The organism is Ruegeria sp. O5, from assembly GCF_056535105.1.
The window spans coordinates 1-50,998 of sequence record NZ_JBQERN010000020.1 but is presented as its reverse complement, the minus strand read 5'-3'; the positions used below and the strand labels follow the sequence as shown (position 1 = coordinate 50,998).

The 50,998-nt window shown below is 57.0% G+C and carries 64 protein-coding genes, 1 tRNA gene and 1 pseudogene; 36 read left to right on the top strand and 30 right to left on the bottom strand.

Annotated features, from left to right (window positions below):
* Positions 1–51: 51 nt before the first annotated feature.
* On the top strand, positions 52–918 hold the full coding sequence (locus ACR0M3_RS17895; protein ID WP_480911936.1) for a hypothetical protein: 867 nt from the start codon (positions 52–54) through the stop codon (positions 916–918).
* Entirely contained in the window at positions 908–1,516 is a 609-nt protein-coding gene (locus ACR0M3_RS17890) for a hypothetical protein (RefSeq protein ID WP_480911934.1), read from the top strand. The genes ACR0M3_RS17895 and ACR0M3_RS17890 overlap by 11 nt, the downstream gene beginning before the upstream one ends.
* A 585-nt stretch (positions 1,517–2,101) precedes the next feature.
* On the opposite strand, the gene ACR0M3_RS17885 is transcribed toward ACR0M3_RS17890, so the two are convergent.
* The 4 genes from ACR0M3_RS17885 to ACR0M3_RS17870 form a co-directional block, all read right to left on the bottom strand.
* Positions 2,102–2,178 (bottom strand) — tRNA-Arg (locus ACR0M3_RS17885).
* Between the two features lie 64 nt (positions 2,179–2,242).
* Positions 2,243–3,625, bottom strand: coding sequence for an ATP-binding protein (locus ACR0M3_RS17880; protein ID WP_480484751.1), 1,383 nt, complete (start codon positions 3,623–3,625; stop codon positions 2,243–2,245).
* Between the two features lie 18 nt (positions 3,626–3,643).
* Positions 3,644–5,062: a dihydrolipoyl dehydrogenase family protein gene (locus ACR0M3_RS17875; RefSeq protein WP_480911931.1), complete on the bottom strand. Its 1,419-nt coding sequence runs from the start codon at positions 5,060–5,062 to the stop codon at positions 3,644–3,646.
* A gap of 3 nt (positions 5,063–5,065) precedes the next feature.
* Positions 5,066–5,824, bottom strand: coding sequence for a TVP38/TMEM64 family protein (locus tag ACR0M3_RS17870; RefSeq protein WP_267366121.1), 759 nt, complete (start codon positions 5,822–5,824; stop codon positions 5,066–5,068).
* Positions 5,825–6,093: 269 nt separating this feature from the next.
* On the opposite strand from ACR0M3_RS17870, the gene rpmH reads away from it, so the two are divergent.
* From rpmH to yidD, 3 genes are read left to right on the top strand one after another with little or no spacing between them, the layout of a single operon-like run.
* Positions 6,094–6,228, top strand: a complete 135-nt coding sequence (rpmH, locus tag ACR0M3_RS17865; protein ID WP_005980833.1) for a 50S ribosomal protein L34 — start codon at positions 6,094–6,096, stop codon at positions 6,226–6,228.
* A 26-nt stretch (positions 6,229–6,254) separates the two neighbouring features.
* Entirely contained in the window at positions 6,255–6,680 is a 426-nt protein-coding gene (gene rnpA / locus ACR0M3_RS17860) for a ribonuclease P protein component (RefSeq protein WP_209598858.1), read from the top strand.
* Positions 6,677–6,910, top strand: a complete 234-nt coding sequence (gene yidD, locus ACR0M3_RS17855; protein ID WP_480484753.1) for a membrane protein insertion efficiency factor YidD — start codon at positions 6,677–6,679, stop codon at positions 6,908–6,910. Before rnpA ends, yidD begins: the two co-directional genes overlap by 4 nt.
* On the opposite strand, the gene ACR0M3_RS17850 is transcribed toward yidD, so the two are convergent.
* The gene (locus ACR0M3_RS17850) at positions 6,907–7,842 is read right to left on the bottom strand and encodes an alpha/beta fold hydrolase (RefSeq protein ID WP_480911928.1); all 936 of its coding nucleotides are present in this window, start codon (positions 7,840–7,842) and stop codon (positions 6,907–6,909) included. The two genes, yidD and ACR0M3_RS17850, sit on opposite strands and share 4 nt — an antisense overlap.
* 114 nt (positions 7,843–7,956) lie before the next feature.
* Between ACR0M3_RS17850 and ttcA the strand changes: the two genes are divergently transcribed.
* The 8 genes from ttcA (at position 7,957) to ACR0M3_RS17810 (ending at position 15,918) form a co-directional block, all read left to right on the top strand.
* Positions 7,957–8,850 carry a tRNA 2-thiocytidine(32) synthetase TtcA gene (gene ttcA / locus ACR0M3_RS17845; RefSeq protein ID WP_480901041.1) on the top strand — a complete coding sequence of 298 codons (894 nt, stop codon included), beginning with the start codon at positions 7,957–7,959 and terminating at the stop codon, positions 8,848–8,850.
* A 44-nt stretch (positions 8,851–8,894) separates the two neighbouring features.
* Positions 8,895–10,451, top strand: coding sequence for a putative bifunctional diguanylate cyclase/phosphodiesterase (locus ACR0M3_RS17840; protein WP_480911926.1), 1,557 nt, complete (start codon positions 8,895–8,897; stop codon positions 10,449–10,451).
* A gap of 126 nt (positions 10,452–10,577) precedes the next feature.
* On the top strand, positions 10,578–12,407 hold the full coding sequence (gene yidC / locus ACR0M3_RS17835; RefSeq protein WP_480911925.1) for a membrane protein insertase YidC: 1,830 nt from the start codon (positions 10,578–10,580) through the stop codon (positions 12,405–12,407).
* Complete coding sequence (locus tag ACR0M3_RS17830) at positions 12,404–13,141, top strand: MOSC domain-containing protein (protein ID WP_480484758.1); 738 nt, start codon at positions 12,404–12,406, stop codon at positions 13,139–13,141. The genes yidC and ACR0M3_RS17830 overlap by 4 nt, the downstream gene beginning before the upstream one ends.
* The gene (gene yihA / locus ACR0M3_RS17825) at positions 13,138–13,791 is read left to right on the top strand and encodes a ribosome biogenesis GTP-binding protein YihA/YsxC (protein ID WP_480484759.1); all 654 of its coding nucleotides are present in this window, start codon (positions 13,138–13,140) and stop codon (positions 13,789–13,791) included. Before ACR0M3_RS17830 ends, yihA begins: the two co-directional genes overlap by 4 nt.
* Positions 13,792–13,851: 60 nt before the next feature.
* Positions 13,852–14,715 (top strand): acetylglutamate kinase, encoded by an 864-nt coding sequence (argB, locus tag ACR0M3_RS17820; RefSeq protein ID WP_209505885.1) that lies wholly within the window; start codon positions 13,852–13,854, stop codon positions 14,713–14,715.
* Positions 14,716–14,737: 22 nt separating this feature from the next.
* Positions 14,738–15,424 (top strand): ferredoxin, encoded by a 687-nt coding sequence (locus ACR0M3_RS17815; RefSeq protein WP_480911923.1) that lies wholly within the window; start codon positions 14,738–14,740, stop codon positions 15,422–15,424.
* Positions 15,421–15,918: a SixA phosphatase family protein gene (locus tag ACR0M3_RS17810; RefSeq protein WP_480911921.1), complete on the top strand. Its 498-nt coding sequence runs from the start codon at positions 15,421–15,423 to the stop codon at positions 15,916–15,918. The genes ACR0M3_RS17815 and ACR0M3_RS17810 overlap by 4 nt, the downstream gene beginning before the upstream one ends.
* Before the next feature lie 44 nt (positions 15,919–15,962).
* Here the strand turns inward: ACR0M3_RS17810 and ACR0M3_RS17805 are convergent, their stop codons facing one another.
* From ACR0M3_RS17805 to rplO, 17 genes are all read right to left on the bottom strand, one after another.
* Positions 15,963–16,754, bottom strand: coding sequence for an amino acid ABC transporter ATP-binding protein (locus ACR0M3_RS17805; RefSeq protein WP_480484762.1), 792 nt, complete (start codon positions 16,752–16,754; stop codon positions 15,963–15,965).
* 12 nt (positions 16,755–16,766) lie between these two features.
* The gene (locus tag ACR0M3_RS17800) at positions 16,767–18,071 is read right to left on the bottom strand and encodes an amino acid ABC transporter permease (protein WP_480547313.1); all 1,305 of its coding nucleotides are present in this window, start codon (positions 18,069–18,071) and stop codon (positions 16,767–16,769) included.
* A gap of 1 nt (position 18,072) precedes the next feature.
* Entirely contained in the window at positions 18,073–19,341 is a 1,269-nt protein-coding gene (locus tag ACR0M3_RS17795; protein WP_480474035.1) for an amino acid ABC transporter permease, read from the bottom strand.
* 128 nt (positions 19,342–19,469) lie between these two features.
* The gene (locus tag ACR0M3_RS17790) at positions 19,470–20,486 is read right to left on the bottom strand and encodes an amino acid ABC transporter substrate-binding protein (RefSeq protein ID WP_480474036.1); all 1,017 of its coding nucleotides are present in this window, start codon (positions 20,484–20,486) and stop codon (positions 19,470–19,472) included.
* Between the two features lie 205 nt (positions 20,487–20,691).
* Positions 20,692–21,399, bottom strand: a complete 708-nt coding sequence (locus ACR0M3_RS17785) for an ATP12 family chaperone protein (RefSeq protein ID WP_480911919.1) — start codon at positions 21,397–21,399, stop codon at positions 20,692–20,694.
* 3 nt (positions 21,400–21,402) lie between these two features.
* The gene (locus tag ACR0M3_RS17780) at positions 21,403–22,074 is read right to left on the bottom strand and encodes an HAD-IA family hydrolase (RefSeq protein ID WP_480911916.1); all 672 of its coding nucleotides are present in this window, start codon (positions 22,072–22,074) and stop codon (positions 21,403–21,405) included.
* A complete protein-coding gene (locus tag ACR0M3_RS17775; RefSeq protein WP_480871364.1) occupies positions 22,071–23,114 on the bottom strand; it encodes an RluA family pseudouridine synthase in 1,044 nt (347 codons plus the stop codon). The genes ACR0M3_RS17780 and ACR0M3_RS17775 overlap by 4 nt, the downstream gene beginning before the upstream one ends.
* Positions 23,115–23,300: 186 nt before the next feature.
* Entirely contained in the window at positions 23,301–24,611 is a 1,311-nt protein-coding gene (locus ACR0M3_RS17770; protein WP_480774299.1) for a replication-associated recombination protein A, read from the bottom strand.
* A 3-nt stretch (positions 24,612–24,614) separates the two neighbouring features.
* Positions 24,615–26,000, bottom strand: coding sequence for a trypsin-like peptidase domain-containing protein (locus ACR0M3_RS17765; RefSeq protein ID WP_480484767.1), 1,386 nt, complete (start codon positions 25,998–26,000; stop codon positions 24,615–24,617).
* A 65-nt stretch (positions 26,001–26,065) separates the two neighbouring features.
* The gene (locus ACR0M3_RS17760) at positions 26,066–26,473 is read right to left on the bottom strand and encodes a hypothetical protein (protein WP_480911914.1); all 408 of its coding nucleotides are present in this window, start codon (positions 26,471–26,473) and stop codon (positions 26,066–26,068) included.
* 110 nt (positions 26,474–26,583) lie between these two features.
* Positions 26,584–27,006 carry a 50S ribosomal protein L17 gene (rplQ, locus tag ACR0M3_RS17755; RefSeq protein ID WP_480871362.1) on the bottom strand — a complete coding sequence of 141 codons (423 nt, stop codon included), beginning with the start codon at positions 27,004–27,006 and terminating at the stop codon, positions 26,584–26,586.
* Positions 27,007–27,181: 175 nt separating this feature from the next.
* Entirely contained in the window at positions 27,182–28,198 is a 1,017-nt protein-coding gene (locus ACR0M3_RS17750) for a DNA-directed RNA polymerase subunit alpha (protein ID WP_209598874.1), read from the bottom strand.
* Positions 28,199–28,312: 114 nt separating this feature from the next.
* Positions 28,313–28,702: a 30S ribosomal protein S11 gene (gene rpsK, locus ACR0M3_RS17745; RefSeq protein WP_170462414.1), complete on the bottom strand. Its 390-nt coding sequence runs from the start codon at positions 28,700–28,702 to the stop codon at positions 28,313–28,315.
* 15 nt (positions 28,703–28,717) lie between these two features.
* On the bottom strand, positions 28,718–29,086 hold the full coding sequence (gene rpsM / locus ACR0M3_RS17740; protein ID WP_170576075.1) for a 30S ribosomal protein S13: 369 nt from the start codon (positions 29,084–29,086) through the stop codon (positions 28,718–28,720).
* Positions 29,087–29,726: 640 nt separating this feature from the next.
* Positions 29,727–30,371 carry an adenylate kinase gene (locus ACR0M3_RS17735; RefSeq protein ID WP_267363761.1) on the bottom strand — a complete coding sequence of 215 codons (645 nt, stop codon included), beginning with the start codon at positions 30,369–30,371 and terminating at the stop codon, positions 29,727–29,729.
* The gene (secY, locus tag ACR0M3_RS17730) at positions 30,368–31,732 is read right to left on the bottom strand and encodes a preprotein translocase subunit SecY (RefSeq protein ID WP_480508517.1); all 1,365 of its coding nucleotides are present in this window, start codon (positions 31,730–31,732) and stop codon (positions 30,368–30,370) included. Before secY ends, ACR0M3_RS17735 begins: the two co-directional genes overlap by 4 nt.
* A gap of 110 nt (positions 31,733–31,842) precedes the next feature.
* Positions 31,843–32,316, bottom strand: coding sequence for a 50S ribosomal protein L15 (rplO, locus tag ACR0M3_RS17725; RefSeq protein ID WP_480911909.1), 474 nt, complete (start codon positions 32,314–32,316; stop codon positions 31,843–31,845).
* Between the two features lie 320 nt (positions 32,317–32,636).
* Between rplO and ACR0M3_RS17720 the strand changes: the two genes are divergently transcribed.
* Together ACR0M3_RS17720 and ACR0M3_RS17715 are read left to right on the top strand one after the other, a co-directional pair.
* Positions 32,637–33,671: a fatty acid desaturase gene (locus ACR0M3_RS17720; protein WP_480911906.1), complete on the top strand. Its 1,035-nt coding sequence runs from the start codon at positions 32,637–32,639 to the stop codon at positions 33,669–33,671.
* A 20-nt stretch (positions 33,672–33,691) separates the two neighbouring features.
* A pseudogene (locus tag ACR0M3_RS17715) lies at positions 33,692–33,772 on the top strand (50S ribosomal protein L23); the annotation flags it as partial.
* Between the two features lie 71 nt (positions 33,773–33,843).
* On the opposite strand, the gene ACR0M3_RS17710 reads toward ACR0M3_RS17715, so the two are convergent.
* Positions 33,844–35,556: a P-loop ATPase, Sll1717 family gene (locus tag ACR0M3_RS17710; protein ID WP_480911904.1), complete on the bottom strand. Its 1,713-nt coding sequence runs from the start codon at positions 35,554–35,556 to the stop codon at positions 33,844–33,846.
* Positions 35,557–35,861: 305 nt separating this feature from the next.
* Here ACR0M3_RS17710 and rplB point away from each other — a divergent pair, with 305 nt between their 5' ends.
* The 18 genes from rplB (at position 35,862) to rpmD (ending at position 44,577) form a co-directional block, all read left to right on the top strand.
* On the top strand, positions 35,862–36,704 hold the full coding sequence (gene rplB, locus ACR0M3_RS17705; RefSeq protein WP_170531634.1) for a 50S ribosomal protein L2: 843 nt from the start codon (positions 35,862–35,864) through the stop codon (positions 36,702–36,704).
* A gap of 3 nt (positions 36,705–36,707) precedes the next feature.
* Entirely contained in the window at positions 36,708–36,986 is a 279-nt protein-coding gene (gene rpsS / locus ACR0M3_RS17700; protein WP_005980699.1) for a 30S ribosomal protein S19, read from the top strand.
* 3 nt (positions 36,987–36,989) lie between these two features.
* A complete protein-coding gene (gene rplV, locus ACR0M3_RS17695; protein ID WP_039538267.1) occupies positions 36,990–37,370 on the top strand; it encodes a 50S ribosomal protein L22 in 381 nt (126 codons plus the stop codon).
* Entirely contained in the window at positions 37,370–38,080 is a 711-nt protein-coding gene (gene rpsC, locus ACR0M3_RS17690) for a 30S ribosomal protein S3 (RefSeq protein ID WP_209505853.1), read from the top strand. Before rplV ends, rpsC begins: the two co-directional genes overlap by 1 nt.
* 12 nt (positions 38,081–38,092) lie before the next feature.
* Positions 38,093–38,506: a 50S ribosomal protein L16 gene (gene rplP, locus ACR0M3_RS17685; RefSeq protein WP_267364819.1), complete on the top strand. Its 414-nt coding sequence runs from the start codon at positions 38,093–38,095 to the stop codon at positions 38,504–38,506.
* A gap of 237 nt (positions 38,507–38,743) precedes the next feature.
* A complete protein-coding gene (locus tag ACR0M3_RS17680; RefSeq protein ID WP_480897813.1) occupies positions 38,744–39,364 on the top strand; it encodes a 2OG-Fe(II) oxygenase family protein in 621 nt (206 codons plus the stop codon).
* 149 nt (positions 39,365–39,513) lie between these two features.
* Positions 39,514–40,017: a hypothetical protein gene (locus ACR0M3_RS17675; protein WP_480911901.1), complete on the top strand. Its 504-nt coding sequence runs from the start codon at positions 39,514–39,516 to the stop codon at positions 40,015–40,017.
* Positions 40,018–40,220: 203 nt separating this feature from the next.
* On the top strand, positions 40,221–40,427 hold the full coding sequence (gene rpmC, locus ACR0M3_RS17670) for a 50S ribosomal protein L29 (RefSeq protein ID WP_209505847.1): 207 nt from the start codon (positions 40,221–40,223) through the stop codon (positions 40,425–40,427).
* Positions 40,428–40,431: 4 nt separating this feature from the next.
* Positions 40,432–40,662: a 30S ribosomal protein S17 gene (gene rpsQ / locus ACR0M3_RS17665; RefSeq protein WP_209505845.1), complete on the top strand. Its 231-nt coding sequence runs from the start codon at positions 40,432–40,434 to the stop codon at positions 40,660–40,662.
* 75 nt (positions 40,663–40,737) lie between these two features.
* The gene (gene rplN, locus ACR0M3_RS17660) at positions 40,738–41,106 is read left to right on the top strand and encodes a 50S ribosomal protein L14 (protein ID WP_005621870.1); all 369 of its coding nucleotides are present in this window, start codon (positions 40,738–40,740) and stop codon (positions 41,104–41,106) included.
* Between the two features lie 2 nt (positions 41,107–41,108).
* Positions 41,109–41,420 (top strand): 50S ribosomal protein L24, encoded by a 312-nt coding sequence (gene rplX / locus ACR0M3_RS17655; protein ID WP_010437096.1) that lies wholly within the window; start codon positions 41,109–41,111, stop codon positions 41,418–41,420.
* A complete protein-coding gene (rplE, locus tag ACR0M3_RS17650; RefSeq protein ID WP_209505843.1) occupies positions 41,413–41,973 on the top strand; it encodes a 50S ribosomal protein L5 in 561 nt (186 codons plus the stop codon). The genes rplX and rplE overlap by 8 nt, the downstream gene beginning before the upstream one ends.
* A 19-nt stretch (positions 41,974–41,992) precedes the next feature.
* The gene (rpsN, locus tag ACR0M3_RS17645) at positions 41,993–42,298 is read left to right on the top strand and encodes a 30S ribosomal protein S14 (RefSeq protein WP_142639784.1); all 306 of its coding nucleotides are present in this window, start codon (positions 41,993–41,995) and stop codon (positions 42,296–42,298) included.
* Between the two features lie 13 nt (positions 42,299–42,311).
* Positions 42,312–42,704 (top strand): 30S ribosomal protein S8, encoded by a 393-nt coding sequence (gene rpsH, locus ACR0M3_RS17640; protein ID WP_209505841.1) that lies wholly within the window; start codon positions 42,312–42,314, stop codon positions 42,702–42,704.
* Between the two features lie 11 nt (positions 42,705–42,715).
* Positions 42,716–43,249 (top strand): 50S ribosomal protein L6, encoded by a 534-nt coding sequence (gene rplF / locus ACR0M3_RS17635; protein ID WP_039523384.1) that lies wholly within the window; start codon positions 42,716–42,718, stop codon positions 43,247–43,249.
* Positions 43,250–43,260: 11 nt separating this feature from the next.
* Positions 43,261–43,620, top strand: a complete 360-nt coding sequence (gene rplR, locus ACR0M3_RS17630) for a 50S ribosomal protein L18 (RefSeq protein ID WP_010437103.1) — start codon at positions 43,261–43,263, stop codon at positions 43,618–43,620.
* Positions 43,621–43,806: 186 nt separating this feature from the next.
* Positions 43,807–44,376, top strand: coding sequence for a 30S ribosomal protein S5 (rpsE, locus tag ACR0M3_RS17625; RefSeq protein WP_209505839.1), 570 nt, complete (start codon positions 43,807–43,809; stop codon positions 44,374–44,376).
* A 12-nt stretch (positions 44,377–44,388) separates the two neighbouring features.
* On the top strand, positions 44,389–44,577 hold the full coding sequence (gene rpmD, locus ACR0M3_RS17620) for a 50S ribosomal protein L30 (RefSeq protein WP_267364815.1): 189 nt from the start codon (positions 44,389–44,391) through the stop codon (positions 44,575–44,577).
* A gap of 101 nt (positions 44,578–44,678) precedes the next feature.
* On the opposite strand, the gene ACR0M3_RS17615 is transcribed toward rpmD, so the two are convergent.
* Complete coding sequence (locus tag ACR0M3_RS17615; protein ID WP_267364814.1) at positions 44,679–45,110, bottom strand: MarR family winged helix-turn-helix transcriptional regulator; 432 nt, start codon at positions 45,108–45,110, stop codon at positions 44,679–44,681.
* A gap of 77 nt (positions 45,111–45,187) precedes the next feature.
* On the opposite strand from ACR0M3_RS17615, the gene ACR0M3_RS17610 reads away from it, so the two are divergent.
* The 3 genes from ACR0M3_RS17610 to ACR0M3_RS17600 all read left to right on the top strand — a co-directional run bounded on the left by ACR0M3_RS17610 (position 45,188) and on the right by ACR0M3_RS17600 (position 46,417).
* A complete protein-coding gene (locus ACR0M3_RS17610) occupies positions 45,188–45,556 on the top strand; it encodes an antibiotic biosynthesis monooxygenase family protein (protein ID WP_171638091.1) in 369 nt (122 codons plus the stop codon).
* 21 nt (positions 45,557–45,577) lie between these two features.
* Entirely contained in the window at positions 45,578–46,039 is a 462-nt protein-coding gene (locus tag ACR0M3_RS17605; RefSeq protein ID WP_480484780.1) for a hypothetical protein, read from the top strand.
* Between the two features lie 165 nt (positions 46,040–46,204).
* Positions 46,205–46,417, top strand: coding sequence for a DUF1127 domain-containing protein (locus ACR0M3_RS17600; RefSeq protein WP_209505835.1), 213 nt, complete (start codon positions 46,205–46,207; stop codon positions 46,415–46,417).
* Between the two features lie 281 nt (positions 46,418–46,698).
* Here ACR0M3_RS17600 and ACR0M3_RS17595 read toward each other — a convergent pair whose 3' ends face one another.
* The 6 genes from ACR0M3_RS17595 to ACR0M3_RS17570 form a co-directional block, all read right to left on the bottom strand.
* Complete coding sequence (locus ACR0M3_RS17595; RefSeq protein WP_170609990.1) at positions 46,699–46,995, bottom strand: 50S ribosomal protein L23; 297 nt, start codon at positions 46,993–46,995, stop codon at positions 46,699–46,701.
* Positions 46,992–47,609 carry a 50S ribosomal protein L4 gene (rplD, locus tag ACR0M3_RS17590; protein ID WP_480474058.1) on the bottom strand — a complete coding sequence of 206 codons (618 nt, stop codon included), beginning with the start codon at positions 47,607–47,609 and terminating at the stop codon, positions 46,992–46,994. The genes ACR0M3_RS17595 and rplD overlap by 4 nt, the downstream gene beginning before the upstream one ends.
* Positions 47,606–48,331, bottom strand: a complete 726-nt coding sequence (gene rplC / locus ACR0M3_RS17585) for a 50S ribosomal protein L3 (RefSeq protein ID WP_171638102.1) — start codon at positions 48,329–48,331, stop codon at positions 47,606–47,608. The genes rplD and rplC overlap by 4 nt, the downstream gene beginning before the upstream one ends.
* Positions 48,332–48,349: 18 nt before the next feature.
* The gene (gene rpsJ, locus ACR0M3_RS17580; RefSeq protein WP_008756422.1) at positions 48,350–48,664 is read right to left on the bottom strand and encodes a 30S ribosomal protein S10; all 315 of its coding nucleotides are present in this window, start codon (positions 48,662–48,664) and stop codon (positions 48,350–48,352) included.
* A 175-nt stretch (positions 48,665–48,839) separates the two neighbouring features.
* Complete coding sequence (locus ACR0M3_RS17575; protein ID WP_480484782.1) at positions 48,840–50,567, bottom strand: amidohydrolase; 1,728 nt, start codon at positions 50,565–50,567, stop codon at positions 48,840–48,842.
* Positions 50,568–50,807: 240 nt separating this feature from the next.
* Positions 50,808–50,998, bottom strand: a 191-nt coding sequence (locus ACR0M3_RS17570) for an EF-Tu C-terminal domain-related protein (RefSeq protein ID WP_480487331.1), incomplete at its 5' end; no start/stop codon positions are given.

Genomic DNA, 50,998 nt, shown 5'->3' with positions numbered 1-50,998 from the left:
AAATTCGTCCGTCCGTTTCAGTCCCATAGTTCGTCTCCTTTGCTGCAATAAATGCTATCAAAGGAGCGGCAGCAAACCGCGACACGTCCAATTTTCGATTTTCTCAACGATGGCATCAAGATATCTAGGGCTCATAGCCGTGAGTATGCTGGGCGAACTTTTTCTCAGCTACCCGAAGACGTCAAAAATGAATTCCTCACTTATGAGGTAGGCTGCGATGTTCTTAACTCCGCGCCGTTGAGTGAGTTGCTCGATATCTTTGCTCGAATTAATCGCTACACGGTGAAACTCAATGCGCAAGAAATGCGAAACGCGACATACAGTGGTTTCTTCAAGTCAGCCGCGTATGAGCTAGGATATCACTTTGTGGATCATTGGCTGAATACCAAGATTCTCACCAAGACAAATGTCAACCGGATGTCTGAGGCGGAGTTGGCGTCTGATCTGCTCGGCTGCTTCTTGGTCCAAATGCAATCGTCAAAAGCAATCGATGCAACCTATAAGACCTTTGAGGATGAAGAGGGATTGATTCCAGAAGCATCATCGAGACTCAAGAATGCAATAAATTTTGTAGCGTCAGTCTACGATGAGGATGAACTGAAGGCGTCAAGTTGGCGAAGTAAACACATGTACTTCACATTAGTCTGTTGCATCGGGCACATTCGCAAACCGTTCGACAACTTACCCGCAACGAAACTAACACCCGAAGCTTTAGAAAATAAGGAAAAGTTGAAATCCCTGTTAAATGTCATCGCCGCTGACTACGCGACCTATAGTCCTCAACCCAAAAGGGCTTCCGCTCCAGAGTACCTTCGTGACTTCATCCGAGCCTCTACTCTCGCTACCACCGATACCCAAGCGAGAATTGTAAGGGCAAAGTATATCCTATCAGTGCTCGAGGACAGCCTTGTCAATTGAACATGAGTTGAAGGTTTTCGAGGAAGACTGTTCCCTCCTATCAGACTTTATTTCAGACCTTGCCAGCACTCCTCCAGACGAGATCGAAAATACGCATTTGTTTCTCGCAGAAGCAGTGACGTTTCGCTTGTATCGAAACTATGAGCGGCTCATCCGCGCCGTGTTTCTAGACTATTGTGTGAACACAACAACGCCGAAGGCGAAAGAAGTCAAAAGCAAGCTCAAATGTAGCGACTGGGATACCGCCGAAGAAATACTAAAGTCCGGAAACAAGTTTTTGGACTGGGGCAACGTGCAATCAGTGCGAGCAATATCCAACTTAGTTTTTGAGAATGGGTTTCCTGTGGTCGATCTCATCGGCCCAGTTGCTTCTACACTGACTGACTTGCAGCGATTTAGAAACTTTATTGCCCATAGTAGCAAAGAGGCCGAAACCGGCTTTAAGAAATCCATCCCTCAATACATAAAAGTTGGGCATGACGAACCTACGTCAGTCGGAGAACTGGCGATCTACAGAAGGGCTGCTCTTTCCGACATTACTCTTCGTATCGTTTATGGCAAGGTGGTAGCGCTTTCAGAAATCTACAAGGATTTGTAACGCGCGAACGAAGGTCGAGAACCTGCGCAAAACGGACTCGTAGGGCTGTCTAGGCTGCATGTGCGGCGAATGACGGCTTGGTGGCCGTCTATTACTTTTTGAATTTTGACAGAAGGGCTCAATCGCAAATGGCGGCAGGCCCTCTACCTCACCACTTTCTTTTCGTGGGCCAGCGGGATTTGGACAAGCCAAACGCCCTGGCCGTCAGGGTGAGGGCGCAGCCCTCCCCCTCGGGCAACCCCATTAGACAGGGCCGTGTCCTCGGCTGTGCCTGCGGGCCGCACCACCCCTGTCGAATAGCATTGCCTCGCCCCCTCCCGCGTTCGCCACGTGGCAGATTAGCAGGAACAGGCAGCTTCGCTGTCTGACCTACAAATCAGCTCTGATTTTCCGAAAGGGAAGTCAGATCAAACCACACTATCTGCGGGAATACGAAATGGCGGCGGCGTGTTAGCTGATGACACAAAGGTCAAATTCAACTGATGTCCAACATTGGGGGCGCCTTCTGATGTCGAACGTTCGCTGCTTTTCTGGTCCAACTATGAAGGTTGGGTCAGGTTCATGTGACGTTCAACAGGAAACCAGTGGCGGACCGAGGAGGATTCGAACCCCCGACCCCTTGATTCGTAGTCAAGTACTCTATCCAGCTGAGCTATCGGTCCGCGTTGGTGAGGCGCTGTTTAGACCTGTGGTCAAAGACGTGCAAGCCGATTCTTCAAAAAAAAATCAAAAAGTCATGTCTCCACGCGGAAGCCTGATTTCAAAGATCGTTCCATCGGGTCCGGTCTCCTTCAGTGTCAGGTTACCGCCATGCCCGCGCACCAGTTCCTGTGAGATTGCAAGGCCCAGGCCAGAGCCTCCTTTGCGGACCCCACCCTGAAACGGTGTGAACAGGTTTTCACGTGCTTTTGGCGGAAGACCCGGCCCGGTGTCGCGAATTTCAAGACACCAGGCATCCTGATATTCACACCCGACGATGGTGATGTGACCCGGCTTACCCGAGGCTTCCAACGCCTGTCTTGCGTTACGCACGAGGTTCATGATGACACGAAACAACTGCTCGGGGTCGGCGCGGGCGATCAGATCTTCCGGCACTTCGTTCACGATCTCGACGCAGCCCCCTGCGACCGCCAGCTGTTCGCTGGTGGCGACATCAGCCGCAATTGTCCGCAGGGGCACCATCGTCAAGGTGGGCGCAGGTTCTTCTGCACGGCCGAATGCCAATGTGCTTTCACACAGCGATACAGCACGGGTGATCGAATTCACCAACTTCGGAGCCATTCGCCGGACCAGCGGGTCATCACTGGATTCGATCCTGTCCGTGAACAGCTGCGCCGATGTCAGAATGTTGCGCAGGTCATGGCTGACCTTTGCAACCGCCCCACCCAGTTGCGCCAACCGCTCGCGCTGTTTGAGAGCCTGCGTCAGTTCCGTTTGCAGCATCTTCAGCGCTTCTTCCGCCTCGCGCAATTCTGTCACTCTGGAATTCGGAGAGATGATGCCGCGCGCATCTTCGGGTGCGCTGGCATAGCGCTGCATATATCCAACCACGCTTTTGATGGGCCGGACAAGAACCACGCGCACCGCAAGGAACAGTAAGGACGCCGTGATGATCGAGATGACAAAGGACAGCCCCAGAATGCGCAGGCCGTAATCAACCATCGCCATACGGAGGGGAGCGCTGTCGATGGTGACCTCGATCAGCAGTCCCGCGCCCTTGACCGGCTCGCCAATGATACGAATGACTTCATTTTCAGGTATGAATATCCGGCTCACCGCATCCCGGATCAAAATCCATGGACCGGCATCCCGTAGATCAAATGTTTTGGTGATTGCCTCTGGAATCGGAGACGACAGCATGAGTTGGCGGACTTCATCCCGACGCAACACAACGTTGTAGACACCGGCATTCGCCAGCAATTCCGCCTCAAGATCTTCGGCCAGCATATCATCTGCCAACAAAGCCAGCGATGCGATCTGAGCGCGTTCCAGACGGTTCAGTAGGAAATCCTCGCGGAACCGGGCTATCGACGGGACAAAGATCAGGATTTCGGCCAACATAACGAAGACCGTCGTCAGGATCAGAAATCGGCCCGACAGCGAGTTCAATTTACGCTCCTTTACAGGTCAGGGAATCCAACGCTGAACAAACCTGACCACACGTTTAACTGTCTGATTCTCAAACAGCCTTGGAGAGAAATAAGCGCCAGCAACGCGTTTGTTAAGCTCTCCGATTGTCGGATAGGGTGAAACCATAGCAGCGATCTGTCCCATCTTCAGATTATTGGCCAAAGCCAGCGACCACATGTTTATCAACTCGCCCGCCTGATGGCCCACAATCGTGGCGCCGACGGGCCTGCCCTTCACCACCATGACCTTTATGAACCCTTTGGTTTTGCGCTCGGCCAAAGCGCGGTCATTGTGGTGAAAATCAAAGCGCGCAACCTCCAGCCTGTCGCCATGCCGGTCGCGGGCCTGAGCTTCGGTCAGACCTACCTGTGCCAGTTCAGGATCGGTGAACGTTGCCCACGGGATATGCGCCGTTTTCGCCCTGGAGGGCAGGCCGAACAAGGCGGATCGAATGATGATACCCGCATGATACCCGGCAACGTGGGTGAATTGCAGCCCCCCCACGACATCGCCGATCGCATAGACCCGGCGGTTTGACGTCCGCAAGCTGTCATCCGTCTTGATTCCGGTTCTGGTGCGGTCAATTCCCGCCGCAGTCAGGTTCAGACGCTCGATATTGGCTTTGCGCCCTGCGGCGATCAAAAGGTGAGAGCCCCGGTGAATATCGCCGTTCTCGGTCACGACCTCCACAACGCCATCCTTTCCGCGAATCTGGGCCACCACGGCGTTTTCGTGGATCACGACACCTTCACTGCGCAAAGCCTCCAGCACAATGGACGCGGCCTCGGGGTCGTCTTTGCCCAACGCCTTCTGCCCTTCAACGACTGTTACTTTACTGCCCAAACGGACATGAGCCTGCGCCATTTCCATACCCACCGGACCACCGCCAATGATCAGCAGGTGTTCCGGACGCTCGCGCAGGTCGAAGATGGTTTCGTTTGTTTGATAAGGTACAGTGTCCAGACCAGGGATTGGCGGAACCATTGGCGACGACCCGGTCGCAATCACGATCCGGCGCGCGGTGATGACATGATCTCCGGCCTGCACTTTGGTCGGGGAGATCAAGCTGCCATATTCGCGGATCACTTGGACACCCAAACCTTCGAAGCGCTCCTGGCTGTCCATCGGTTCGATCTGGGCAATCACATCCCGCACATGATCCTTCGCCGCCGCATAGTCGATCTGAGGGTTTACATCGGCCACGCCAAACGCGGCGGAATGCGCCTGACCAAAGGCCGCTTTGCCGCTTGCGATCAGCGCTTTCGACGGGACGCAGCCGAAGTTCAGGCAGTCGCCGCCCATCTTGTGCCCTTCCAGAAGGATCACCTTCGCACCCATCTGGCTGGCACCGGCCGCAACCGATAACCCACCGGACCCGGCCCCAATGACCAGGATATCTGTCTTGAGGTGTTGCATGGGTCAGGCGTCCTTTCCGCCACGCAGGGACTTGATGACAATCGGCAAAGCAGCCAGCACACACAAGCCGACAATGGGGCCAATGACGAAGGGTTCCCACAACAAAGATACGTCCGGTGTTTCGCCACGGTCGAACACACCGCCCAGCCCAACGCCGATCCAGGTGTAAACGATACCCCCCGGAATAATGCCCAGCGCCGTCGTGATCAGAAAATTGCGAAATTTGACGCCCACCAGCGCAGGCACCAGATTGGCCACAAAGAACGGCACAACCGGGACAAGCCGCAGCAGGAACAGCACCGAGATTTCGTTCTCGCGCAACCTGTCTTTCAGCTTCCCAATCGTCCCCTTTGAAGCATCCAGCCGGGCCGTCAAAGCATTGCCCAACCCCCAGCGGGCAGCCAAAAAGATGGCCGATGCGCCAATAGTGGCCGAAAATACATTGAACACCGTTCCGGCAAACAGTCCAAACAGGAACCCACCTGTCATCGAGGCGACAGCAGCCCCGGGCAGCGAAAACGCGACGATTACGATATAGACGGCAACGAACCCGGCCACCATGGCCCAATAGTTTGCGTCCCGCCACGCCAGCAACGCTTCGCGGTTGTCGCGCAGGGTTTCGAAAGTCAGGTAATCACCCAGCGTGAAAAACCCCACCGCGGCGACACCGAGAATCACCAGCAAGGGGATATGACGCGCCAACCCGTTTCGTGGAGCGTGGCTTGTTTCGGACATCTGGCCTTCCGGTTCTTCTTGCTTCATCTTACGCCCAACATGCGCTGCTTGCGCTTTTGGCAACAGGGGGTTCACGGGGCCTTGATCTATGTGGCCGCGAACGTGACAGTTTCAGACGATAATCGACCGATTTGAAATCTTTTCTGCATCCGGTTTACAGAATTGTTGCAAAAGCCGCGAAAACCGGACCGTTGGGGTTTGACTTACACTTCGCTTGGCAGTAGAGGACGGGCTTCGAACACTAGGGCCAGGCGAATCCGCGCCGCACCCGACCGCTATAGATTGGAGACGGAGCGATGAAACGCACCTATCAGCCTTCGAACCTGGTTCGCAAACGCCGCCACGGTTTCCGCGCGCGCATGGCCACCAAAGCCGGCCGCAAGATCCTGAACGCACGCCGCGCCCGCGGCCGCAAATCGCTGAGCGCGTAAAACCGCCCACCGATCAGGGTATGAACATGACGCCGCCGGAGGCCCCTGAGGATGGTAAGAACCACCCCGGGAATACGCCCCCGGCGGCTTCTGTTTGTCTACCCACATCCCTGACGATCCTGAAAAAAAGAGCCGATTTCCTGAAAGCCGCCCGCGCGCGCAGGCAGGGAACGTCTTCGATGATGGTGCAGGCCCGCAGACGCGCTCCGGATGAAGCGGTGGGGCTGCGCGTTGGCTTTACCTGCTCAAAGAAAGTCGGCAATGCCGTGGCCCGCAATCGTGCCAAGCGCCGCCTGAGAGAAGTCGCACGGGCCGTCTTGCCTGTGTATGGTCTTGAAGGTTGGGACTATGTGCTGATCGGGCGGGCTGATGTAACCGCCGATCTTCCTTATGACGTCCTGCTGAGCGACTTGCGGTATGCGCTTCGCAAAGTGCATGCGGATCGCAAATGACCTTTCTGTCCCATATCGTCGCCCTGCCCGTTCGCGCGTACCGGCTGATTTTCAGCCCCTGGGTTGGTTTCAACTGCCGCTATCAGCCCACATGCTCGGCCTATGCACTGGAAGCATTGGAAAAACATGGCGCGATCCGGGGATCGTGGCTGGCTGCACACCGGATATGCCGATGCCACCCCTGGGGCGGTGACGGTTACGATCCGGTGCCCGACAATTCCGACCCTTAAATCAACGCCAGGTTGCCGCGGTCGGTGAAGCTGCGGGTCGGAATGACCTCTCGGTCCAGTTTCCCCATCAACGTATGGTGCAAGTCTTCGAAAAACCGAGGCGAATCAAAATACCAATTGTGTGTCGCCGAAGGCCCATCCCCGTATTCATCGCGGGTATTCTTGAAATGGGACCCGCAATACAGATTGACCGCTTTCTCAGGCCGGTCGTTTGGCATTCCGACACGGCCCAGTCGGCGCGATACTCCGACACGCTTGACCTCTGAAATCGACAAAACCTCGTCAAAGGGGCTGTAATAGCATGTCAGCCTGGTACAACGTCGCATCAGAGAGGACGTCTTGGAACTGCCGTCACGGAACGATTTCGCGGATACATCCGCCGCGACAAACGCGATCTGGCTGGTCATCCAGCTGTGTTGCGCGGTTTCATGGTCGTCATCGGCATAATCCATGGCTTCGCGCACCAAGAACGTGCCCATGGAATGCGCCAGAACATGGACGTTATACCGGCAATCCGCGGTCTGCATCCTGGACAGCCGCGTGATCCCGTGGCTGAACAATTTTTCTGCCGCACGCCGCGCGTCAGCCCGGTCAACGTTATAGCCCAGAACCGATCCATCGCTTGGCCAATCATAGCTGATGACCACACCGTTAAAGCCATGCGCCTCAAGACCGGTGCGTATTTTGCGGTGACGTTCCAGCATCTGATATTGCTCGGTATTGAACCCGTGCACGAAGACGACAATATGCCCATTCACGGTAGCCGTCGCCCCGGCTTCGGCCTGAAGCCGGCTTATCCATTGAGACTGCGGTATTTCATGCTGCCGTGCCGGTTGCCCGACATTTCCCGGAATAGCCAGATATCGCGCGGCACCCATCTTGTTTGAATAGTGATCGCCGCTGCGGGCGCGGACCGAAAAGAAGTAGTCCATAATATACCTCCTGAAAAATACGCGCAGGGTAACACGGGTGCAACTACGCTCCAAACGCGGTTGATCCTGCTTCTACGCCTTGCCCGGGCCTTCGGTCCGCTGTAACCACGGCGCATGTTTGATGATGCAGACGATATCCACCCGCTGTTTGCCGGCGCGCCCTCGACAACCGAGTTCAAGAAGCTGCGCAAACGCATTGTGCGCCAGACCCGTGAAGCGATCGAGCAATACGGGATGGTGGCTCCGTCCGCCCACGACAAGGATGGCAAGCCGCCCCGCTGGCTGGTCTGTCTTTCCGGTGGCAAGGACAGCTATACATTGCTGGCTGTTCTCTACGAGCTCAAATGGCGGGGCCTGTTGCCTGTCGATCTGCTGGCCTGCAATCTGGATCAGGGCCAGCCGGGCTTTCCGGCCACGGTCCTGCCCGAGTTTCTGGGTCGAATGGACGTACCGCATCGGGTCGAATATCAGGACACATATTCCGTTGTGATGGACAAGGTTCCGCAGGGCCGGACCTATTGCGCCCTGTGTTCCCGTTTGCGCCGTGGCAACCTCTATCGCATCGCGCGCGAGGAGGGATGCTCGGCGGTCGTCCTGGGGCATCACCGCGACGATATCCTTGAGACGTTTTTCATGAACCTGTTCCACGGCGGCCGCCTGGCCACGATGCCGCCAAAACTGGTGAATGAAGAAGGCGATCTTTTTGTATTCCGCCCGCTCGCCCATGTCGCCGAAGCCGATTGCGAGAAATTTGCAAAGGCGATGCAATACCCGATCATTCCCTGTGACCTGTGCGGCAGTCAGGATGGGTTGCAGCGCCAGCAGGTCAAACAGATTCTGGATCAATGGGAAAAGAACAGCCCGGGTCGGCGACAGGTTATGTTCCGAGCGTTAACAAATGCGCGGCCATCGCACCTTCTGGATGGAAAGCTATTTGATTTCATTAACCTTTCGCTAAATTCCAACGAAAATTCCGGGAATTTGGAAGAGATTCCGCTTCTGCGTTAACGACTGACTCAGACTGGTTTCATAGGCTTTGCCTTGTGCAGATCATGCCCAAGGCCAGAAAGCTGATGCGGAACCATCCCCTTACCGACCGTTTTGTCCATTCGTTGAAAACCGTTCTGGGCGGCCCAGCCGCGCTGGCCTTTGTTCCGGCGCTTTGTCTGAGTGCATTCTGGATTGGGGGTGAACAGGCCCTGGTTGCACTGGCCCTGGTTTTGCCTCTGATCGTCGCAGGCATCAATGCGTTCGCAGCCAATCCGTCGCGTAAGGGGCTTTGGCGTCCAGGCGGTCTGCTGTCAAAGGACCAGTTTGAAGCAGTTTTGGAGAAGGTATTTGCCGACGCCCGCCTGAAGGGGGAAAACTCGGCCTGTTTCGCGGTGGTTCTGGATGACTTTACGCAATTGCTTGATCTGCACGGACAGGCGGCGGCAAACCACGTTGCACAGCAATTCTGCTCGCGCGTTTTGTCCATGATCCGCTCAAATGATTGCGCAACCCGGATGGGTGGAAACAGGATGATGGTTGTTCTGCATCCGGCACGGCAACTGGATTTGGAAGCTTGTATTCAGATGTCGGGCCGTATGCAAAACGCCGTAGAAGATCCCATCATGCTGAATGGCACCGGCGTGTATATGTCCTGTTCCATCGGCTTTTGCCTGAGCAGCAATATCACTGACGGCTCTGCAATCGATTGGCAGGAGGCCGCAAATAACGCCCTTTTGGAGGCACAACAAAACGGGCCATCCACGATTCGCGCATTTTCCTCTCAGACGCGCAGACGGGCACAGGTCAGGATCAACTTGCGCAAAGAATTCGAAGCGGCGCTGGACAGCGGTGAGATCCGTCCATGGTTTCAACCCCAGATCTCAACCGATACCGGGCGTATCAGCGGGTTTGAGGCTCTGGCCCGCTGGGAACATCCGAAAAAAGGGGTTCTTGCCCCCAATGTGTTCCTGCCCTTTGCCGAACAGGCCGAACTGATGGACCGGTTGGGTCAGGCCATGCGGCATCATTCCTTTTCCGCAATGCGCGACTGGGATCGGTCCATGCTGTCGGTGCCGCGCATCGGGATCAACTTTTCATCTGACGAACTGCGCAATCCGGGCCTGATCGACCGTCTGAAATGGGAACTGGATCAATTCGATCTGACCCCTGACAGGTTGGCGGTCGAGGTGTTGGAGACCGTGTTCTCCAGACGGCCCGACGATGTCATCACCCGCAACGTCACCGGGCTTGCCGCAATGGGGTGCTGTATTGATCTGGACGATTTCGGGACAGGACATGCCTCGATCGGTTCTATCAAACGGTTCAACGTATCGCGCATCAAGATCGACAAGTCATTTGTTGCCAAAGCGGATCTGGACCCAAGCCAGCAACAGCTTGCCAGCGCCATTTTGATGATGGCAGAACGTTTGCATCTGGAAACTCTGGCCGAAGGTGTCGAAACGCCGGGTGAGCACGCTTTGATGGCCCAACTGGGTTGCGATCATGTTCAGGGGTTTGGCATCGGCAAGCCCATGCCATTCGAAAAAACCAAGGATTGGATCACGTCTTACCGCAACAAGGTCGACGGTGTTCCCAAAATCGGGCGGAAAACGCGGTAGGGAACCGGAAATCGCGACAAAGAAGACCCCTCCGTGACGAAATGACGGGCGATTCCGCTTGACCTTTGGGTCTGCACTCTGTTGAACCCTGCGGGTGTCTTTCACTGCTCAAGGTGGCTGTCCCCGATGGACGATCAGAACAAGAACCTTATCCTCGCAACCGCGCTCAGCTTTCTCGTGATCCTGGTCTGGTTCGTGCTGTTCCCCCCTCCGGAACAGACGACAACCCCGGATCAGGCTGAAGTAACCAGCGTCGAAGGCAGTGAGGTTCAGACGCCCAGTGCGGCCGACACCAGCACTGTCGGAGAGGCAACCGCGGTAGCTGCCGAAGCTGAGCCCGAGGCCGAAGCGCCCCGCATCAATATCGACACGCCCCGCCTGACCGGTAGCCTGTCCCTTGCTGGCGGTCGGATCGACGAGCTGTCATTGAAAGACTACAAGGTCTCGCTGGCCGAGGATTCTCCGATTGTCGAGTTGTTGTCGCCAGTCGGATCGCAATCCGCCTATTACGCCCTCTATGGCTGGGCTCCTGGCGCGGGCCTGACCGGTGCAGATGTTCCCGGACCAAATACCATCTGGACGCTTGAGCAGGGCGAAACCCTGGGTGTTGACACACCTGTGACGCTGGCCTGGGAAAACGGCAATGGACTGACGTTCCACCGCACCATCGCGGTCGACGAGAACTATATGTTCACGGTCACGCAATCTGTCGAAAACGCCACCGGGGTTGAAATAGGATTGGCACCTTATGGCATTCTTGCGCGCCACGGCATTGGCGAAGACGGGGACCTGCCGGACCTGAAGAACTTCTTCATTCTGCATGAGGGTGTGATCGGTATGGCCGACGGCACTCTGACCGAAGTGGATTATGGCGACGTTCGTGATTTCGATATCGACCCGGACGAGCGCGCTCAGGCCGAGGTGTTTCAGGTCAAGGAAAACGGCTGGATCGGGTTCACTGATCACTTCTGGATGACCACGCTGATCCCGGAACCCGGTTCTGCGTTCAAGGCGGCTGCCAAATACGACTCGCGTCGCAAGATTTACCAGACAGAAACGGTACTTCCGACGCTGACCGTAGCGCCGGGTGCGACCGAGCAGGTGACAACCCAGCTGTTTGCCGGCGCAAAAGAGTGGGAGACCATCCGCGAATACCAGGCTGACGGTGTGCAGAAATTCATCGACAGCATCGACTGGGGCTGGTTCTTCTTCCTGACCAAGCCAATTTTCTGGCTGCTACACAACATTCATGCGCTGATCGGCAATATGGGTTGGTCCATTATCGGCCTGACACTGATCATCAAGGCAATCCTGTTCCCGCTGGCCTTCAAGTCCTACGTCTCGATGGCGAAGATGAAGGAACTGCAACCGCAGATGGAAGCCCTGAAGGAAGCCGCGGGCGACGATCGTCAGAAGATGCAGCAGGGCATGATGGAGCTGTACAAGAAGGAAAAGGTGAACCCCGCTGCCGGTTGTTTGCCGATCCTGTTACAGATCCCGATCTTCTTTTCACTGTACAAGGTGATCTTCGTCACGATCGAACTGCGTCAGGCACCGTGGTTCGGCCCCTTCCAGGACCTGAGCGCACCTGACCCGACCTCGATCATGAACCTCTTTGGCTTGCTACCCTGGGCCGGCCCGCAGCCGGACACCCTGATGGCGCTTATCTTTATCGGTATTCTGCCGCTGCTGCTGGGAATCTCGATGTGGCTGCAACAGAAATTGAACCCGGCACCAACCGATGCCACACAAGCGATGATCTTCGCGTGGATGCCGTGGGTCTTCATGTTCATGCTGGGCGGTTTTGCCAGCGGTCTGGTCGTGTACTGGATTGCGAACAACACGATCACCTTTACCCAACAGTATCTGATCATGCGCAGTCAGGGCTATACGCCGGACGTGTTCGGAAACATCAAATCCGGATTTAAGCGATTGCCGAACACGGACAAGAAATGAGCGGAACAGTTTCAGGCCTTTGGCGTCACCCGATCAAAAGCCATGGGCGTGAAGCCCTGAGCCAGATTACCCTCAACCCCGGGCAGACCATGCCCGGGGATCGCGTTTGGGCCGTTGCCCATGAAGCGGCCAAGACCGACGGAACGGAATGGGCCCCGTGTGTGAATTTCAGTCGCGGTTCAAAAGCCCCCAAGCTTATGGCGATTTGGGCGAAACTGGACGGCGAGCAGGTCACGTTGCACCACCCGGACCGCCCGAATCTGAGCTTTCATCCTGACACAGAAGAATCGGTTTTCCTGGACTGGGTAAAACCGCTTATGCCCACGGATCGCGCTGCGTCCGCCCGAATTGTCCGGGTGCCCGGGCGCGGCATGACCGATACCGATTTCCCGTCAATCAGCCTGTGCAACATGGCGTCTCATCGCGCTGTTGAACAAAAGCTGGGCCAGTCTTTGTCTGCGGCGCGATGGCGCGGGAACATCTGGTTCGAAGGTCTGCCTGAGTGGGATGAATTCGACTGGCTGGGCCGAGACCTTCGCATTGGCGAAACCGTGCTCCGGGTTCGCGAGCGTATAGTCCGCTGTCTGGCCACCACCGCAAATCCGGAAACCGGCGAACGCGACGCGGATACTCTGGGCGCGCTGAACAGCTGGGATCATCAGGATTTCGGCGTCTATGCCGAGGTTGTTCAGGGTGGTGAAATCCGCCTGAATGATACCCTGGAGGTGTTATGACCACGCTTCCGTTTCCGCTGGCTGAAGAGCCGGATGACTTCGCAAAAGAACGCGGTCGCAAACTGTTTGCCGGCCCGTCTGAATTTGTCAAAGGCGTAGTCGCCATGACGGGCCTGCCCGCTCCTGACCGGCTGGAGGTTTGCTTTGCCGGTCGCTCGAATGTCGGCAAATCCAGCCTGATCAATGCGCTAACCGGAACAAAGGGTCTGGCGCGTGCCTCGAACACACCTGGCCGCACGCAAGAAATCAACTTTTTCACGCAAGGCCCGGACCTCTATCTGGTGGACCTGCCGGGCTATGGGTATGCCAATGCACCGGTTAACGTGGTTGAAAAATGGCAGAAGCTTCTCAAGCAATACCTGAGCGGCCGTCAGACACTGCGCCGTGCCTTTGTCCTGATCGATGCGCGCCACGGGGTAAAACCGGTCGACACTGAAATCATGAAGTTGCTGGATACCAGTGCCGTGACCTTTCAATGCGTTCTCACCAAGGCCGACAAGGTCAAGGCCAACGAGCGCGAGAGGGTTCTGGAACAAACCCGTGCGGCTTTGTCCAAACATCCTGCCGCATTCCCGGAAATCGTCCTGACTTCGTCCGAAAAAGGCGACGGGATTCCGACCCTGCGCTCGATCATTGCACATCTGGAATAGCTTCGCCCTTGGCAGCGCGGTGCAAAGGCCCTAACACGGACGGTCAGAGGGACCTTAGCAATGAAGACACGTGACATGAACCGGGACTGGATCGCCACCGCAGCAACCCTGAACAGCGCATTGCCCTATCTACAACGCTATGATGGGGCCATCGTCGTCATCAAGCTGGGCGGGCATGCCATGGGCAGCGACGAGGCTATGGAGAGCTTTGCGCGCGATGTCGTCTTGATGCGTCAGGTGGGCGTGAACCCGGTTGTTGTGCATGGTGGTGGTCCAATGATCAACGCAATGCTGGACAAGCTGGATATCAAGTCCGACTTTGTGAACGGCAAGCGCGTGACCGACACGGCAACCGTCGAGGTGGTCGAGATGGTTCTGTCTGGCCTGGTGAACAAGCGCATCGTTCAGGCAATCAATGGTCAGGGTGGTTCGGCCGTGGGTTTGTCGGGCAAAGATGCAAACCTGATGATCTGTGACCAGACGGATGCGTCGCTGGGTTATGTCGGCACCCCTTCCGAGATGAACCCGAAAATCCTGCATGATCTGTTCTCACATGATGTGATCCCGGTTATCGCCCCTCTGGGCGCGGGCCGTGAGGGCGAAACGTTCAACGTGAACGGCGATACGGCGGCCGGGGCGATAGCCTCGGCACTAAAAGCAGACCGCCTTCTGCTGCTGACAGATGTCTCGGGCGTCAAGAACGCGGCGGGCGATGTGGTGACCGAGCTGAAAGCCGGCCAGATCCGCGAGATGACCCGCGAAGGCACCATCGCAGGTGGCATGATCCCCAAGACCGAAACTGCCCTCGATGCCCTGCACAGCGGCGTTCGGGCCGTCGTGATACTTGACGGGCGCGCGCCCAATGCGGTTCTGCTTGAACTGTTCACGGAACATGGCGCCGGGTCGCTGATACGGCCAGACTGATCGCAGCAACAGCCGAGGAAAGATGACAGAGCTTGCGCAACCTTCCTCTGTTCCAGATGCGGAAACCTATGGCCGCGTAGAACATGCGGCGCGTCAGGCGGGGTTGATTGTCATGGGCGCGCTGCATCCCCATCGCGTGGCAGCCCGGCAACTCGACACAGGCACGCTGATCTTGCTGGGCGCGGGTTCTGATTTTTGGCCTGCTCTGAAAGCCTCGCCCGAATGGCGGGGGCCTGATCCAGTAGACCGCTGGTCAACCAGAGTCGTCGGCCAGATGGCACATACGTTCGGTGCACAGGCCTATTTCCCCTTTGGTGATCCACCCTATGTGCCTTTCATCGACTGGGCCCTGAAATCGGGACGCACCTTCAGCAGCCCGGTGGGGGCCTTGGTACATGACACGGTCGGCATGATGATCTCATATCGCGGCGCACTGCATTTCGCCCATGAGCTTACCATCCCTGAGGCGCCCGGCGTTTCCCCCTGTGACACCTGCGCCGCACCGTGCACGACGGCCTGCCCTGTCGGCGCGCTGAACGCGCAAAACTTCTATGACATCGCAGCCTGCCACAACCATCTTGATACCGCTAAGGGGCAGTCCTGCATGACGGGCGGCTGTCTGGCCCGCCTCGCTTGCCCGCTCAGCGCTGGCGCAGGGCGCGACCCCGAACAATCAGCCCATCATATGATGGCTTTTCACCCGTCATGACCCGCACCCTGATCCTGACGCGTCACGCCAAATCCAGCTGGGACAATCCGGGACTTGGCGACCATGAACGCCCCCTGAACAAGCGTGGGCGCAGGTCTGCCCCCGCCATTGGTGCATGGCTGCGCGATAACGGCTGGCTGCCGGAAGAAGTGCTAAGCTCGACGTCAACCCGCACCCGCGAGACATGGGCCCGGATGGGGTTAAAGGCCGATAAGGTCCGCTTTCACAAAGCGCTCTACCACGCCGACGCAGAAGACATGTTGCGTGAATTGGCAGGCGCTACGGAACCCGTTGTATTGATGCTGGGCCATAACCCCGGCATCGCCGAGTTCGCCAGCCGACTTGTGCGACAGTCGCCAGATCACATGCGCTTTTTAGACTATCCGACTTGTGCAACAACTGTGATGACATTTGACGCCGACAGTTGGTCGGACGTGCGCTGGCATACGGGCACCGTGCTGGGTTTCACCACCGCGCGTGAGTTGCTGGAATAGAAAAAGGCGGGGCAAAACCCCGCCTTTCCACCATCTTGAGCCGTTCAGTGTCCCAGAATCTGGCTGAGGAACAGTTTGGTCCGCTCACTTTGCGGGTTGTTGAAGAACTCTTCCGGTTCGTTCTGTTCCACGATCTGGCCCGCATCCATGAAGATCACGCGGTTGGCAACCTGACGGGCAAAGCCCATCTCGTGCGTCACGCACAGCATGGTCATGCCTTCCTCGGCCAGCTCGATCATGGTGTCGAGCACTTCTTTGATCATCTCGGGGTCCAACGCCGATGTCGGTTCATCGAACAACATGATCCGCGGCATCATGCACAGCGAGCGGGCAATTGCCACACGCTGCTGCTGACCACCCGAAAGCTGACCAGGATACTTGTCGGCCTGCTCGGGGATTTTCACCTTTTCAAGGAAATGCATCGCGCGCTCTTCGGCCTCTTTCTTAGGCGTCTTGCGCACCCAGATCGGGGCCAGCGTGCAGTTCTCCAAAATGGTCAGGTGCGGGAACAGGTTGAAGTGCTGGAACACCATGCCAACCTCGGACCGGATCTTGTCGATGTTCTTGAGGTCATTCGACAGCTCGGTCCCATCCACGATGATCGTGCCCTGCTGGTGTTCCTCCAGCGCGTTCAGGCAGCGGATCAGGGTAGATTTCCCTGACCCGGACGGACCCGCAATAACAATCCGCTCGCCCTGATTGACGGTCAGATTGATGTCGCGCAGCACGTGAAAGGAACCGTACCACTTGTTCATGTTGGTGATTTCGATGGCGACCTCGTCGCTCACCTGCATTTTGGAACGGTCGATTTCGCGGTCAATTGCAAGTTCAGACATGTGTTGAACTCCTTAACGGTGGCCAGTCTGAAGCTTGCGCTCCAGATACATGGAATAACGGGACATAGAGAAGCAGACGATGAAGAACAGGAACGCGATGAACGCGAACAGTTCCCAATAGATGCCGTTCCAGGCCGTGTCGGCGCGGATAGCAGATGCCAATCCGATCACGTCGAACAACCCGATAATCGACACCAGCGTCGTATCCTTGAAGATCCCGATGAATGTGCTCACGATGCCCGGAATTGAGATTTTCAGGGCTTGTGGCATGATGATCAGCCTTTGCGCCTGCCAGTAATTCAGGCCCAGACTGTCGGCGCCTTCGTACTGTCCTCGTGGCAGGGCAGCCAGACCACCCCGGATCACCTCGGCCATGTAGGCGGCCGAGAACAGGGTCATCATGATCATCACCCGCAGGATGATGTCAAAGTTGGTGCCCGGTGGCAGGAACAGGTTCAGAAGCAGCGACGCCACGAACAACAAGGTGATCAGCGGCACACCGCGAATGAACTCGATAAAGCCCACGCACAGGTATTTGACGATCAGCAGGTCCGACTGACGCCCTAGCGCCAGAACGATACCGATCGGAAGTGAGACACCAATGGCCACAACGCCCAGCAGGATCGCCAGCATGAAACCACCGAACTGACGGCTTTCAACAGCTTCGATGCCAATCGGCAGAACCGAGTCCATCGCGCCCGTGAAATAGCTGGATAGCACCAGCCACCAGATCACTGCGGCAACGACCGCACCGATCATACCCACCAGTTCACTCACCTGTTTGCTGAGAACCGAATACGCAAACCAACCGACGACAAACCCAAGCGCGGCCGAGATTGGCCCCCAGATGGTTCCGCCCCACATCAGGAACGGCATCAGGAACGGGTAGATTGCCGTGAAGATCAGCATCTTGGTTGGGACGCGGTCCGAATACAGAACCGGCGCCAATGCGACCAGCAACAGAACCAGCGCCAGGATCGGTCTCCAGTACAGATGGCTTGGATAGAAGCCGAACAGCAACTGTAACCAACGGTCATTGATAACCGCCCAGCAGGCGTGCCCATGGGTCGACCCCCAGGTGGCCATCATAATCTCGCGGCACTCGTTGAGAGAGTCGGCATTCCACACGGACTGGAAAATCCATGGCAGAACACCTGACAGCACGTAGTAGATCGCATAAAGCGAAACCACCGTCAGGATCGTGTTAAACCAACTTGAGAACAGGTTGTGCTTGACCCATCCCAGCGCACCGACCTCGGAAGCAGGCGGTGCCTGCTCGGGCAGCATTTCCGTGCGGACAAATGAAACATCACTCATATTACCGCTCCACCAGTTTTACACGGTTGTTGTACCAGTTCATCACCCCTGAGATGCTCAGCGAGATGGACAGATAGACCAGCATCAACAGCAGAACACATTCCAGCTCGCGACCGGTCTGGTTCATGGTGATGCCGCCAAGGGTCCCCGTGATGTCCATATATCCGACCGCGATCGCCAGTGACGAGTTCTTGGTCAGGTTCAGATAGTTCGAGATCATGGGCGGAATGATCACCCGCAATGCCTGCGGCAGGATCACAAGGCGCATGGTCCGGCCCGGGCGCAGACCCAGCGCCGATGCGGCTTCGGTTTGGCCTTTTGAGATGGCCAGGATACCCGCACGAACGATCTCGGCGATGAAGGCCGCCGTGTAAAGCGACAAGGCCAGCCACAGCGCGATCAACGAGTTACGCAAATGTGTGCCGCCGGTAAAGTTGAAGCCTTTCAGCTCAGGGAAACCAAGGTGAAACCCCAGGATGGTGAGAAGGACAATCATCGGCACAAACAGAATACCCAGTTGGATGTGCCAGATAGTCGGACGATCACCGGATGCCTCTTGCTTGGCTTGTGCCCAGGCGGACACCTTACGCATCGCAAAGATGCTGCCACCAAGCACGATCAGAATGGCGATCAGGTCCAGCGAGATATCGAACCGCAGGCTCGACGCACCGAAGATGTGTATATCACCCAGGCTGCGCGAGAACAGGAACTCCGGGATATAGACCCCGCGATTGGTCACCGCGACAGAATCGAACAGATTCATCGTGGCTTCTGGGTTTTCTCCGCGGAACGCCCTTGGTGCTGGCAGGCTTTCGATCAGAATGGCCATGGCCAGAACGATCCACAGCAGCACAGGTACGTTGCGGAACATCTCGACATAGACGGTCATGATCCGCGCAACCAGCCAGTTGTTGGACAGGCGCAGAACACCAACCAAAACACCGACTATCGTTGCTGTGATACAACCAAGAACCGCCACAACCAGCGTGTTCAGCAAGCCGATAAAGGCCGCGCGCAAGTGACTGTCGCGCGAATCGTATTCAAGCAAGCGCTGGTTGATATCGTAACTGGCCGGTTCTGCGAAAAAGCCGAACTCAACCGGTTTTCCAAGCGCTTCGAGGTTTTGGATGGTATTGGAGATGATCCAGGCTGCCAGAAGCATAAAACCAATCATTGCAATGACCTGGATGGTCGCAGATCGGTACCGCGTATCATAAAGGAGCATGGACAGCCGGAACTGCTCCTTCGGCGGGTCAGTGAGAGTCGTCATGACCTATGTATATCCCCGTGCATCCCGTAAATATGTCGGCAGAGTTGATCCCTGCTCAAAACCGTACGGGCGTGATTCTTATGGATGGAAAAAGGGCGCAGGTTGCCCTGCGCCCTTCTCCGTCGATATTAGCGGAACGGCGGCGAGTACAGCAGGCCGCCTTCGGTCCACTGTGCGTTCAGGCCGCGTGCCAGACCAATCGGGGTTTCTTCACCGATGTTCTTGGCAAACACTTCGCCATAGTTGCCGCCGGCTTTGATCGCCTTGGCTGCCCAGTCAGCGTTCAGACCCAGCATCTCGCCCAGGGTGCCTTCGGTACCCAGCAGGCGGTTGATTTCGGGGTTTTCGGTGCCAGCGGCCAGTTCATCGATATTGGCCGAGGTTACGCCCAGTTCTTCAGCCGAGATCAGCGCGTTCAGAGTCCAGCGCACAACGTCGCCCCACTCGTGGTCGCCGTGACGGACCAGCGGGCCCAGCGGCTCTTTCGAGATGATTTCAGGCAGCAGGATGTGATCACCGGGGTTTTCGAATGTGGCGCGGGTTGCCGCCAGACCCGAAGCGTCGGTGGTGTAAACGTCACATGCGCCAGCCAGGTACTGCTGCTGTGCTTCGGCGTTGGTTTCGATCGGAACCGGTTCGTAGCTGATGTTGTTCGAACGGAAGAAGTCCGCCAGGTTCAGCTCGGTTGTGGTGCCGGTCTGGATACAAACGGTTGCGCCGTCCAGTTCCTTGGCCGAGCTTACGCCCAGTGCCTTGGGAACCATAAAGCCCTGACCGTCATAGTAGTTCACACCGGTGAATTCGAACTTCAGGTCGACGTCGCGGCTGAAGGTCCAGGTGGTGTTCCGCGCCAGCATGTCGATCTCGCCCGAGGCCAGAGCGGTAAAACGTGTCTTACCGGTGGTCGGAACGAATTCTACCGCGCTTGCATCGCCCAGAACAGCAGCAGCAACGGCACGGCACAGAGATACGTCAAAGCCCTGCCATTCGCCATTGGCGTCAGGAGCAGCAAAGCCAACCAGACCGGTGGTCACACCACAGTTCAGCTTGCCGCGCGCTTTAACGTCGTCAACGGTCCCTGCTACGGCTGCGCCAGCAGCAAGACCGGCAATCGTTGCCGCGCCCAAGATTACGGATTTTTTCATTTTTACCTCTTCCTGATTTCCCGCCCCATCAGAGGCGGCTCTGCCCGGCAAGTGGATGCCGGATAGGTTACTCCAAAGGTGTCTCCCCTTTAGTGGCACTGAGTTTGGGCGTATTCATAAACAAACGTCAAGGGTCGGATCATCGAAAACGATGGATCAGACCCCAACCAATTTGAACATTTGGCCAAAAATCGGAAAATAAGGATCAAACCGACATATCAAAGAAGCGTTTAGCATGCAGAAATGCGGCTTTCTTCGTTTCGGCAACCGCATGGGCCTCGTCATCGTGACCCCATTGTTCGATCTGCCAGGTTTCGTCCAACCTCGAAATGCGCCATATTTCCGCCGGTTCGCGCCAATCCATGGCCGCCGCAAACCCGAGAATCAATGACCCCGACAAGCTGACCAGATCGTGGAACGCCGCCAGTTGGAACGCATCCAGCGCATGGACGCGAGCACGCAGCGCCGACAGGGCTGCGTCAGATTGCGGCTTGTGCAGCACACCGATAACTGGCCGCAAGCGAGCAGACAGTGCGACCTCGGCCCAATCCAGTGCCGGGTCCCATTCGGCGCTTTGACGTTCCTGCAACTCTGACGGGTGTGTCGCCCGATAACATAGCAGGTCGGAATCGCCGTAATCCGCAAGCATGTCGGCAACTTCCCCATGCTGGGACCGAACCTTGTCGATTGCCGCATTCGCTGATCGGGTGCATGGCATCGTCGACGGATCTACCTCACTCTGCTGAGCATCCCATTCCGCTTTAACCGCTTCGGCCATGGCGCGGGTCGGCAGGATCAACGCTGCTTTGGCAGGGGTCTTGACGCGGCGGCCATCCAGTTCAACCGTAAACCCACCTTCAACATCGATGGTCCGGCTTTCTTTCCAGAAGCGTTTCGGTTTCCAGTCACTCATGTTTCAGTTCCATATCCCGGCCAGCGCAGTGGGCAACTGGTCAAAGGTCTCAATCACGCAGAAGGCCGAGGTCAAAGCAAACCGATCATGGTACCCCCATGCCACGCCGATGCCGCGCACCCCGGCAGCGGCAGCCATGTCCATGTCATAGCTTGTATCGCCGACCATCACCGCGCAGTCGGATTCGACACCGGTCTCGGCCAACGCGGCCTGCACCATGGAAGGATGCGGTTTCGACGGATGGTGGTCGGCGACCTGCCGGGTGACGAAGTAGCGCTCAAGCCCATGCACTTCGATCAACGCATCAAGTCCGCGCTTGGATTTGCCGGTTGCCACCCCAAGAAGCACTTCGGGTACGGCGTGCAAGGCTTCAATCGTCTCTCGCGCGCCGGGATAGAGCGGAGAGCTGGCAGCGCCCAAATCCAAGCGATGCGCGTGATAAGCTTCCTTGTACCCTTCAACGAGATCGTTCTGGACCGAGGAAGGTTGGTCCGGCACCAATCGTGCGATGGCATGTGGCAGGGACAGCCCGACAATGGACAGGATCACCTCTCGCGTCGGTACAGGTACCGACGCGGCCTGAAAGCTGGTGGTCATGGCGTGAACGATACTGCCCTGACTGTCGACCAGAGTGCCATCGACATCAAATAGAACCAGCCGCAGGGGTGCGCTCATTGCAGCGCCTCAAACGGGTCGTCGGCGGCCAGATCCTCGGTCCAGCCGAAGGTGTCCCAGCTGTGTTTCATATGTTCTGGCAAGGGCGCTGTCACGGTCACAGGTTTGCGCGTGATCGGATGCAGGAATGACAGTCGCCGCGCGTGCAGATGCAGCTTTTTGCTGATGATCCCACCCAATTGTGCGCCCCAGCCATCACCCAGGTTTTCCTGCCCCGAGCCACCGTATTTGCCGTCGCCTATGATCGGATGCCCGATCGCTGCCATATGCGCGCGCAGTTGGTGGGTGCGGCCCGTGATTGGCTCCATCGCCACCCAAGCGGCGCGCCCGGCCACCCGGTAGAGGGTCGCATAATGTGTATGTGCCCGTTTCGCACCGGGGGTGCTGTCGATCTCGTTCATATGGACGGGGATCATCTTTTCACCCTCGCCGTGGGCGCCATGACCGGCTGCTTTCACAAGACCCGTCTTGATTTCACCCAGATATGGCGTGGGAACACCTGCAACCAGCGCCCAGTAAATCTTGCGTGTATCGCGGTGACGGAAAGCGGCTGTCAGCCCCTTCGCGGCTTCGCGCGTGCGGGCCAGCAGCAGAACTCCTGACGTGTCCTTGTCCAGGCGGTGAACCAGACGCGGGTTTTCGTCATACCCAAACCGCAACGCCTCGGACAGGCTGTCGACATGCCGGGTCTGCCCGCTGCCGCCCTGTACCGGCAGGCCCTGCGGCTTGTTCAGGGCCAGAATGTGATCATCACGGTAGATCACGCAGGACTGGATCATCTTGGCATCCGCATCCGAGATACGATGCCTGACCTCAACCGGTTTGTGATCAGGCCCCGGCAATGGCGGTACACGAACCACCTGCCCGACCTCCAATCGGGTCGAGGCCTTGGCCCGACTGCCATCCACACGCAGTTCTCCCTTGCGGCACATCTTTTCGATGCGGCCCTGGCTGACATGCGGGAACAGGCGGCGCAACCAGCGGTCCACACGCTGATCGCCGTCCCCTTCAGCGACTGTAATCATCTGTACGCCACTCATGCCATTGCCCCTTGCGCCGCGCGGGTGATCCGCCCGGATTGTGTCTTTGTCCGTGTCCCAGAAATCATGGGGGTCTCTCGCGCGCAATGCGGCAAGAGTCAAGGTATCAGACAGGAACCTTTGGCGTTCGAGGGGGCTCAGCACCGCCCGCCACTTCTCGGCACGATCAATACATTCCCAGCCAGCCTAGCTGTTGCGCTGGGTCCGAAGCTTGGCGAAGTAATCGAGGCGCTTTTTCAGCTCACGCTCGAACCCACGCTCGACCGGTTGATACAGAACCGGGCGTTTCATCGTTTCAGGGAAATAGTTCTGACCGGAAAACCCGTCTTCGGCGTCATGGTCATACGCATAGCCGGCACCATATCCCTGATCCTTCATCATTGATGTAGGGGCATTCAGGATATGTTTGGGTGGTGGCTCGCTGCCTGATTGCTTGGCCAGCCGCATCGCTGCCTTATAGCCGACATAAGCACCGTTGGATTTCGGGGCCAGGGCCAGATAGACCAGCGCCTGCGCCAGCGCCAGCTCACCTTCGGGAGAGCCGAGCCGCTCATACGTTTCCCAGGATTGCAGGCAAATGGCCTGTGCCTGCGGATCGGCCAGGCCGATATCCTCGACCGCCATCCGTGTGATCCGACGCGCCAGATAGCGCGGGTCTTCGCCCCCTGTCAGCATTCGCGCGAACCAGTACAGCGCCGCATCCGGGTCGGACCCGCGCACCGATTTGTGCAGGGCTGAAATCAGGTTGTAATGTTCATCGCCCGACTTGTCATATTTCGCCGCCCGCCGCATCAGCCGCGTCGACAGAGCGTCCGTGTCCAGTGGCGCATCCACCTTCCAGGCCGAGACCTGTTCGATCAGGTTTAGCAACGCCCGCCCGTCACCATCTGCCATTTCCTGCAACGCATCGCGGGCTGCGGGTGTCAACGGTAGCGCGCGGTCCAGCTCTTTTTCGGCGCGCTGGGTCAGGCGTTCAAGATCGGAAAGGCCAAGCCGTTCCAGCACCAGAACCTGCGACCGGCTGAGAACCGCGGCGTTCAGCTCAAAGGACGGGTTTTCGGTCGTTGCCCCGACCAGAAGGATCGTGCCGTCCTCCATATGCGGCAGAAACCCGTCCTGCTGCGCCTTGTTGAAGCGGTGGATCTCGTCCACGAACAGCAAGGTCCCCTGCCCGTTCTGGCGCCTGATCTTGGCCGCTTCGAAAACCTTCTTCAAATCCGGAACACCGGTGAAAATCGCACTGATCTGAACGAATTGCAGATCGGTTTCCTGCGCCAGCAACCGTGCGATCGTCGTCTTGCCGACACCGGGCGGCCCCCAGAAGATCAGGCTGGACAGACTGCCTGACGCCAGCATGACCCCCAGCGGCGCATCCGGGCCAAGAACCTGTTCCTGACCGATGACCTCGGCCAGTGACTGCGGGCGCAACCGGTCCGCCAGGGGACGGTGTGGCGCAGCGGTGGGTTCCGTTGGCCCGGTATCGAACAGATCGCTCACGGGTTACAGCCGGAACCGCAATGAGACTGACCGGCCACCGCGCAGAAGACCCATCTGCACACGACGACCCGGATCTGTCAGCGCATTCTCCACATCCCCAGGACGTTCGATGTCATTGGAATTGATGCTTTCAAGAATATCCCCCGATCGCAAACCCGCGCGTCCACCATAGGGGCCGGGATCAACAACAACGACACCTGTCTGGGACAGTGGCAAGCCCATATCGGAGATCACCGCAGGGTTGACGCGGGACACCACCAGCCCCGGCAGGACAGTGTCTTCATCCAATGTCGTCTTTTCAGCGGCGGGGGTTTCCGGCGCTTTGATCAGTGCCACCTCAACCTCTTCGCTCTGGGTGCCGCGCAGCCGTGTCAGAACCGATGTTCCCCCCACCCCCGCTACGGACATGCGAAACTTCATCTCGGCAGGCGAGTTCACTTCGTCCCCGTCCACATGGGTCACGACGTCCCCCACCTTAAGCCCCGCCTCGCGCAGCGGGCTAAGGTCATGAAGGTCCGAGATGACAACACCCAGCGGGATGGCAAGACCAAGGGATTCAGCAATATCCGCGCTCATATGTTGACCGGTCATGCCTGCCCAGGGGCTGATAAAACTGTCATTGCCCTGCTGGGCCTGTTTCAGAAACTCGGCCACAAGATTTGCGGGGATGGCAAAACCGATGCCATTCGACCCGCCCGAGCGTGTTAGAATAGAGGTGTTGATCCCGATAAGGTCCCCGTTCACATCAATCAGCGCACCGCCGGAATTCCCCGGATTGATCGCTGCATCTGTCTGAATGAAATACCCGCGCGCATTGCCCGTCGCCGTACCTGTACGCGCCAAGCCCGAGATGATGCCAGAGGACACCGTCTGCCCCACCCCGAACGGGTTGCCGATGGCAAGGGCCAGTTCGCCAACCTCGACCTGATCGGAATCGCGCAGGGTCAGGTAGGGCAGGTCTTGCGCCTCTTCCAGACGCAGGATCGCAATGTCGCTTTCTTCGTGCCCCAGTACGACCGTGGCAGAAAATTCGCGCCGGTCGGTTGTCACGACTCTGATCTCGGTCGCCGAGCCTACAACATGGTAGTTGGACACAACGTAGCCATCTTCAGACAGGATGACCCCGGAACCCAGCGAGTTCTGAACCCGCGGCTGCGGCGTTCCCAGGCTTCCGCCAAAGAAATCCCGAAAGAACGGGTCCGAGTAAAACGGGCTGGCCCGCCCCTGCCGCACGATCTTGGCGTAGATATTCACCACCGCAGGCGAGGCCTTTTTGACCACCGGAGCAAAGCCCAGAGAGATTTCGGACTGCGATTGCGGGACGCGGGTTTCGGCAAATGCTGGCAGGGCCATGACAAGCATAAGAGAGATGAAGGATGCGCGGATCATGGGGGCTCCGGATTTGATTATCCTTGGGATATGCGGGGCAAAGGCGATAAATGCAAGCCGCGCGCTCAGCTTTGGCGGCGCAGGAACTTGAGCCCGGACCAATCGGCGTCAACCGCGCAAACCTTCACGTCGACCCAGCCCAGCGGCAGGATTTCACTGCGCAGCATATCCTCGGTCACACCTGCGTGCAGGGGCGAAGATTTCTTGGCCCAGGAGACCCACAGCATTCCTCCGGGCCGTATGTGGGCGATCTGCTCAGCGGCCAATTCGGCGATCTGGTCCGGATGGTTCAGGAACATGTGAACCGCATCCGCAGGATCGGCTGCAGGGTCGAACAGAACACCGTCGGCACCGGCTGCCAGGTTGGGATAATGGGCAGGAGCGTTGAGCGTGCGGACCGCATATCCGGGTTTGAAACCCAGTTTCGACCAGAGCGGTTTGCCCGAGTATCCAGTTGCAGGTTTATTTGTCATAACGGTTTGAACTTAATGGACAAACCACATGATGACAATCGGCTGGCTGAGGCACAAAAAAAGCCTGCCCGATTGCTCGGGCAGGCGCATTAGGTCGATGACCTTAGTGCTTATTCTTCGGCTGCGGCTTCTTCGGCAGCAGTACGGGCTTTGTCCGCGGCGCCTTTGGCATCAATGTCGCGATCGACGAATTCGATGATCGCCATCGGAGCCATGTCACCATAGCGGAAGCCGGCTTTCAGGATGCGGACATAACCGCCCTGACGCTCGGCATAGCGGGGGCCCAGAACTTCGAACAGCTTGGTGACATCTTTGTCTTCTTTCAGCTGTGCTGCGGCCTGTCGGCGGGCGTGCAGGTCGCCGCGCTTGCCCAGGGTGATCAGTTTTTCGATGATCGGGCGCAGTTCTTTTGCCTTGGGCAGAGTTGTCTTGATCTGCTCATGTTCGATGAGCGAGCCAGCCATGTTTGCAAACAGAGCCTTGCGGTGCTCATGAGTACGGTTCAGGCGGCGGTAACCACGTGCGTGACGCATTTTTCAATTCCTTCTTTCGCGTTTTGCTTTGTCCGGCTTCCGATGCGTGTCAGAAGCTCACCTTGGGGCGGGATTGCCCGGATTGTACGTTTTGTACCGGCTTTCGGACCCGATTGGTCCAAAATGTACAAAACCTGCGACGGCAGGTTGGCCCCGCCGCCGCAGTCGAAGATGCTTAGAACGCGTCTTCGAATTTCTTTGCCAGATCTTCGATGTTGTCGGGCGGCCAGTCCTCGACATCCATGCCGAGGTGCAGACCCATGCCGGACAGCACTTCCTTGATCTCGTTCAGCGACTTGCGGCCGAAGTTCGGGGTGCGCAGCATCTCGGCTTCGGTCTTCTGGATCAGGTCGCCGATATAGACGATGTTGTCGTTCTTCAGGCAGTTTGCCGAACGGACCGACAGTTCCAGCTCGTCCACTTTCTTGAGCAGCAGCGGGTTGAACTCCAGACCATCATCTTCGTCCTGGCGACCAGCCGATTCCGGCTCATCGAAGTTCACGAAGATCGACAGCTGATCCTGCAGGATGCGCGCGGCGTAGGCCAGTGCGTCATCGGGGGTGATCGAACCATCGGTGTCGATCTTCAGGGTCAGCTTGTCATAGTCCAGAACCTGGCCTTCGCGGGTCGGCTGAACGTCATAGGCGACTTTCTTGACCGGCGAATAGATCGCGTCGATCGGGATCAGACCGATGGGCGCATCTTCCGGCTTGTTCTTTTCAGCCGAAACGTAACCCTTGCCGGTGTTGACGGTCAGCTCCATGAACAGGTCGGCGCCGTCATCCAGGTGACAGATGACGTGATCGCGGTTCAGAACCTCGATACCTGCGCTTTCGCTGATGTCACCAGCCGTAACTATTGCCGGGCCTTTGGCATTGATCGACAGGCGCTTGGGGCCTTCGACTTCCATGCGCAAGGAAACCTGCTTGAGGTTCAGGATGATGTCGGTGACGTCTTCACGCACACCCGCCACGCTCGAGAACTCGTGCAGGACGTTGTCGATCTGGACGCTGGTGATGGCCGCGCCTTGCAGCGAGCTCATCAAAACGCGACGCAGGGCGTTGCCCAGGGTCAGACCAAAACCACGTTCCAGCGGTTCGGCAACCAGTGTCGCCTGACGCGCAGGGTCGTTGCCCGGCTTGGCTTCCAGCTGGGTCGGCTTGATCAATTCTGCCCAATTCTTGTGGATCATGTAATCCCTCCATTCCTGCCCGCGCCCCATGACCAACAAGGTGCAGACGCCCGAGGTTCAAAATGACGTGCTGGGGCCGTGTAAAAACACAGCCCCAGCTTAATTCCAGATCGCTTAGACGCGACGACGCTTCGGCGGACGGCAGCCGTTGTGAGCAATCGGTGTCACGTCGCGGATCGACGTGATGTTGAAGCCCACGGCAGCCAGCGCACGCAGAGCCGATTCACGGCCCGAACCGGGGCCCTGAACTTCGACTTCCAGCGTCTTGACGCCATGTTCCTGCGCTTTCTTGCCTGCGTCTTCCGCAGCCATCTGCGCGGCATACGGAGTAGATTTCCGCGATCCCTTGAAGCCCATGGTACCGGCAGACGACCACGAGATGGCGTTGCCCTGTACGTCCGAGATCAGGATCTTGGTGTTGTTGAAGGTCGAGTTCACATGGGCAACGCCCGATGCGATGTTCTTGCGCTCTTTGCGCTTGATGCGAGTCTTATCGCGTGCCATCGGTCAGACCCTCCCTTATTTCTTCTTACCGGCAATGGCCTTTGCGGGGCCTTTGCGGGTACGAGCGTTGGTGTGGGTACGCTGACCGCGAACCGGCAGGTTGCGGCGGTGACGCAGACCGCGATAGCAGCCCAGGTCCATCAGACGCTTGACGTTCATCTGAACTTCGCGACGCAGGTCACCTTCGACGGTGTAGTTGGCGTCGATATGTTCGCGGATGGCCAGAACTTCGGCATCCGACAGTTCATTGACGCGGCGGTGCGCTTCAATGCCCACGGCTTCGCAGATCGCTTTGGCCGAGGTGTTGCCGATACCGGTGATATATGTGAGGGCGATTGGCACCCGCTTTGCAGTCGGGATGTTTACGCCGGCAATACGTGCCACGTGTCACTTTCCTTTTTGTTGCGGTTCCGTAACTCCGGAACCTTTTTTCACAACACTTTACCGTGGCAGTGACGCCAGAGGGTCCAGTATTATTCGAGGTGGTCGGGGCAATTGGGACGAATCCCGCATGCGGTCTTGATTCCCTTTAGGGATGGGGGTCGATATGGGCTTTTGGCGCTGGCGTCAAGTCCGAAACGAGGACCGTCAATCTCGAAGGTAATTAAAGAGAACTCAAAAGCCTAGATATCGCGAACTTTGGAGCAGTTAAGACCACTTATCAACGCTGATGTTTGACCCTGGATCGTGAGCGATGCTCAATCCCTTTCGTTGAAACTCATACTGAATAGCGAAAATCTGGTTTTGCAAAGCATCCCGCTTACGGCGGATATCCCACGTGATCAAAGCAGGTAGACCAAATACAGTAAGGAGGTAAAACAGAGACACGCTGATATGCTGCAAAATGTACTCTGCCAAGAACAGCCACAATGCAACGATGGGTAATCCAAGCAAGAACCATCGCTTCGTAGACTTTATGAAAAGGCTGCGCCCCTCTTCCAAAAGATCTCTATAAAGATCAATCTTTGGCTCCAATTCAGGAGGCACAGCTGCGTTTCGATAAATCATACGAAGTCCCGGCGGACTAACCCAGTATCGCCTCGATCGACGCGGTGACTTCCTTGATATCCGCCAGCCCATTCACCGGACGCAGATCGCCCTTGGCGTAGTAATAACCGATCAGCGGCGAGGTCTTTTTATAGTACTCCATCAACCGTGTGCGCAGGCTGTCTTCGTTGTCATCGGCGCGGCGCTGGAAGTCATTTTCCTTGCCGCAATTGGTGCATTTGCCATCCGCCGGAATTGGCTTGGTGTTGTCGTTATAGACCTCGCCACAGCCACCACAGGTTGAGCGTGCGGTGATCCGGCCCACCAGCGCGTCGTCATCGACGCGCATCTCGATCACGGTGTGCAGCGACTGGCCCAGCTTGGCCAGCAAAGCAGCCAGAGCATCTGCCTGCGCCAGCGTGCGGGGAAAGCCGTCAAAGATGAAACCGGCGCCTGTTTCGGTGGTCAGTTTCTCTTCGATCAGGCCGATCACGATTTCATCGGTGACCAGCTTGCCCGCATCCATGATCGCCGCAACCTTCCGGCCCATCTCGGTGCCCGAGGTCTTGGCTTCGCGCAGCATGTCGCCCGTGCTGAGCTGTACCATGCCGCGTGTTTCAACCAAGTGACGCGCCTGCGTTCCTTTCCCGGCCCCCGGGGGGCCCAACAGAATGATATTCATCGACGAGAGGGTCCCTTCCTGCCGCGTTTCTTGCTTTTGCCGCGCAGTTGAGACTTTTCGATAAGCCCTTCGTATTGATGCGCCAGAAGATGGCTCTGAACCTGCTGGATCGTGTCCATGGTCACGGAGACGATAATCAGAACCGAGGTGCCGCCGAAATAGAACGGGATGGCAAATTGGCCCCGCAGGATTTCAGGCAGCAGACAGACGGCAGCCAGATAGGCCGACCCCAGCACCAGCACGCGGTTGACCACGTATTCCAGATACTCGGCGGTTTTCTTGCCCGGACGGATACCGGGCACGAACCCGTTCTGCTTCTTCAGGTTGTCCGCCACATCATCCGGTTTGAACGACACGTTGAACGTGTAGAAATAGGCGAAGAACACGATCATCGACGCGAAGAACAGCAGGTACAGCGGCTGTCCGGGGCCGAAATTGGCCAGCAGCCACGACATGACCGGCCCGTTTGCAGCGCCCGACGAGAAGGTCGAGATCGTCACCGGCAGCAGCAGCAGCGAGCTGGCAAAGATCGCCGGGATCACGCCTGCGGGGTTGACCTTGACCGGCAGGTGGCTGGAGCCGCCTTCGTAGATTTTCATCCCGGCCTGACGGCGCGGGTACTGAATATGGATCTTTCGCAGCGCCCGTTCCATGAAGACCACGAACATGATCACGGCGATCACCATTACGATCACACCAACGATCACGGCGGGGCTGATTGCGCCCGAACGGCCCGACGCGAAGAACTGCGCCAGGGCGGCGGGGACCTCGGCGATGATGCCGACGAAAATGATCAGAGAGATACCGTTGCCGATGCCGCGCGCGGTGATCTGCTCACCCAGCCACATCAGGAACATGGTGCCGCCGACCAGCGTGATCATGGTCGACATGCGGAAATACAGCCCCGGATCGGTCGCCAGATCGCCCGATTCCAGCGAAACAGCCAGACCATAGGCCTGAACGGTGGCCAGCGCCACGGTGCCGAAACGGGTGTATTGGTTGATCTTCTTGCGGCCCTGCTCGCCCTCTTTCTTGAGCTGTTCGAGCGCGGGAACCATCGATGTCAGCAGCTGCACGATGATCGAGGCCGAGATATAGGGCATGATGCCAAGGGCAAAGATGCCCATTCGGCCAAGCGCCCCGCCTGTAAACATCGAAACCATGCCGCCGATGCCCTGCCCCGCCTGTTCCATGAACTCGCGCAATGCTGCTCCGTCGATCCCCGGCACCGGAATGAAGGTGCCCAGACGATAGACGATCAGCAAACCCAGCGTGAACAGGATGCGGTTGCGCAGATCGGTGGCCTTGCCAAGGGCAGCCCAGCTTGTGTTGGCTGCCATTTGTTCTGCTGCTGATACCATAAAGTCGGTCTCTCTTATGCAAACGCCGCCCGGAACCGTTTTCCGGCTCGGACGGCGTCTTGGAAAACTCTGAAGTCTATGTAAGCGGGTCTTTGCCCGCTCACAAGCGCTTACTCTGCCGCAGCGGCTTTTGTGACTTTCAGTGAACCGCCCGCTTTTTCAACTGCCTCGACAGCAGCTTTCGACGCACCGGTCACTTCCAGATCAACCTTGACGCTGATCTCGCCTTTGGCCAGAACGCGGATACCGTCCAGCTTGCGGCGGACCAGACCGGACGCAACCAGAGCGTCTTCGGTGATCGCAGCCTTGGCGTCCAACTTGCCGGCTTCGACGAATTTCTGGATCAGGCCCAGATTGATGACGGCGAATGCCTTGCGGTTGGGCTTGTTGAAGCCACGCTTGGGCAGACGCTGGTACAAGGGCATCTGACCGCCTTCATAGCCGTTGATGGCCACACCCGAGCGGGATTTCTGGCCTTTGATACCACGGCCACCCATTTTACCTTTGCCGGAACCCGGACCACGGCCAACGCGGGTGCGTTTCGGGGCGGCGCCAGGATTGTCGCGCAATTCGTTCAGTTTCATTTCGCTTCTCCTAAGCCGGATATGACCCCCGAAGCGTGATGGGCCAAACACGGCATTTCTTGGTTTTGATTCTCGCGGCCAAAAAGCCACCGCAGGCGTATAGGCCCGATGATCCCCCTTGGCAAGCCTGTAGATCGCCAGCCGCTTGGCCTGACCGGCCAAAGCCCCGCGACCGGCCCCGCAAGGTGAACCCAAAAGGACACCTTCACCGGGGTCTGACCGAAAATTGAGCACGAAATATGGCGATTTTGGCAAATATCGCTTGCCATGACCGGGCGGTAGTCTATCCGGATTGCCACAAACAAGAACTTGGCAGGCGCATGACTGAAACCACTCTTTCGACCCGGACACAGCCTGGGGCTACCGCTGCACGTGACTGGGTCACAACGCTTGCCAAATATCGCGAACCCGATCAGCTGCGCAGCGCGTTTGAACTGGGCGTCAGTATCATCCCCTTCTTCGCGCTTTGGGCCTTGTCCTGGATGTCGCTGTCGGTCAGCTATTGGCTGGCTTTTGCGATTTCCGTTCTCAACGCGGCCTTTCTGTTGCGCCTGTTTGCCATCCAGCATGATTGCGGGCACGGCGCGTTCTTCAAGAACCGCACGGTCAGCGACTGGGTTGGACGCACGATCGGAGTTCTGACGCTGACACCGTATGATGTCTGGCGCCGCACGCATTCCACACATCACAACAGTTCCGGCAATCTGGGCAAGCGCGGGATGGGCGATATCCACACCCTGACCGTGGCCGAATATCAGGCAAAAACCCCGATGAACCGGTTCTGGTATCGCGTGTATCGAAACCCGATCACCCTGTTCGTCTTTGGCCCCGGTTATCTGTTCCTGTTTCAGAACCGCCTTCCACTGGGCCTGACCGACAGCGTCCGGTTCTGGGTCAGCGCGATGGCCACCAATCTTGCCATTCTGGTTGCGCTTGTGGCCATTTACTATTTTGGCGGGCTGATGCCGATGGTTCTGATCTTCCTGCCCTCGACCCTGATTGCCGCCACCGCCGGGGTATGGCTTTTCTATGTGCAACACCAGTTCGAGGACACGCATTGGGACGCCGATGAAGACTGGCAGTTGCACGAAGCGGCGCTGCACGGAAGCTCTCATTATATATTGCCGTCCGTGTTGCAGTGGTTCACCGCCAATATCGGCATCCACCACGTGCATCATTTGTACAGCCGCATTCCGTTCTATCGCCTGACCGAAGTGCTGCGCGACCATGATGAGCTGGCCAACAGCAACCGGATGACCATCCGCGAAAGCCTCGCCAACGCGCGCCTGCACCTGTGGGATGAGCAAAGCCGCCGACTGCTGTCCTTCGCCGAGGCCCGCGCGCTTTATGGGTGAGGGATAGGTTCTCCTGCTAGCTGAGCAATCGGAAAGACGTCAAGAAATCCTATGTGACCTTGGAAGAGGGCAACACCATCGACGTGTCCACCGGTCTCTGATCGAACCCGTCTTTGGAAAGAGGTAAAGGTCCCCGCGTAAGCGGGGGTTTTTTGTTGAGGCGTTGATACGCCTAGGAACGATGTTCCTTCCGCTCAATGTTTTCAAAGGCTCGCCAGAGCATGGGATGAATTGTTACCTTGGTGTCTTCGCTGATGGAGTTTTTGGAGACTGGTTTGTGAGTCTGGTACACCCAATGCCACGCGGCAGTTGATGACAATTTCAAACCAACTGCGCCAACAAGGTGAAGTCTATGAAAAACTTCCTTGCAAAACTCAATTGGCTCTGCTGATCCTTCGACTTTTGTTGCTTCCTCAAGCTTTTCCCAAATTGGGTCAGTCTGAGCTGCGTCTGCAGACGCAAAGTCCATTGCTAGTTCGTCGACGAACTTGGTATGGCAAAACTCACTTACGGGGAAATAGGTAGCTCTGTTAGACAATTGCCTTAGTAGTATTCCGATCCCACCAAAGACTGGCCGCCATTCAGACTCCAGCGCCTCGAGTCTGTCATCTGAATAAGACTTCTCCGCATTTCCAAAGTCTGTTTTGCTGATCTCCGTTTTTCCCTCAGCAGCCGTGAAACAAAAATTGACGTACTTGATCACGTCGCGAGGCCGCATCAAAGATCGTTCAACAATGTATATCCAGGTCCGTTTTTTGTTGTCATAGCTTTGTTTGAACAAATCTACGAAGTGCACATTATCTTTGGTGTATTTCCACCGATAAAGATGGCCAATGCGTCTCTCCACCAGCTCCCACAACTGTTCTTTCGTCCATTTTATCCGAACAATGTAGTCTTCGTTTTTCTCCAGCTGTCCTTGAGAAGGTGGATGCTCCATATTCATCTTCTCGTAGACGTCGTTGCGTATCGAAACTATGACCTTCAAGTTTCTTATCTTGCGCAGCCCTTTGCATGCCTCGAAAAGCGAATGAATGATCGTGTTCTTTATTTCCGGTTCGATCCAATGTTCATCAAGCCCATCAATCAGAATGTAATAGTTGTCTGGGCGCTCAGATAAGTATCTTGCTAGTCCATTAACAACCTTGGACAGTTCAGCCAAAAGTGACGAATTGACAAATTTCTTTGCTCTTTGCTGAAACTGAGTTTTCTTTTCTTCGCTCAATCCTCGAGAGTATCCAGCTCGTGTTGAGGCTTTTTGGATTTCAGCACCGAACTCAGCTGAGATGTTCTTTTCTAGTTTGTTGGCCACCTCGATCACTGTTTGATCGACTGTGTTCCAAAAGCTACCTTGATTGTTCTCAACAAACTCGATGAAGCTTTTTCGAGTCGCGTCCTCTCTACCTCGATTGAAGAGTTTTGAAATGAACCCCTTGGTATCGTCTCTGTCTTCGATTTGGGTGGCCATCTTTATCAATTCGATGCAAATGACGTGCCGCCAAAGAGCTTGCAGGAAGAAAGATATATCAACGTCGATTTTTCGAAGGAACTGTATGGTGTCACTATTGGACAAATAGCTCATCGAAAGCTCCTGAAGTTCTAGGAACTTTGCGTTCTCGTTTTTCTCGATCATCCTTAAAAACGCTGTCTTTCCCACACCTGTGCTACCCAACAGGAACATCTTGGCCGTACTCATGTCCTTGATTGAAGCCAGAGCAGGATGATCGACAAAACACTTGAAGAGAAATTCATCGTCGGTTTCAGCAGACACGTTACCAATGCTAGAATCCGCCGAAAAAATAATTTTGTTGCTCATTTGTACCCTTGTTTTTTTTGCGCTTGATCTGCCAAGTGTTGACTTGGCGGTACGGTCTTTGCCGTGTCGCATTAAGAGCATTCCACCGTGAGACGAAAAGGGCAAGCAAGGTTAGCGCAGTGGTATAATCAAATTTGATCATGGGAAGATGTACTTTTGAGATATGTTTTTTGAGCTACACCTGACATCAGAAAATACCCATAGACACCCACCGCCAACACTGCTAAACGCACCCAATCTTGCGGCCTCGGATTCGTTCCGGGGCCTTAGATATTTTGCAACCGGGGACCTTCGGAGCCCTATACCTTTGGCACCTACGGGGGCCTATCACATAGCGGGGGACCTCCCCTGCACTTGCTAAACGGAAGACAGAAAGCATGGCACTCAAGTCGTACAAGCCGACGACGCCGGGCCAGCGCGGGCTGGTGCTGATCGACCGTTCGGAGCTTTGGAAAGGACGTCCGGTCAAGTCTCTCACAGAGGGTTTGACCAAATCGGGCGGCCGGAACAACACCGGACGGATCACTTCACGCCGCCGCGGCGGTGGCGCAAAGCGTCTCTACCGGATCGTTGACTTCAAACGGAACAAATTTGATGTCGCGGCAACCGTCGAGCGGATCGAATATGACCCGAACCGGACCGCGTTCATCGCACTGGTAAAATACGAAGACGGCGAGCAGGCGTATATCCTGGCTCCGCAGCGTCTGGCTGTTGGTGACAAGGTCATCGCATCGGCAAAGGCCGATATCAAGCCGGGCAACGCAATGCCGTTCTCGGGCATGCCCATCGGTACCATCGTCCACAACATCGAGATGAAGCCTGGCAAAGGCGGTCAGATCGCACGTGCGGCCGGTACTTACGCGCAATTCGTGGGCCGCGATGGCGGTTACGCTCAGATCCGTCTGAGCTCGGGCGAGCTGCGCATGGTCCGTCAGGAATGCATGGCCACCATCGGTGCCGTGTCCAACCCCGACAACAGCAACCAGAACCTCGGTAAAGCCGGTCGTATGCGCCACAAGGGCGTTCGTCCGTCGGTTCGTGGTGTTGCTATGAACCCGATCGATCACCCGCATGGTGGTGGTGAGGGTCGTACCTCGGGTGGCCGTACGCCGGTTACGCCGTGGGGTAAGGACACCAAGGGTAAGCGTACCCGCAACAAGAACAAAGCGTCCCAGAAGCTGATCATCCGCTCGCGGCACGCCAAGAAGAAGGGACGTTAATCCATGTCTCGCTCTGTTTGGAAGGGTCCTTTCGTCGATGCTTACGTGCTGAAAAAAGCCGAAGCAGCGCGCGAGTCGGGCCGCAACGAAGTCATCAAAATCTGGTCGCGTCGTTCCACCATTCTGCCCCAGTTCGTGGGTCTGACCTTTGGTGTGTACAACGGCCAGAAGCATATCCCGGTAAACGTCTCGGAAGACATGATCGGTCAGAAGTTCGGTGAATATTCGCCGACCCGGACCTATTATGGCCACGCCGCAGACAAAAAAGCGAAGCGGAAGTAAGTCATGGGCAAGGAAAAGAACCCCCGCCGCGTGGCTGAAAACGAAGCAATGGCGAAAACGCGCATGCTTCGCACCAGCCCGCAGAAACTGAACCTGGTTGCGCAAATGATCCGCGGCAAGAAAGTCGAGAAGGCCCTGACCGACCTGACTTTCTCGAACAAGCGCGTCGCGCAGGACGTCAAGAAGTGCCTGCAGTCCGCAATCGCGAATGCCGAAAACAACCACAACCTGGACGTTGACGAGCTGATCGTCGCCGAAGCCTGGGTTGGCAAGAACCTGGTCATGAAGCGCGGTCGCCCGCGTGCCCGTGGCCGTTTCGGCAAGATCATGAAGCCGTTCTCGGAGATCACCATCAAGGTGCGTCAAGTTGAGGAGCAAGCCTAATGGGACATAAAGTCAATCCGATCGGCATGCGCCTTCAGGTCAACCGCACCTGGGACAGCCGCTGGTACGCAGATACCAAGGACTACGGTGATCTTCTGCTGGAAGACCTCAAGATCCGTGAGTTCATCCAGAAAGAGTGCAAGCAGGCCGGTGTTGCCCGTGTGATCATCGAACGTCCGCACAAGAAGTGCCGCGTTACGATCCACACCGCACGTCCGGGTGTCATCATCGGCAAGAAAGGTGCGGACATCGAAGTCCTGCGCAAGAAGCTGGCTGCGATGACCGACAGCGAACTGCACCTGAACATCGTCGAAGTGCGCAAGCCCGAACTTGACGGTCAACTGGTTGCCGAGTCGATCGCTCAGCAGCTGGAACGCCGTGTTTCGTTCCGCCGCGCGATGAAGCGTGCCGTACAGAACGCTATGCGCATGGGCGCCCTGGGTATCCGGGTGAACGTCGCTGGCCGTCTGGGTGGTGCCGAAATCGCACGGACCGAATGGTACCGCGAAGGCCGTGTGCCGCTGCACACGCTGCGCGCCGACATCGATTACGCACATGCCGAAGCGATGACCCCCTACGGGATCATCGGGATCAAGGTCTGGATCTTCAAAGGGGAGATCATGGAGCACGATCCGCAGGCACGTGACCGTAAAGCACAGGAACTCCAGGACGGCCCTGCACCTCGTGGTGCTGGTGGCGGTCGTCGCTAAGGAGGGAAAGATATGCTTCAACCAAAGCGTACAAAATTCCGCAAGTTGCACAAAGGCCGGATCAAGGGCGAAGCCAAGGGCGGCTCTGATCTGAACTTTGGCACCTACGGCCTGAAAGCGATCGAGCCTGAGCGTGTAACCGCACGCCAGATCGAAGCTGCACGTCGTGCCATGACGCGTCACATGAAGCGTCAGGGCCGTGTCTGGATCCGCATCTTCCCCGACACTCCGGTCACTGCAAAGCCGATCGAAGTTCGTATGGGTAAAGGTAAGGGTTCGGTCGACCGCTGGGTTTGCAAGGTCAAGCCCGGTCGCGTGATGTTCGAGATCGACGGCGTCAATGACGACATCGCCCGCGAGGCCCTGCGCCTGGCCGCGATGAAGCTGCCGATCAAGACCCGCGTCGTGGTTCGCGAAGACTGGTAAACGATCCGGGGGCACCCCCGCTCGTGACAAGATTGACCCCCGTCGGAACACCGGCGGGGGTTTTTCTATAGGGGGCTCTGCCCCCCCCGCCCGTGCCGGACGCCTCCCCCGGGATATTTATTGGCCAGATGAAGCAGGGGATCCGTTCTTCATCTGGCCGCAAATATCCCGGAGCGCGAGGCAGAGCCTCGCAAAACAGCCATCGCCTTCGCCACGCGGCTGGGTTAAGACGGCGCCATGCCACAGATTGAATCACTCTTCGTCACCCGCCTCTATCGTGCCTCTTTGTCCGAATTCGGTCCCCCGATCGATGCGGAGGAGTTGGAAAGCTCGTGCCTTGTCATCGCCGAGGATGACGAGGCCGGTCAGGACTGGTGCGAAGAAAACGGCTATCCCGGTTACACCAGCTATGCCTCGCTGACCGACCTGCCCTGGCGGTTTCCGATATTCGCCGATCTGGTCAAGGCGCTGGACAGCCATGTGGCGGCTTTTGCAAAGGATCTGGAGTTTGATCTGGGCGAGGGTAAGCTGAAGCTGGAAGACCTGTGGATCAACATCTTGCCCGAAGGCGGCATGCATTCCAGCCATCTGCACCCGCACAGTGTGATTTCCGGCACCACCTATGTGGCGATGCCTGAAGGCGCGAGCGCGCTAAAGCTGGAAGACCCGCGTTCGGGCCGCATGATGGCCGCGCCGACGCGGCTGAAAGGCGGGCGACGCGATTTGCAGCCCTTCATCTATATGAAGCCGCAGGTGGGCGATGTGCTGCTATGGGAAAGCTGGCTGCGCCACGAGGTGCCGATGAACATGGCCGAGGAAGAGCGGATTTCGGTGAGTTTCAACTATAAGTGGGACTGACCGTTTCTGGCAGGGCTGACTTCTGCACCTGTTTGATTGATCGGGATCAAGCACACTTAAGCCTGCTCGTTGTAGACTCCGCTCCAATGCGTCGGTCTGCCTGATGAGTCGGACCGGAGTGCCGCGTATCTGGTTTGATCGGACACACCGTGCTGAGATTTGTCACATTGGTCATAGGGCTACTGGTCTCAAGCGCGACTGGCGTTGTGGGACAGGAGGTCGACCCGCACCGCATCTACGAAAACAGCTGTTCCGGATGCCACGCCCCCCATTCCGGTGATTTCGTTTGGGATGAACTTAATGTGTCAGATGGCGTGCTGGTCGGAGCCCGGTCCGGACGGGCGGTCGAAATTTACCTGCGCTCCGGTCATGGCGGGGTGACTCCGGACAAGGCCGAGGTTCTGCTTGCTCACTTCCGAATTATCCGGGACTCGGGCGGGATCTTCATCGAGAAATGCCGTATTTGCCATGTGACCGCCGTGGAGCTCGTGCGAAACAATCTGATCCTTGAGGAAGGGAAGCTGACGGGGCGATATACCGGGCGTGACATCGGAGCGTTCCTGGACGGTCATGGCCGTCTTTCACTGGAAGAGGTTTCCGAGATGCTGTCCGTATTGACCAGAGTGGCAAATAGCCAGGGTCTGACACGGTGACACACGCGGGTTTTTGATTTTGGGAAATTCCCTGTTCCCGCATGGCAAACTTTCCCTTGCCACCCCACCCCTAACCCCCTATAGAGCGGCATCTTGCGGTCTCCCGGCGTTGTCGGGCGATTCGTATGTCTATCATTCATCCACCAGGTCAAAGGTGACCCGTGTACGGGGCCTTCTGGTGTATTGAGCAAAGGAAAAAGGCGATGAACGCCCAAGAACTGCGTGACAAGACCCCTGATCAGCTCCGCGAGGAACTGGTCAACCTGAAGAAAGAAAGCTTTAACCTGCGCTTTCAACAGGCAACCGGTCAGCTGGAAAACACTGCTGGCATCAAAGCGGCCCGCCGCAACGCTGCCCGCGTCAAAACCATCCTGAACGAAAAGGCCGCTGCCGCGGCATCCGAGGAGTAATCAGATGCCCAAGCGTATCCTGCAAGGCACCGTGACCAGCGACGCCAACGAACAGACCATCACCGTGCTGGTCGAGCGCCGTTTCAAGCACCCGCTGCTGCACAAAACCGTTCGTAAGTCCAAGAAATACCGGGCTCATGACGAAAAGAACGCCTTCAAGGTCGGCGACTCTGTACGCATCATCGAATGCGCGCCGAAATCGAAGACGAAACGTTGGGAAGTTCTGGAAGCGTAAGCTTCCGGGATTTTTCATTTGTCGAAACCCTGGGGGATTTAATCAGACCAGCCCCCACAGGTCGGGAGAAACCACATGATCCAGATGCAGACCAATCTGGATGTCGCTGACAACTCTGGCGCACGCCGAGTTCAGTGCATCAAGGTCCTGGGTGGTTCCAAGCGTAAATACGCCTCCGTTGGCGACATCATTGTCGTCTCGGTGAAGGAAGCCATCCCGCGCGGCCGCGTAAAGAAAGGTGACGTCCGCAAGGCCGTCGTCGTACGCACCGCCAAGGAAGTCCGTCGCGAAGACGGCACCGCGATCCGTTTCGATCGCAACGCCGCCGTCATCCTGAACAACAACAACGAGCCCGTAGGTACCCGTATCTTTGGCCCCGTTGTTCGTGAACTGCGCGCGAAGAACTTCATGAAAATCATCTCGCTGGCTCCGGAGGTGCTGTAATCATGGCTGCTAAACTCCGCAAAGGCGACAAGGTCGTCGTGCTGGCCGGCAAGGACAAGGGCAAAGAGGGAACTATCACCTCGGTTGACCCCAAAGCCGGCAAAGCTGTGGTCGATGGCATCAACATCGCCATCCGCCACACCCGCCAGTCGCAAACCTCGCAAGGTGGTCGCCTGCCTCAGGCAAACCCGATCGAGCTGTCGAACCTGGCACTGCTGGACAAGAACGGCAAAGCAACCCGCGTTGGCTTCCGCATGGAAGGTGACAAGAAGGTGCGTTTCGCCAAGACCACAGGGGACGTGATCGATGCTTGATAACGCAACCTACACCCCGCGCCTGAAAGCGCAGTACGCCGAGACCATCCGTGCCGCTCTGAAAGAAGAGTTCGGCTACAAGAACGACATGCAGCTGCCCAAGCTGGAAAAAATCGTTCTGAACATCGGTTGTGGTGCTGAGGCTGTCAAAGACTCGAAGAAAGCGAAAGCCGCTGTCGAGGACCTGACTGCGATTGCCGGTCAACAGGCCGTTGCAACCAAGGCGAAGAAGTCGATCGCGGGTTTCCGCGTCCGGGAAGACATGCCGCTGGGTGCGAAAGTGACCCTGCGCGGTGACCGGATGTACGAATTCCTGGATCGTCTGATCACGATCGCGATGCCGCGTATTCGTGACTTCCGCGGTGTTAAGCCTTCTTTCGACGGTCGTGGCAACTTTGCCATGGGCATGAAAGAGCACATCGTGTTCCCGGAAATCGACTTCGACAAGGTCGACGAGGTCTGGGGCCTGGATATCGTAATTGCCACCACAGCGAAAACCGACGCTGAAGCAAAGGCACTGTTGAAAGCATTCAACATGCCGTTCAACGCGTAAGCGCCGGGAGGATTGAGACATGGCTAAAAAAGCAATGATCGAACGCGAGAAGAAGCGCGAACGCCTGGTGGCCAAATATGCCGCAAAGCGTGCCGAGCTGAAAGAAATCGCGAATGACGAGAGCAAGCCGATGGAAGAGCGTTTCAAAGCGCGTCTGAAACTGGCGAAACTGCCGCGCAACAGCTCGGCTACCCGTCTGCACAACCGTTGTCAGCTGACCGGTCGTCCCCACGCTTACTACCGTAAGCTGAAGGTCAGCCGTATCATGCTGCGCGAGCTGGGTTCTGCTGGTCAGATCCCCGGCATGGTGAAATCGAGCTGGTAAGGGAGACATAGATATGAATGATCCTATCGGCGATATGCTCACCCGTATCCGCAACGCGCAAATGCGCGGCAAGTCCACCGTTTCCACTCCGGCGTCGAAGCTGCGTGTTTGGGTTCTGGACGTGCTGGCGGACGAAGGCTACATCCGTGGCTATGAAAAGACGACCGGTGAAAACGGTCATCCGGCCATCGAAATCAGCCTGAAATACTACGAAGGCACCCCTGTCATTCGCGAACTGAAGCGGGTTTCGAAACCCGGTCGCCGCGTATACATGGGCGTCAATGACATCCCGCAGGTCCGTCAGGGTCTGGGCGTGTCGATTGTCAGCACTCCGAAAGGTGTGATGTCGGACGCAAACGCTCGCTCCAACAATGTTGGCGGCGAAGTGCTCTGCACCGTCTTCTAAGGAGGTCTGCAATGTCTCGTATTGGTAAAAAACCGGTCGAGCTGCCCAGCGGCGTAACCGCCTCTGTGTCGGGTCAGACCATCGAAGTCAAAGGTCCGAAAGGCACCCGCAGCTTCACCGCCACCGACGACGTGACGCTGTCGGTTGAAGACAACGTGGTCAAGATCGACCCTCGCGGCATGTCCAAGCGTGCCCGCCAGCAGTGGGGCATGAGCCGCACCATGGTTGCCAACCTGGTAACCGGTGTGACCGAAGGCTTCAAAAAAGAGCTGGAGATCCAGGGTGTTGGTTACCGGGCGCAGATGCAGGGCAACACCCTGAAGCTGAACCTGGGTTATAGCCACGATGTTGATTTCACAGCTCCGGAAGGTGTCACCATCACCGCACCGAAGCAGACCGAGATCGTTGTGGAAGGTATCGACCAGCAGCTGGTGGGCGAAACCGCGGCCAAAATCCGCGAGTGGCGCCGCCCCGAGCCGTACAAAGGCAAGGGCATCCGCTATAAGGGCGAGTTCATCTTCCGCAAGGAAGGCAAGAAGAAGTAAGGACGCAGACAATGGCAAACAGCAAAAGAACCCTGTTTCTGAAGCGCCGCCTGCGCGTTCGGAACAAACTTCGCAAGGTCAACGCGGGTCGTCCGCGTCTGTCCGTACACCGTTCGAACAAGAACATCTCTGTTCAGCTGATCGACGACGTACGTGGCGTGACCCTGGCCTCGGCCTCGACCCTGGAAAAAGATCTGGGTGTTGTAGGCAAGAACAACGTCGAAGCGGCGACGAAAGTCGGCGCGGCCATCGCCGAGCGTGCCAAGAAGGCAGGCGTCGAAGAGGCCTATTTCGATCGTGGCGGCTTCCTGTTCCACGGCAAAGTGAAGGCTGTCGCCGACGCTGCGCGTGAAGGTGGCCTGAAGATCTGATGGTGCGCCGGGCTGAAGCCCGGCTTACCGGATACGACGCCGTAGGCCGGGCTTCAGCCCGGCACCGGCACTTTGAAGGCGGGTCCGCCCGCCTCGATGATCGGGGAGCCCCAGAATGTCATTCACGGGTTCACTTCGATTGAGTAATTGGCGCCGCAAGCGCCTCTAGAGAAAAAGGGATGCCAAATGGCAGAACGTGAAAACCGTCGGGGCCGTGGCCGCGACCGTGAAGAAACGCCGGAATTTGCAGATCGCCTGGTCGCAATCAACCGCGTGTCGAAAACCGTAAAAGGTGGTAAGCGCTTTGGCTTCGCCGCTCTGGTGGTTGTCGGCGATCAGAAAGGCCGCGTCGGCTTTGGCAAGGGTAAAGCGAAAGAAGTACCTGAAGCCATCCGCAAGGCGACTGAGCAAGCCAAGCGTCAGATGATCCGCGTACAGCTGCGCGAAGGTCGGACCCTGCACCACGACATCGAGGGCCGTCACGGCGCTGGTAAAGTGGTTATGCGCGCCGCGCCTGAAGGTACCGGTATCATCGCCGGTGGTCCGATGCGTGCCGTGTTCGAAATGCTGGGCGTCAAGGATGTTGTGTCCAAGTCGCTGGGCTCGCAGAACCCCTACAACATGATCCGCGCCACCATCGACGGCCTGCAGAAAGAGCAGAGCCCGCGTTCGGTTGCCGCACGTCGTGGCAAAAAGGTTGCTGACATCCTGCCCAAGCGGGACGACGCACCGGCTGCTGCTGAAGCAGAAGCATAAGGAGAGCACGTCATGGCAAAAACCATCGTCGTCAAACAGGTCGGTTCGCCGATCCGCCGCCCCGCCGAACAGCGCGCAACCCTGATCGGCCTGGGCCTGAACAAGATGCACAGAACCCGTGAGCTGGAGGATACTCCTTCGGTGCGCGGCATGATCCGCAAGATCCCGCATCTGGTAGAGATCATCGAAGAGCGCGGCTAAGCCCGCAGCTTCGAAGACTTAGAAACGCCTCCGACCTCGGTCGGGGGCGTTTTTTGTTTAAGGGCTTGCCTGCCGGTGCCGTGAACTGATCCTCCGTCAATTCACCTTGAGCGCATGCCGCCTATGACTCGACGCATATAGTTCATGAATTGTGCGCGCTCAGGGTCATTCAAGACCTGTAATGCATCGGCATTCACGTTCTGAGCTGCCTCGTAGGCGCTGTTGCGAAGTGCTGCGGCCTTCTCGGTCAACCAAATCAATTGAGCCCTGGCGTCAGCAGGGTTCTTCGTTCTTTTGATCAAGCCATCACGTTCCATACGGTTAAGCGTGTTAGCCAATGTCGCCTGTTCGACGTCAATTTTGGTCAGCAGATCCTTTTGCGTCACACCGTCTTTGAGCCAGAGTTCCAGCAAGATTGGGAATTGTCCGACGACGATGCCAAAGGGCGCAATGCGTTGCTGCAACTCCTTTGCGAACAATCGTGCCATGTGATTAACCAGATACCCGGCCGAGTTTTCTTTTTCGAAGTCCATGTCCTGGATTTACACTTGAATAGCATGCTATGCAATTTTATATAGCTTGCTATATTTCAGAATCGAAGGGAACCGAAATGGCTCGTATCAAAGAGTTGGACACGATCGTCACGCTGGCAGATCAGATGCAGACCGAGGAAGGACCGGTGGTGCTGATCAACCTGTTTACGGTGGACGCCGAAGACGAAAAGGCGCTGCTTCGGGCATGGGCGCATGATGCGGATTTCATGAAATCGCAACCGGGATATATCTCGACCCAGCTCCATCAGGGTATCGCGGGCAGTTCGACCTTTGTGAACTACGCGATCTGGCAGAACGTGCAAAGCTTTCGCGACGCATTCACTCATCCCGAGTTCCAGCGTCGGATCGCGGACTATCCAGCAAGCGCAGTGGCCCGGCCACATCTTCTTCGCAAGCTCGCAGTCGAAAACCACTGCGTCGCCTGACCCTCATTTGGGAGTAGCAACATGTTAAGAACCATCCACCCCATCGCCGGAGTAGTAGGCTTTCTTACGATCCTCGTATTCTGGACATCCACTTTGTACAGTGAGCTATTTGCAAACCATGAGACCGTCGCGGCAGTAAAGTCCATGATCGTCAGCGGGCTCTTTGTTCTGGTGCCTGCAATGGTGATTGTCGGTGCATCCGGGGCGACACTTGGGCGTCGTCGAAAAGATGCCCCTGCGCTCGCCAAAAAGAAACGGATGCCGATCATTGCTATGAACGGGCTCATCGTCCTTGTTCCAGCCGCCGTCTACCTGAGCGCAAAGGCAAACGCGGGCTCGTTTGATACCAGCTTCTATATTGTACAGATCATCGAACTGATTGCCGGAGCGACCAATCTGACACTGATGGGGCTGAGCATACGTGATGGTCGGGCGATGGCCGCCCGCAATAAAACGCGCAAAAGAAATGAAAGCGGCGTGTGATTGACGTGGCCCACGACATGTATAGCCATTCAATAGATGCATATCGGCTAGACCAAAATCTGCGTTGTTAGCGATAGCAAACGCTCCTATCTCTGCCTTGTCCAATGAAGGAACTCAAAAGGAAACGTCAGGGAATACGCCCTGATACGAGAAAGGAATACAGAGATGACAACTGCGACACTGACCCATACCGGCTTCAACTTCGGCACCCGGATCGCTGACATGATCACACGGATCAAAACAGCCCGCGCTCGTGCTGCTGAGTATCAGCGCACCTATACCGAGTTGCAGCGTCTGAGCAACCGTGAGCTGGACGATATCGGCATCCGCCGCTGCGACATCGCAGATATCGCGCACCGGCACGTATATTGCTCATAACCACGCACACAATTAAAACGACCCAAAGGCGCCTTAACGGCGCCTTTTCTATATCCGTTGCAGGCTCTGCCCCGCTTGCAGGCCGCTCAGAGGCCGCCAGAGGGTGCGATGGCTGTTGAGGCGGCCAATGAGCCCGAAACGTCAGAACCGCCCTGAGGCGACCGCTGGAGGGCGTGTGACCGCCCTACCCTGACGCGCGTCCCCAGCTTCGACGCCTGAAACGCAATCGGCCCCGGCGGAGTGATCCACCGGGGCCGTAAAGTGTCGCTGTAAGCGTCGAATCAGAGACCGGTGCTTACGTCGATTGTGTTACCCTCTTCCAGGGTCACATATGCTTTCTTGACGTCTTTCCGACGGCCCAACTGGCCGCGGAAGCGCTTGACCTTGCCTTTGGTCACGGTGGTGTTCACCGCCTTGACCTTCACACCAAACAGTGCCTCAACGGCCTCTTTGATCTGCGGCTTGTTGCTTTCGATCGCCACTTCAAAGACAACCGCGCCATTTTCGGACGCCATGGTCGACTTTTCGGTGATGATCGGCTTGCGGATCACGTCGTAGTGTTCTGCCTTCGCGCTCATTTCAGACGAGCCTCCAGTGCTTCGACAGCCGCTTTGGTGAGCACCAGGGTGTCACGCTTGAGGATGTCATAAACGTTTGCACCCATCGACGGCAGGATATCCAGACCTTCGATGTTGCGCGACGCCTTCAGGAACCCTTCGTTCACGGTCGCGCCGTCGATGACCAGAGCGCGTTTCCAGCCCAGGTTTGCAACCTGTTTGGCCAGTGCGGCGGTCTTGCCTTCGGCTTCGGCGTTCTCGATCACAACCAGTTCACCTGCTTTGGCTTTTGCCGACAGAGCATGGCGCAGGCCAAGCTTACGGAACTTCTTCGGCAGGTCGTGGCCGTGCGAACGAGGGGTCGGGCCCTTGTAAACACCACCCTTGCGGAAGATCGGTGCGTTACGGTCACCATGGCGTGCGCCACCGGTGCCCTTCTGGCGATAGATCTTCTTGGTCGAGTAGCTGGTTTCCGAGCGGGTCTTGACCTTGTGGGTGCCGGCCTGCGCGTTGTTGCGCTGCCAACGGACCACACGGTGCAGGATGTCCGCGCGCGGCTCGAGGCCGAACAGGTCTGCATCCAGCTCGATGTCGCCGGCCTTGCCGCCGTCCAGTTTGATTACATCAAGTTTCATGCTTCACCACCTTCCGCGGATACTTCTTCCGCAGGTGCTTCGGTTGCAGCCGATTTCACAGCAGCCGGGAAAGGCAGGCCTTCCGGTGCTTTCTTCTTCACGGCGTCCTTGACGGTGACCCAGCCCGATTTCGGTCCGGGAACGGCGCCTTTGATGAAGACCAGACCACGGTCGGCGTCGGTTTTGACAACCTCGAGGTTCTGGGTGGTAACACGGGCAGCACCCATGTGACCGGCCATCTTCTTGCCTTTGAACACCTTGCCCGGATCCTGACACTGACCGGTCGAGCCGTGCGAACGGTGGCTGATCGACACACCGTGCGAGGCGCGCAGACCACCGAAGTTGTGGCGCTTCATCGCACCGGCAAAGCCTTTACCGATCGAGGTGCCCGACACGTCAACCTTCTGACCAGCCAGGAAGTGCTCGGCCGAGATTTCGGCTCCCACTTCGATCAGGCCATCTTCGGAGACGCGGAACTCGGCCAGCTTGCGCTTGGGCTCGACCTTGGCAGCGGCGTAGTGGCCGCGCATGGCCTTCGAGGTGCGTTTTGCCTTGGCAGCACCAGCGCCCAGCTGAACGGCGGTGTAGCCGTCTTTTTCAGCGGTCCGCTGCGCAACAACCTGCAGGTTGTCCAGGTGAAGAACGGTCACAGGGATCTGCTTGCCGTCTTCCATGAACAGGCGGGTCATGCCAACTTTTTTTGCGATAATACCAGAGCGCATAATCTATACCCTCCGATCTTACGACTGCAGCTTGATCTCGACGTCCACACCAGCAGCCAGGTCGAGCTTCATCAGCGCGTCCACGGTCTGGGGGGTCGGATCAACGATGTCGAGCAGACGCTTGTGCGTGCGGATCTCGAACTGGTCGCGGGATTTCTTGTCAACGTGAGGGCCACGGAGAACCGTGAACTTCTCGATCTTGTTCGGCAGCGGGATCGGGCCGCGCACATTCGCGCCGGTCCGCTTGGCAGTGTTGACGATCTCTTGCGTGCTGGCATCCAGAACGCGATAGTCAAATGCCTTCAGCCGAATACGGATATTTTGGCTTTGCATAATAACAGCCTTTTATCAGGCGTTGAGGTTGAGAGGAGGACAGACGCGCATCGCCAACCCTCATCGAACCCAAAAGGCGGGAATCATCCCGCCTTGATGTTCTTGTTGAGAACCTGCGCGTATTAGTGGGGTTGGCGGGGTTTGACAAGGGGCAAACGTCACAAAGAACACCGTTTTATTCGCCGCCAGACACGCCATTGGTTAGCCATGCGTCTTCTACCTTCATCCCTTGGTAAACCGCATGCAGATACAGATGGGCAATCACAGGATCATTTGAGAACGGCGAGTAATCCAATTTGCCCTCTCGGACACCCACTTCGGCTTCATAAACAATCTCGTCGCCCTTCACGGTTACAAGCACTTCTAATTCCGCCAGTGTTTCTGGGTCAACGGATGTGGGGTCGTCTGACAGGATCACGAAATCCGCAACTTTGCCAACCTCAATGGACCCCTTTTCATCTTCCTCGAAATGCTGCCAAGCGGGCCAGATTGTCATGGCTTTCAAGGCAGTCATAACATCGACCCTTTGATGCGGCCCCAAAATATCTCCAGAGCGTGTGCGTCTAGTAACCGTCGCAGCAAGAACACGCATGCTATCTGGAAAGGCCACCGGGGCATCGTGGTGTGTGCCAAACATCATGTCCCGCTCGAGCAGCCATCCTGTGGGTGAGATATTGTCTGCATTGACCGGCCCAACGGTGTGATCACGATGCCAATCCCCCCAGTAAAACGTGTGCATCGGGAAAAGCGATGGGAATACGCCGAGGCGTTTAAAACTCGCAACCTGATCCTCTCTTAGAAACTGACCGTGGATCAGAACCGGACGATTCCCCGGGTCGCCATACTTCATCTGTGCCTCTTCGAGAGCTGCTATCAGCATGTCAGAAGCCCCTTCCCCGTTAGAGTGCACAAGGATTTGGAACCCATTTTCGTAACACCAATTAACGGCGTCCTGTAGCTGCTCCATCGTAATAGCAGCATACCCTGAATAACCGGCGGAGTAGCTTCCGACTGGATCATAATAGGGCCGATCCCTCAAAGCCGTGAAACCCTGAGGCGAGCCGTCAATCGTTAGCTTGCAGCCCCCGACCCGAACCCGGTCGTCGTAGTTCTTGGAGGTGTTTGCACCTATATATTCCCTAGCCTCAAGAACATCCGGGAAGGCTACCACGTCAATTGGGAGCCCATCTTCGGCGGCAACTTTCTTGAGAACGTCAACAATTTCTCCTGAGGTTCGGCCTTCTTGTCCGGTCGTGTATCCAAACTGTGCCCAAAGTTCGGTTCCAGCTTTGGCAAATGCCGCCAGGCCTTCTTCACCCAGATTTCCCAACATGGGCACAAGGACCGAAAAGAACGCATACTCTTCCAGAACACCGTTTGGCTCACCGGCGTCATCGCGTTGAATCACTCCGCCCGGAGGGGCTTTTGAAGCGGCTGTGATGCCTGCCAACTCTAGAGCTTTCGAGTTTGCTACTCCCAAATGCCCGGACTGATGAACGATAACGACCGGCAAGTCCTCAGACACAATGTCCAGTTCTTGTCGCGTAGGGTGGCGCAGTTCCTTTAATTGAGCATTGTCGTAACCAAAGCCGATGATCATTTTGACCTGTTCAACGGCTTGCGCATTTTCGTCGGCCCAGTCAGTCAACGTGGCTTGCAGACTGGCGATATCAACGACTTTCCCATCAGGCGGCGCAAGAAGGTTGGCGGACAATGCCTGCAACCCCCCCATGACCACATGACCGTGGCTATCTACAAAACCCGGAAGCATCGCGCGGCCTTCCAGGTCAAACGTTTCGGTTTCTTCACCGCGATGCATCGACAAATCAGACAACGACCCCACAGCAAGAACGCGTCCGTCTTTGACTGCGACCGCTTCAGCGGACGGAGCCTTATCGTTCATCGTTAACACAGGCCCTCCGAGATAAATCCTGTCCGCGATCTGCTGTGCGGACGCTGATGTGGATAAATAAACAAGTGCAGCAACTAGACCAACTGAACGCGCCAATAAGTGCATGCTGTGACCTCTTTCTAATTGTGATGCCTCAATATGAGAGAAGTAGCATTACAATCAGCTTAGGCAAAAACGAAAAAAGGGCGTCCCGAGGGAAGCCCTTTTCGTTGGTTCATTCGCTTGTGCGAATTATTCAGTAATCTTCGACACGACGCCGGCGCCGACGGTGCGGCCGCCTTCGCGGATGGCGAAGCGCAGGCCCTGCTCCATCGCGATCGGTGCGATCAGTTCAACGCCGAACGACACGTTGTCGCCGGGCATGACCATCTCGGTGCCTTCCGCCAGGGTCACGGTGCCGGTCACGTCAGTGGTCCGGAAGT

Bases quoted from the DNA above. Each gene is read 5' to 3' on its own strand.
- rpsS (WP_005980699.1), top strand. From the start codon at position 36,708: ATGTCTCGCTCTGTTTGGAAGGGTCCTTTCGTCGATGCTTACGTGCTG.
- rpsQ (WP_209505845.1), top strand. From the start codon at position 40,432: ATGCCCAAGCGTATCCTGCAAGGCACCGTGACCAGCGACGCCAACGAA.
- ACR0M3_RS17735 (WP_267363761.1), bottom strand. From the start codon at position 30,371: ATGAATATCATTCTGTTGGGCCCCCCGGGGGCCGGGAAAGGAACGCAG.
- ACR0M3_RS17830 (WP_480484758.1), top strand. From the start codon at position 12,404: ATGAGCGGAACAGTTTCAGGCCTTTGGCGTCACCCGATCAAAAGCCAT.
- ACR0M3_RS17805 (WP_480484762.1), bottom strand. From the start codon at position 16,754: ATGTCTGAACTTGCAATTGACCGCGAAATCGACCGTTCCAAAATGCAG.
- yidC (WP_480911925.1), top strand. From the start codon at position 10,578: ATGGACGATCAGAACAAGAACCTTATCCTCGCAACCGCGCTCAGCTTT.
- ACR0M3_RS17840 (WP_480911926.1), top strand. From the start codon at position 8,895: ATGCCCAAGGCCAGAAAGCTGATGCGGAACCATCCCCTTACCGACCGT.
- rpsN (WP_142639784.1), top strand. From the start codon at position 41,993: ATGGCTAAAAAAGCAATGATCGAACGCGAGAAGAAGCGCGAACGCCTG.
- rplB (WP_170531634.1), top strand. From the start codon at position 35,862: ATGGCACTCAAGTCGTACAAGCCGACGACGCCGGGCCAGCGCGGGCTG.
- ACR0M3_RS17680 (WP_480897813.1), top strand. From the start codon at position 38,744: ATGCCACAGATTGAATCACTCTTCGTCACCCGCCTCTATCGTGCCTCT.
- ACR0M3_RS17850 (WP_480911928.1), bottom strand. From the start codon at position 7,842: ATGGACTACTTCTTTTCGGTCCGCGCCCGCAGCGGCGATCACTATTCA.
- yidD (WP_480484753.1), top strand. From the start codon at position 6,677: ATGACCTTTCTGTCCCATATCGTCGCCCTGCCCGTTCGCGCGTACCGG.
- rpsK (WP_170462414.1), bottom strand. From the start codon at position 28,702: ATGGCACGCGATAAGACTCGCATCAAGCGCAAAGAGCGCAAGAACATC.
- rpmC (WP_209505847.1), top strand. From the start codon at position 40,221: ATGAACGCCCAAGAACTGCGTGACAAGACCCCTGATCAGCTCCGCGAG.
- rplE (WP_209505843.1), top strand. From the start codon at position 41,413: ATGCTTGATAACGCAACCTACACCCCGCGCCTGAAAGCGCAGTACGCC.
- ACR0M3_RS17600 (WP_209505835.1), top strand. From the start codon at position 46,205: ATGACAACTGCGACACTGACCCATACCGGCTTCAACTTCGGCACCCGG.
- rplP (WP_267364819.1), top strand. From the start codon at position 38,093: ATGCTTCAACCAAAGCGTACAAAATTCCGCAAGTTGCACAAAGGCCGG.
- secY (WP_480508517.1), bottom strand. From the start codon at position 31,732: ATGGTATCAGCAGCAGAACAAATGGCAGCCAACACAAGCTGGGCTGCC.
- rpsC (WP_209505853.1), top strand. From the start codon at position 37,370: ATGGGACATAAAGTCAATCCGATCGGCATGCGCCTTCAGGTCAACCGC.
- ACR0M3_RS17870 (WP_267366121.1), bottom strand. From the start codon at position 5,824: ATGAAGCAAGAAGAACCGGAAGGCCAGATGTCCGAAACAAGCCACGCT.
- ACR0M3_RS17605 (WP_480484780.1), top strand. From the start codon at position 45,578: ATGTTAAGAACCATCCACCCCATCGCCGGAGTAGTAGGCTTTCTTACG.
- rpsJ (WP_008756422.1), bottom strand. From the start codon at position 48,664: ATGCAAAGCCAAAATATCCGTATTCGGCTGAAGGCATTTGACTATCGC.
- yihA (WP_480484759.1), top strand. From the start codon at position 13,138: ATGACCACGCTTCCGTTTCCGCTGGCTGAAGAGCCGGATGACTTCGCA.
- rplD (WP_480474058.1), bottom strand. From the start codon at position 47,609: ATGAAACTTGATGTAATCAAACTGGACGGCGGCAAGGCCGGCGACATC.
- rplF (WP_039523384.1), top strand. From the start codon at position 42,716: ATGTCTCGTATTGGTAAAAAACCGGTCGAGCTGCCCAGCGGCGTAACC.
- ACR0M3_RS17895 (WP_480911936.1), top strand. From the start codon at position 52: ATGCTATCAAAGGAGCGGCAGCAAACCGCGACACGTCCAATTTTCGAT.
- ACR0M3_RS17575 (WP_480484782.1), bottom strand. From the start codon at position 50,567: ATGAACGATAAGGCTCCGTCCGCTGAAGCGGTCGCAGTCAAAGACGGA.
- ACR0M3_RS17775 (WP_480871364.1), bottom strand. From the start codon at position 23,114: ATGAGTGGCGTACAGATGATTACAGTCGCTGAAGGGGACGGCGATCAG.
- ACR0M3_RS17800 (WP_480547313.1), bottom strand. From the start codon at position 18,071: ATGAGTGATGTTTCATTTGTCCGCACGGAAATGCTGCCCGAGCAGGCA.
- ACR0M3_RS17810 (WP_480911921.1), top strand. From the start codon at position 15,421: ATGACCCGCACCCTGATCCTGACGCGTCACGCCAAATCCAGCTGGGAC.
- ACR0M3_RS17720 (WP_480911906.1), top strand. From the start codon at position 32,637: ATGACTGAAACCACTCTTTCGACCCGGACACAGCCTGGGGCTACCGCT.
- ACR0M3_RS17795 (WP_480474035.1), bottom strand. From the start codon at position 19,341: ATGACGACTCTCACTGACCCGCCGAAGGAGCAGTTCCGGCTGTCCATG.
- rplX (WP_010437096.1), top strand. From the start codon at position 41,109: ATGGCTGCTAAACTCCGCAAAGGCGACAAGGTCGTCGTGCTGGCCGGC.
- rplQ (WP_480871362.1), bottom strand. From the start codon at position 27,006: ATGCGTCACGCACGTGGTTACCGCCGCCTGAACCGTACTCATGAGCAC.
- rplO (WP_480911909.1), bottom strand. From the start codon at position 32,316: ATGAAACTGAACGAATTGCGCGACAATCCTGGCGCCGCCCCGAAACGC.
- rplC (WP_171638102.1), bottom strand. From the start codon at position 48,331: ATGCGCTCTGGTATTATCGCAAAAAAAGTTGGCATGACCCGCCTGTTC.
- ACR0M3_RS17875 (WP_480911931.1), bottom strand. From the start codon at position 5,062: ATGCAACACCTCAAGACAGATATCCTGGTCATTGGGGCCGGGTCCGGT.
- rpmD (WP_267364815.1), top strand. From the start codon at position 44,389: ATGGCAAAAACCATCGTCGTCAAACAGGTCGGTTCGCCGATCCGCCGC.
- rpsE (WP_209505839.1), top strand. From the start codon at position 43,807: ATGGCAGAACGTGAAAACCGTCGGGGCCGTGGCCGCGACCGTGAAGAA.
- ttcA (WP_480901041.1), top strand. From the start codon at position 7,957: ATGTTTGATGATGCAGACGATATCCACCCGCTGTTTGCCGGCGCGCCC.
- rpsH (WP_209505841.1), top strand. From the start codon at position 42,312: ATGAATGATCCTATCGGCGATATGCTCACCCGTATCCGCAACGCGCAA.
- ACR0M3_RS17780 (WP_480911916.1), bottom strand. From the start codon at position 22,074: ATGAGCGCACCCCTGCGGCTGGTTCTATTTGATGTCGATGGCACTCTG.
- ACR0M3_RS17750 (WP_209598874.1), bottom strand. From the start codon at position 28,198: ATGATCCACAAGAATTGGGCAGAATTGATCAAGCCGACCCAGCTGGAA.
- ACR0M3_RS17815 (WP_480911923.1), top strand. From the start codon at position 14,738: ATGACAGAGCTTGCGCAACCTTCCTCTGTTCCAGATGCGGAAACCTAT.
- rplR (WP_010437103.1), top strand. From the start codon at position 43,261: ATGGCAAACAGCAAAAGAACCCTGTTTCTGAAGCGCCGCCTGCGCGTT.
- ACR0M3_RS17760 (WP_480911914.1), bottom strand. From the start codon at position 26,473: ATGACAAATAAACCTGCAACTGGATACTCGGGCAAACCGCTCTGGTCG.
- rnpA (WP_209598858.1), top strand. From the start codon at position 6,255: ATGACGCCGCCGGAGGCCCCTGAGGATGGTAAGAACCACCCCGGGAAT.
- ACR0M3_RS17790 (WP_480474036.1), bottom strand. From the start codon at position 20,486: ATGAAAAAATCCGTAATCTTGGGCGCGGCAACGATTGCCGGTCTTGCT.
- rpmH (WP_005980833.1), top strand. From the start codon at position 6,094: ATGAAACGCACCTATCAGCCTTCGAACCTGGTTCGCAAACGCCGCCAC.
- ACR0M3_RS17785 (WP_480911919.1), bottom strand. From the start codon at position 21,399: ATGAGTGACTGGAAACCGAAACGCTTCTGGAAAGAAAGCCGGACCATC.
- ACR0M3_RS17615 (WP_267364814.1), bottom strand. From the start codon at position 45,110: ATGGACTTCGAAAAAGAAAACTCGGCCGGGTATCTGGTTAATCACATG.
- argB (WP_209505885.1), top strand. From the start codon at position 13,852: ATGAAGACACGTGACATGAACCGGGACTGGATCGCCACCGCAGCAACC.
- rplV (WP_039538267.1), top strand. From the start codon at position 36,990: ATGGGCAAGGAAAAGAACCCCCGCCGCGTGGCTGAAAACGAAGCAATG.
- ACR0M3_RS17595 (WP_170609990.1), bottom strand. From the start codon at position 46,995: ATGAGCGCGAAGGCAGAACACTACGACGTGATCCGCAAGCCGATCATC.
- ACR0M3_RS17710 (WP_480911904.1), bottom strand. From the start codon at position 35,556: ATGCGACACGGCAAAGACCGTACCGCCAAGTCAACACTTGGCAGATCA.
- rplN (WP_005621870.1), top strand. From the start codon at position 40,738: ATGATCCAGATGCAGACCAATCTGGATGTCGCTGACAACTCTGGCGCA.
- ACR0M3_RS17765 (WP_480484767.1), bottom strand. From the start codon at position 26,000: ATGATCCGCGCATCCTTCATCTCTCTTATGCTTGTCATGGCCCTGCCA.
- ACR0M3_RS17610 (WP_171638091.1), top strand. From the start codon at position 45,188: ATGGCTCGTATCAAAGAGTTGGACACGATCGTCACGCTGGCAGATCAG.